General features: G+C 73.1%; 51 protein-coding genes (1 of these 51 running past the window's edge). 25 read left to right on the top strand and 26 right to left on the bottom strand.

Features of this window, described 5'->3' with window-relative positions; translation table 11 throughout:
* Positions 1-339, bottom strand: partial view of a 3-dehydrocarnitine:acetyl-CoA trimethylamine transferase BcoG gene (gene bcoG / locus QSJ97_RS17365; RefSeq protein WP_285673272.1) — the 5' portion only. Its footprint begins 576 nt before the window's first position; the window shows 339 of its 915 coding nt (coding positions 1-339); the start codon lies at positions 337-339; its stop codon lies off the left edge, out of view.
* Positions 340-642: 303 nt separating this feature from the next.
* Here bcoG and modA point away from each other — a divergent pair, with 303 nt between their 5' ends.
* The 3 genes from modA to modC are packed head-to-tail and all read left to right on the top strand — an operon-like array spanning position 643 to position 3217.
* A complete protein-coding gene (gene modA, locus QSJ97_RS17360; RefSeq protein WP_285673266.1) occupies positions 643-1398 on the top strand; it encodes a molybdate ABC transporter substrate-binding protein in 756 nt (251 codons plus the stop codon).
* A complete protein-coding gene (gene modB, locus QSJ97_RS17355) occupies positions 1398-2084 on the top strand; it encodes a molybdate ABC transporter permease subunit (protein ID WP_285673265.1) in 687 nt (228 codons plus the stop codon). Before modA ends, modB begins: the two co-directional genes overlap by 1 nt.
* Positions 2045-3217, top strand: a complete 1173-nt coding sequence (modC, locus tag QSJ97_RS17350; RefSeq protein WP_285673264.1) for a molybdenum ABC transporter ATP-binding protein — start codon at positions 2045-2047, stop codon at positions 3215-3217. Before modB ends, modC begins: the two co-directional genes overlap by 40 nt.
* Positions 3218-3271: 54 nt before the next feature.
* Here the strand turns inward: modC and QSJ97_RS17345 are convergent, their stop codons facing one another.
* The 5 genes from QSJ97_RS17345 to hemF form a co-directional block, all read right to left on the bottom strand.
* Positions 3272-4294: a threonine ammonia-lyase gene (locus tag QSJ97_RS17345; RefSeq protein WP_285673263.1), complete on the bottom strand. Its 1023-nt coding sequence runs from the start codon at positions 4292-4294 to the stop codon at positions 3272-3274.
* A gap of 155 nt (positions 4295-4449) precedes the next feature.
* Positions 4450-5139: a haloacid dehalogenase type II gene (locus tag QSJ97_RS17340; RefSeq protein WP_285673262.1), complete on the bottom strand. Its 690-nt coding sequence runs from the start codon at positions 5137-5139 to the stop codon at positions 4450-4452.
* Positions 5140-5196: 57 nt separating this feature from the next.
* Complete coding sequence (locus QSJ97_RS17335; protein ID WP_285673261.1) at positions 5197-5652, bottom strand: universal stress protein; 456 nt, start codon at positions 5650-5652, stop codon at positions 5197-5199.
* Between the two features lie 215 nt (positions 5653-5867).
* On the bottom strand, positions 5868-6620 hold the full coding sequence (locus tag QSJ97_RS17330) for an SDR family oxidoreductase (protein ID WP_285673260.1): 753 nt from the start codon (positions 6618-6620) through the stop codon (positions 5868-5870).
* 22 nt (positions 6621-6642) lie between these two features.
* Positions 6643-7548: an oxygen-dependent coproporphyrinogen oxidase gene (hemF, locus tag QSJ97_RS17325; RefSeq protein ID WP_285673259.1), complete on the bottom strand. Its 906-nt coding sequence runs from the start codon at positions 7546-7548 to the stop codon at positions 6643-6645.
* 397 nt (positions 7549-7945) lie between these two features.
* Between hemF and QSJ97_RS17320 the strand changes: the two genes are divergently transcribed.
* Both QSJ97_RS17320 and QSJ97_RS17315 read left to right on the top strand, forming a co-directional pair.
* Positions 7946-9820 (top strand): ABC transporter ATP-binding protein, encoded by a 1875-nt coding sequence (locus QSJ97_RS17320; RefSeq protein ID WP_285673258.1) that lies wholly within the window; start codon positions 7946-7948, stop codon positions 9818-9820.
* 91 nt (positions 9821-9911) lie between these two features.
* Positions 9912-11840: an ABC transporter ATP-binding protein gene (locus tag QSJ97_RS17315; protein WP_285673257.1), complete on the top strand. Its 1929-nt coding sequence runs from the start codon at positions 9912-9914 to the stop codon at positions 11838-11840.
* Positions 11841-11903: 63 nt separating this feature from the next.
* Here the strand turns inward: QSJ97_RS17315 and QSJ97_RS17310 are convergent, their stop codons facing one another.
* Complete coding sequence (locus QSJ97_RS17310; RefSeq protein WP_285673256.1) at positions 11904-12605, bottom strand: TetR/AcrR family transcriptional regulator; 702 nt, start codon at positions 12603-12605, stop codon at positions 11904-11906.
* A 162-nt stretch (positions 12606-12767) separates the two neighbouring features.
* Here QSJ97_RS17310 and QSJ97_RS17305 point away from each other — a divergent pair, with 162 nt between their 5' ends.
* Both QSJ97_RS17305 and parE read left to right on the top strand, forming a co-directional pair.
* Positions 12768-13172 carry a hypothetical protein gene (locus QSJ97_RS17305; RefSeq protein ID WP_285673255.1) on the top strand — a complete coding sequence of 135 codons (405 nt, stop codon included), beginning with the start codon at positions 12768-12770 and terminating at the stop codon, positions 13170-13172.
* Between the two features lie 71 nt (positions 13173-13243).
* On the top strand, positions 13244-15229 hold the full coding sequence (gene parE, locus QSJ97_RS17300) for a DNA topoisomerase IV subunit B (protein ID WP_285673254.1): 1986 nt from the start codon (positions 13244-13246) through the stop codon (positions 15227-15229).
* A gap of 36 nt (positions 15230-15265) precedes the next feature.
* On the opposite strand, the gene QSJ97_RS17295 is transcribed toward parE, so the two are convergent.
* Entirely contained in the window at positions 15266-16123 is an 858-nt protein-coding gene (locus QSJ97_RS17295; RefSeq protein ID WP_285673253.1) for a class I SAM-dependent methyltransferase, read from the bottom strand.
* Positions 16124-16277: 154 nt separating this feature from the next.
* On the opposite strand from QSJ97_RS17295, the gene QSJ97_RS17290 reads away from it, so the two are divergent.
* Positions 16278-17198: a DMT family transporter gene (locus tag QSJ97_RS17290; RefSeq protein WP_285673252.1), complete on the top strand. Its 921-nt coding sequence runs from the start codon at positions 16278-16280 to the stop codon at positions 17196-17198.
* A gap of 8 nt (positions 17199-17206) precedes the next feature.
* Here QSJ97_RS17290 and QSJ97_RS17285 read toward each other — a convergent pair whose 3' ends face one another.
* On the bottom strand, positions 17207-18439 hold the full coding sequence (locus QSJ97_RS17285; RefSeq protein WP_285673251.1) for a bifunctional alpha/beta hydrolase/OsmC family protein: 1233 nt from the start codon (positions 18437-18439) through the stop codon (positions 17207-17209).
* 115 nt (positions 18440-18554) lie between these two features.
* On the opposite strand from QSJ97_RS17285, the gene QSJ97_RS17280 reads away from it, so the two are divergent.
* From QSJ97_RS17280 to QSJ97_RS17265, 4 genes are all read left to right on the top strand, one after another.
* On the top strand, positions 18555-21491 hold the full coding sequence (locus QSJ97_RS17280) for a tetratricopeptide repeat protein (protein ID WP_352231109.1): 2937 nt from the start codon (positions 18555-18557) through the stop codon (positions 21489-21491).
* Positions 21481-22818, top strand: coding sequence for an outer membrane protein assembly factor BamB family protein (locus QSJ97_RS17275; protein WP_285673250.1), 1338 nt, complete (start codon positions 21481-21483; stop codon positions 22816-22818). Before QSJ97_RS17280 ends, QSJ97_RS17275 begins: the two co-directional genes overlap by 11 nt.
* A gap of 67 nt (positions 22819-22885) precedes the next feature.
* Positions 22886-24262: a ribosome biogenesis GTPase Der gene (gene der / locus QSJ97_RS17270; RefSeq protein WP_285673249.1), complete on the top strand. Its 1377-nt coding sequence runs from the start codon at positions 22886-22888 to the stop codon at positions 24260-24262.
* Between the two features lie 193 nt (positions 24263-24455).
* The gene (locus QSJ97_RS17265; protein WP_285673248.1) at positions 24456-24632 is read left to right on the top strand and encodes a DUF1328 family protein; all 177 of its coding nucleotides are present in this window, start codon (positions 24456-24458) and stop codon (positions 24630-24632) included.
* Positions 24633-24722: 90 nt separating this feature from the next.
* Here QSJ97_RS17265 and QSJ97_RS17260 read toward each other — a convergent pair whose 3' ends face one another.
* Positions 24723-25220 (bottom strand): Lrp/AsnC family transcriptional regulator, encoded by a 498-nt coding sequence (locus tag QSJ97_RS17260; protein WP_285673247.1) that lies wholly within the window; start codon positions 25218-25220, stop codon positions 24723-24725.
* Between the two features lie 97 nt (positions 25221-25317).
* Between QSJ97_RS17260 and QSJ97_RS17255 the strand changes: the two genes are divergently transcribed.
* The 3 genes from QSJ97_RS17255 to trxB all read left to right on the top strand — a co-directional run bounded on the left by QSJ97_RS17255 (position 25318) and on the right by trxB (position 28509).
* Complete coding sequence (locus QSJ97_RS17255; protein ID WP_285673246.1) at positions 25318-26394, top strand: mitochondrial fission ELM1 family protein; 1077 nt, start codon at positions 25318-25320, stop codon at positions 26392-26394.
* Between the two features lie 68 nt (positions 26395-26462).
* On the top strand, positions 26463-27443 hold the full coding sequence (locus QSJ97_RS17250; RefSeq protein WP_285673245.1) for an OmpA family protein: 981 nt from the start codon (positions 26463-26465) through the stop codon (positions 27441-27443).
* Positions 27444-27537: 94 nt separating this feature from the next.
* Entirely contained in the window at positions 27538-28509 is a 972-nt protein-coding gene (trxB, locus tag QSJ97_RS17245; protein ID WP_285673243.1) for a thioredoxin-disulfide reductase, read from the top strand.
* 512 nt (positions 28510-29021) lie between these two features.
* On the opposite strand, the gene parC is transcribed toward trxB, so the two are convergent.
* Complete coding sequence (gene parC / locus QSJ97_RS17240; protein ID WP_285673242.1) at positions 29022-31355, bottom strand: DNA topoisomerase IV subunit A; 2334 nt, start codon at positions 31353-31355, stop codon at positions 29022-29024.
* A gap of 46 nt (positions 31356-31401) precedes the next feature.
* On the opposite strand from parC, the gene QSJ97_RS17235 reads away from it, so the two are divergent.
* The gene (locus tag QSJ97_RS17235) at positions 31402-32250 is read left to right on the top strand and encodes an ATP-grasp fold amidoligase family protein (RefSeq protein ID WP_285673241.1); all 849 of its coding nucleotides are present in this window, start codon (positions 31402-31404) and stop codon (positions 32248-32250) included.
* Here the strand turns inward: QSJ97_RS17235 and QSJ97_RS17230 are convergent.
* From QSJ97_RS17230 to QSJ97_RS17210, 5 genes are read right to left on the bottom strand one after another with little or no spacing between them, the layout of a single operon-like run.
* The gene (locus tag QSJ97_RS17230; RefSeq protein ID WP_285673240.1) at positions 32247-32657 is read right to left on the bottom strand and encodes an acyl-CoA thioesterase; all 411 of its coding nucleotides are present in this window, start codon (positions 32655-32657) and stop codon (positions 32247-32249) included. The two genes, QSJ97_RS17235 and QSJ97_RS17230, sit on opposite strands and share 4 nt — an antisense overlap.
* 23 nt (positions 32658-32680) lie before the next feature.
* On the bottom strand, positions 32681-33598 hold the full coding sequence (gene cbiB, locus QSJ97_RS17225) for an adenosylcobinamide-phosphate synthase CbiB (RefSeq protein ID WP_285673239.1): 918 nt from the start codon (positions 33596-33598) through the stop codon (positions 32681-32683).
* 37 nt (positions 33599-33635) lie between these two features.
* A complete protein-coding gene (locus QSJ97_RS17220; protein WP_285673238.1) occupies positions 33636-33767 on the bottom strand; it encodes a hypothetical protein in 132 nt (43 codons plus the stop codon).
* Positions 33764-35128 (bottom strand): c-type cytochrome, encoded by a 1365-nt coding sequence (locus QSJ97_RS17215; protein ID WP_285673237.1) that lies wholly within the window; start codon positions 35126-35128, stop codon positions 33764-33766. The genes QSJ97_RS17220 and QSJ97_RS17215 overlap by 4 nt, the downstream gene beginning before the upstream one ends.
* A 13-nt stretch (positions 35129-35141) precedes the next feature.
* Positions 35142-36425 (bottom strand): formate dehydrogenase subunit gamma, encoded by a 1284-nt coding sequence (locus QSJ97_RS17210; protein WP_285673236.1) that lies wholly within the window; start codon positions 36423-36425, stop codon positions 35142-35144.
* A gap of 193 nt (positions 36426-36618) precedes the next feature.
* Here QSJ97_RS17210 and QSJ97_RS17205 point away from each other — a divergent pair, with 193 nt between their 5' ends.
* Positions 36619-36861, top strand: a complete 243-nt coding sequence (locus QSJ97_RS17205; RefSeq protein ID WP_285673234.1) for a DUF2798 domain-containing protein — start codon at positions 36619-36621, stop codon at positions 36859-36861.
* A 129-nt stretch (positions 36862-36990) separates the two neighbouring features.
* Here QSJ97_RS17205 and fdh3B read toward each other — a convergent pair whose 3' ends face one another.
* The 6 genes from fdh3B to QSJ97_RS17175 form a co-directional block, all read right to left on the bottom strand.
* Entirely contained in the window at positions 36991-37584 is a 594-nt protein-coding gene (gene fdh3B, locus QSJ97_RS17200; protein ID WP_285673232.1) for a formate dehydrogenase FDH3 subunit beta, read from the bottom strand.
* Positions 37585-37597: 13 nt separating this feature from the next.
* Entirely contained in the window at positions 37598-40498 is a 2901-nt protein-coding gene (locus QSJ97_RS17195) for a formate dehydrogenase subunit alpha (protein ID WP_285673231.1), read from the bottom strand.
* A 94-nt stretch (positions 40499-40592) separates the two neighbouring features.
* The gene (locus QSJ97_RS17190) at positions 40593-40775 is read right to left on the bottom strand and encodes a twin-arginine translocation pathway signal protein (RefSeq protein ID WP_285673230.1); all 183 of its coding nucleotides are present in this window, start codon (positions 40773-40775) and stop codon (positions 40593-40595) included.
* Positions 40776-40867: 92 nt separating this feature from the next.
* Positions 40868-41476 carry a TorD/DmsD family molecular chaperone gene (locus QSJ97_RS17185; protein ID WP_285673228.1) on the bottom strand — a complete coding sequence of 203 codons (609 nt, stop codon included), beginning with the start codon at positions 41474-41476 and terminating at the stop codon, positions 40868-40870.
* A gap of 325 nt (positions 41477-41801) precedes the next feature.
* On the bottom strand, positions 41802-42428 hold the full coding sequence (locus tag QSJ97_RS17180) for a DUF3306 domain-containing protein (RefSeq protein WP_285673226.1): 627 nt from the start codon (positions 42426-42428) through the stop codon (positions 41802-41804).
* Positions 42425-42997, bottom strand: coding sequence for a DUF3305 domain-containing protein (locus tag QSJ97_RS17175; protein WP_285673225.1), 573 nt, complete (start codon positions 42995-42997; stop codon positions 42425-42427). Before QSJ97_RS17175 ends, QSJ97_RS17180 begins: the two co-directional genes overlap by 4 nt.
* 177 nt (positions 42998-43174) lie before the next feature.
* Here QSJ97_RS17175 and QSJ97_RS17170 point away from each other — a divergent pair, with 177 nt between their 5' ends.
* From QSJ97_RS17170 to QSJ97_RS17145, 6 genes are all read left to right on the top strand, one after another.
* Positions 43175-45178 carry a 4Fe-4S binding protein gene (locus QSJ97_RS17170; RefSeq protein WP_285673224.1) on the top strand — a complete coding sequence of 668 codons (2004 nt, stop codon included), beginning with the start codon at positions 43175-43177 and terminating at the stop codon, positions 45176-45178.
* 47 nt (positions 45179-45225) lie between these two features.
* Positions 45226-45615, top strand: a complete 390-nt coding sequence (locus QSJ97_RS17165; protein ID WP_285673223.1) for a hypothetical protein — start codon at positions 45226-45228, stop codon at positions 45613-45615.
* A 98-nt stretch (positions 45616-45713) separates the two neighbouring features.
* Positions 45714-45920 (top strand): DUF6494 family protein, encoded by a 207-nt coding sequence (locus QSJ97_RS17160; RefSeq protein ID WP_285673221.1) that lies wholly within the window; start codon positions 45714-45716, stop codon positions 45918-45920.
* Positions 45917-47035 carry an Mrp/NBP35 family ATP-binding protein gene (locus QSJ97_RS17155; RefSeq protein ID WP_285673220.1) on the top strand — a complete coding sequence of 373 codons (1119 nt, stop codon included), beginning with the start codon at positions 45917-45919 and terminating at the stop codon, positions 47033-47035. The genes QSJ97_RS17160 and QSJ97_RS17155 overlap by 4 nt, the downstream gene beginning before the upstream one ends.
* Positions 47032-47745 carry a biotin/lipoate--protein ligase family protein gene (locus QSJ97_RS17150; protein ID WP_285673217.1) on the top strand — a complete coding sequence of 238 codons (714 nt, stop codon included), beginning with the start codon at positions 47032-47034 and terminating at the stop codon, positions 47743-47745. The genes QSJ97_RS17155 and QSJ97_RS17150 overlap by 4 nt, the downstream gene beginning before the upstream one ends.
* On the top strand, positions 47742-48221 hold the full coding sequence (locus tag QSJ97_RS17145) for a DUF6505 family protein (RefSeq protein WP_285673216.1): 480 nt from the start codon (positions 47742-47744) through the stop codon (positions 48219-48221). The genes QSJ97_RS17150 and QSJ97_RS17145 overlap by 4 nt, the downstream gene beginning before the upstream one ends.
* Positions 48222-48311: 90 nt before the next feature.
* On the opposite strand, the gene QSJ97_RS17140 is transcribed toward QSJ97_RS17145, so the two are convergent.
* Together QSJ97_RS17140 and QSJ97_RS17135 are read right to left on the bottom strand one after the other, a co-directional pair.
* Complete coding sequence (locus QSJ97_RS17140) at positions 48312-48581, bottom strand: hypothetical protein (RefSeq protein WP_285673214.1); 270 nt, start codon at positions 48579-48581, stop codon at positions 48312-48314.
* Between the two features lie 147 nt (positions 48582-48728).
* Positions 48729-49952 (bottom strand): class I SAM-dependent RNA methyltransferase, encoded by a 1224-nt coding sequence (locus QSJ97_RS17135; RefSeq protein WP_285673213.1) that lies wholly within the window; start codon positions 49950-49952, stop codon positions 48729-48731.
* A gap of 166 nt (positions 49953-50118) precedes the next feature.
* On the opposite strand from QSJ97_RS17135, the gene QSJ97_RS17130 reads away from it, so the two are divergent.
* A complete protein-coding gene (locus QSJ97_RS17130) occupies positions 50119-50550 on the top strand; it encodes a DUF4864 domain-containing protein (protein WP_285673212.1) in 432 nt (143 codons plus the stop codon).
* A 10-nt stretch (positions 50551-50560) separates the two neighbouring features.
* Here QSJ97_RS17130 and QSJ97_RS17125 read toward each other — a convergent pair whose 3' ends face one another.
* Entirely contained in the window at positions 50561-51373 is an 813-nt protein-coding gene (locus QSJ97_RS17125; RefSeq protein WP_285673211.1) for a hypothetical protein, read from the bottom strand.
* A gap of 137 nt (positions 51374-51510) precedes the next feature.
* On the opposite strand from QSJ97_RS17125, the gene QSJ97_RS17120 reads away from it, so the two are divergent.
* Positions 51511-52425: an alpha/beta hydrolase fold domain-containing protein gene (locus QSJ97_RS17120; RefSeq protein WP_285673209.1), complete on the top strand. Its 915-nt coding sequence runs from the start codon at positions 51511-51513 to the stop codon at positions 52423-52425.
* Positions 52426-52518: 93 nt separating this feature from the next.
* On the opposite strand, the gene QSJ97_RS17115 is transcribed toward QSJ97_RS17120, so the two are convergent.
* Positions 52519-54047 (bottom strand): OmpA family protein (locus tag QSJ97_RS17115; RefSeq protein ID WP_285673207.1); only part of this gene is annotated, 1529 nt, incomplete at its 5' end.

The following is a 54047-nucleotide window of genomic DNA, read 5'->3' as shown; positions in this document are numbered from 1 at the left end:
GATCATGTCGGTGCCGGCGGCCAGCGGCAGCGGCGCCTCGGCGCCGGCAAAGACCATGTCGCCGCCCATCCCGGCGGTCAGGTTCAGCACCATGTCGATCTCGGCCTCGCGGACCCGCTCGGTGACCTCGCGGTAGAGCGCCAGGTCCCTCGAGGGCTTGCCGGTCTCGGGGTCGCGCACATGGGCATGCACCACCGCGGCGCCGGCCTTCGCGGCGGCCACCGCGCTGGCGGCGATCTCCTTCGGCGAGCGCGGCACGTGGCGGCTCTTGTCCTGCGTCCCGCCGGAGCCGGTCAGCGCACAGGTGATGAAGACCTCGCGATTCATCTCGAGCGGCATGGTGTCGTTCCCCTTCATCCGGATATCGGCCGGGTGCCCCCGGCGCGCACCTCCGTCGGATAGCAGGCCGGCGGCCTCCCGCGCGAGCCCCAGCGTCGCTCCGTGTGCCGAAAGCGTCGCCGCCGTAGCGGGCGCGGCAACCGGGGCCGCCGGAGCCGGCACGGGCGCGCCGTGCGTTCCGCCGCGCAAGGGGCGCGATCGGGGGCCGGCGCTCCCGCCCCGGCCAGCCGCCCGAGCCCCTTGCGCGGGGCGCCGTCCTGCCCGACAACGGGGGCGACGCCGCCCGCCCGGAGCCTCACGACCATGCGCCGCCGATCCCTGCTCGCCGCCCTGCTGGCGCTGCCGCCGGCCCTCTCGGCCCTGCTCCCCGCCCGCGGCGCCGAGCCGCTCACCGTCTTCGCCGCCGCGAGCCTCACCGATGCGCTCGAGGAGATCGCCGCCGCCCATGCCGCCGAGACCGGCCGGCGCCCGCGCCTCGCCTTCGCCGCCTCCTCGACGCTGGCGCGGCAGATCGAGGCCGGCGCCCCGGCCGATCTCTTCCTGTCCGCCAATGCCCGCTGGATGGACCGGCTCGAGGCGAAGGGCCTGCTCGCCCCCGGCACGCGCCGCGACATCGCCGGCAACCGGCTCGTGCTGGTCGGACCGGCGGGCACCGCCCCGGCCCCGGCGGCCGCGCTGCTGGCCGCCGCCACGGGGCGCATCGCGCTCGGCGACCCGGACCATGTGCCGGCCGGGATCTATGCCCGCGCCGCGCTCGAGCATCTCGGGCTCTGGGACCGGCTCGCCCCGCGCCTCGCCCGCGCCGACAACACCCGCGCCGCGCTCGCCCTCGTCGCCCGCGGCGAGACGCCGCTCGGCATCGTCTATGCCAGCGACGCGCTGGTGGCGCCGGATCTCGCCGTGCTGGCCGAGATGCCGGCGGACAGCCACCCGCCGATCCGCTACCCCGCGGCGATCGTCGCCGGGCGCGACGGCGCCGCCGCGCGCGCCTTCCTCGAGCGGCTCTCCGGCGCCGCGGCGCGCGCCGCGCTGGCCCGCCACGGGCTGGCGCTGCCCTGATGCTGACGCCCGAGGAAACCGAGGCGCTGCTGCTCAGCCTGCGGGTCTCGGGCGTCGCGGTGCTCGGCGCCTTTCCGTTCGCGCTCGGGCTCGGGCTGCTGCTGGCGCGGCCGGGCTTTCCCGGGCGCGGGCTGCTCAACGGGCTGGTGCATCTGCCGCTGGTGCTGCCGCCGGTGGTGATGGGCTATCTGCTGCTGGTGGCGCTCGGCACAAGGGCGCCGCTCGGCGCCTGGCTGCTGGAGAGCTTCGGCATCCGGCTGGTGTTCACCTGGGAGGGCGCGGCGCTGGCGGCGGGGATCGTCACCCTGCCGTTCCAGGTGCGCGCGATCCGGCTGGCGCTGGAGGCGGTGGACCCCGGCCTGATGCAGGCCGCCGAGACGCTGGGGGCCGGGCCGCTCGACCGCTTCGTCAGCGTGACGCTGCCGCTGGCGCTGCCGGGCATCCTCGCCGGCGCGATGACCGCCTTCGCCGCGGCGCTCGGCGAGTTCGGCGCGATCATCACCTTCGTCTCCAACATCCCCGGCGAGACCCGCACCCTGCCGCTGGCGATCTACACCGCGATCCAGTCGCCCGGCGGCGAGGCGGCGGCGGCGCGGCTGGCGGCGCTGTCGATCGCGCTGGCCTTCGCCGGGCTCGGGCTGGCGGAATGGCTGGCGGCGCGGGCGCGGCGGCTGACCGCGCCATGAGCGGCGGGCTCTCGGTCGAGATCGCCCATGCGCTGGCCCGCAGCCCGGGCCGCGGCGGCGCCTTCGCGCTCGACATCCGCTTCGAGGCGCCGGCCGAGGGGGTGACGGCGCTGTTCGGCCCCTCGGGCTCGGGCAAGACCAGCTGCGCCAATGCGGTGGCCGGGCTGCTGCGCCCGGATGCCGGGCGGATCGCGCTCGGCGAGGAGGTGCTGTTCGACGCCGCGCGCCGGCGCCACCTGCCGCCGCGGCGCCGCGGCATCGGCTATGTCTTCCAGGAGGCGCGGCTGTTCCCGCACCTGACCGTGGCGGCCAATCTCGACTATGGCGCGCGCCGCTCCCCCCGCGCGCCGGGCGCGGCGGAGCGCGGCCGCATCGTCGAGATGCTCGGCATCGGCGGGCTGCTGGCGCGCCGCCCGGCCGGGCTCTCGGGCGGCGAGCGCAGCCGCGTGGCGCTCGGCCGGGCGCTGATGTCCGGGCCGCGGCTGATGCTGCTCGACGAGCCGCTGGCCGCCCTCGATGCCGGGCGCAAGGCGGAGATCCTGCCCTATCTCGAGCGGCTGCGCGACGAGACCGGGGTGCCGATCCTGCATATCAGCCACTCGCTCGACGAGGTGACGCGGCTGGCCGACCGCATGGTGGTGCTGAATGCCGGCCGGGTGGCGGCGACCGGCTCGGTGGAGGAGATCATGGCGCGGCTCGATCTGTTCCCGCTCACCGGGCGCTTCGAGGCCGGCGCGGTGATCGCGGGGCGGGTCGAGGCGGCCGATGCCGGCATGCAGCTGTCCGCGGTGGGCTTTGCCGGCGGGCGGCTGCTGGTGCCGCGCATCGCCGCCGCGCCGGGCACGCCGGTGCGCCTGCGGGTCCGGGCGCGCGACGTGCTGCTGGCGGTGCAGCGGCCGCAGGGGCTCAGCGCGCGCAACATCCTCGCGGTGCGGATCGCCGAGATCCGCGCCGAGGACGGCCCCTATGCCGATATCCGGCTCGACTGCGCCGGCACGCCGATCCTCGCGCGGATCACGCAGGCCGCGGTGGCCGAGCTCGGCCTCGCCCCCGGCCGCATGGTCTGGGCGGTGATCAAGACGGTGAGCATCGCGCGCGCCTCCGGCAGCGGGGCGCGCGGCCGGGCGGGCTAGCCCGGCACCGCCCCACACTGGCCCCGACCCGCACTGGCCCCGCGCTGGCAGGGCTCAGGCGGCGCCGGGCTCCGCCGCATCCAGCATGTCGAGCGCCCGGCGGAACATCGCCGTGTCGACATTGCCGCCGGAGATCAGCGCCACCACCGGGCCGTCGGCAAGCTCGGCGCCGTGGAACAGCGCCGCCGCCAGCGCCACCGCGCCGCCGGGCTCGGTCACCAGCTTCAGCCGCTGGAAGGCGAGGCCCATCGTGCGCAGCACCTCGTCGTCGGTCACCGCCAGCCCCGGCCCGGCCAGCCGCGACAGGATCGGGAAGGTCAGCTCCCCCGGCATCGGGGTGAGGATCGCGTCGCAGATCGAGCTGGCCCCGGGCTCGTTGCCGAGCCGCTCGCCGGCGGCGAGCGAGCGCGCCGTGTCGTCGAAGCCCGCGGGCTCCACCGTGCGCACGCGCAGCCCCGGCGCCTCGGCGGCCAGCGCCACCGCCATGCCGGCCGAGAGCCCGCCGCCGCCGCAGCAGACCAGCACCTCCGCCTTGGTCACGCCCATGGCGCGGGCCTGGCCGGCGATCTCGAGCCCGGCGGTGCCCTGCCCGGCGATCACCAGCGGCTCGTCATAGGGCAGCACCGGCGTCAGCCCGCGCGCCTCGGCCAGCCGGTTGCCGATCTCCTCGCGGCTCTGGCCGCCGGCGCGGTCATAGAGCACCACCTCGGCGCCATAGCCGCGGGTGTTGGCGAGCTTCAGCGCCGGCGCGTCGTCGGGCATCACGATGGTCGCGGGGATGCCGAGCTCCTCCGCCGCATGGGCGATGCCCTGGGCGTGGTTGCCGCTCGAATAGGTGATCACGCCGCGCTCGCGTGCGCCCTCGCCGAGCGCGGTCAGCGCCGACCAGGCGCCGCGGAACTTGAAGGCGCCGGTGCGCTGCAGGCATTCCGCCTTGACCAGCACGCGGCGGCCGGCGATCGCGTTGAGATGCGGGTCCTCGAGCAGCGGCGTCACGCGCGCCGAGCCCTCGAGCCGCCTGCGGGCCGAACGGACATCCTTGATGGTGATCGCCTCGCTGCTGTCCATAAGGCGCATGAACACTCCTCCACTGGCGTCGGCACCCCTGGCCGCCCGGTCCGCACTGGGCGGTGCCGGGCCAGGGGTTGCGGCGGGATAGCCGTGCCGGCGCGAAGGCTTCTAGGATAGCCGAAAACCGGCCGCAAGGCAGCCATGGCCGGAAAGGCCCCGCCTCAGAGCTCCGCCGCGATGCCCGGCAGCGCCGCGAGATCGCCGGTCACCCGCTCCGGCGGCATCGTCAGCCGGTCGAGCGGCTCGCCGCGGCGGTTCACCCAGACGGTGCGGAAGCCGTAGGCGGTGGCGCCCCAGGCGTCCCAGCCGTTGGAGGAGACGAACAGCACCTCCCGCGCCGCCACGCCGAAACGGTGGCCGACGAGATCGTAGACCCGGTAGTCCGGCTTGAACACGCCGCAGCTCTCGGCGGAGATCACCGCGTCGAGCCGGTCGCCGATGCCGGCGCTGCCGACCGCCGCCTCGAGCATCGCCGGGCTGCCGTTGGACAGGATCGCGGTGGCCAGCCCCTCGGCCTTCAGCGCCTCGAGCATCGCCGGCACCTCGGGATAGGCCTCGAGCTCCCAGTAGAGCTGCAGCAGCCGGGCGCGCAGGTCGGCGTCGCCGGCCAGCCCCTCGACCTCGAGCGCATAGTCGAGCCCGTCCTGCGTGACGCGCCAGAAATCGGAATGGACCCCGGTGGCGGCGCGCAGCCAGGTGTATTGCAGCTGCTTCTGGCGCCAGAGCTCGGCCAGCGCCTGCCAGCGCGCGGCAAAGGCCTCCCGGCCCGGCTCCTCCGCGGCCCGGCGCGCCGCCGAGCCCACGTCGAACAGCGTGCCATAGGCGTCGAAGACGCAGATCGAGATTGCCATGGTCGTCTCCCTCGGATGGCCGGTGCGGGGCAGGCGCCTCGGCTGCCCCGGAAAGGTTCAGCAGACGTTGTCGATCTGCTGCATGGTGAGCCCGCCGGGCACGATGGTCACCGGGATCGGCAGCTTGCCGGCCATCTTGTTCACCAGCTGGGTGATGATCGGGCCGGGGCCGTCCTCCTGGCCGGCACCGAGCACCAGCACGCCGATATCCGGGTCGGCCTCGATCTGTGCCAGCACCGCCTCCACCGGCTTGCCCTCGCGGATGTCGAATTCCGGCGTCAGCCCGGTCAGCGCGCGCAGCTCCTCGGCGAGATCGGAGAGCCGCGCCTCGGCCATCTCCCGCGCCTCGGCGCGCATCACCTCGGCCACGCCCATCCAGTGCTGGAAATCGTCGGGCGGGATCACGTAGAGCATGGTGACGAGACCCTGTGTCTTCTGCGCCCGGCGCGCGGCGAACCGCATCGCCTGGGCGCATTCCGGGGTCTCGTCGACCACCACCATGAACTTGCGCAAACGGTCCTCCCCGGTCGCCGCCCGATCGGCCTCGGACAAGCCCAGACCATGACGCGCCCCGCGCCCGCGCGCAAGCCCGTCGCACATCGCGCGGCGGCCGGAACGGCGCGCGGCCCCGGTGCGGCCACGGTGCGGCGCCGGTGCGGTGCGGGGAGGCGGGCCGGGGGGCTGGCAGGGCGGCGGCCTCTCGGGGAGCCGCGGGGCGCCGGCGGGCCTCAGATGTCCCGGTTGAAGCGCACCCCGCCATAGGCCTGCCCGCGCGGCTGCAGCTCGATGGTCGAGATGTTGACATGCTCCGGCGCGCTGGTCGCATAGAGGATCGCCGCGGCGATGTCCTCCGGGTCGAGCTCGCGGATGCCGGTGTCCTTCAGCGCGGCGCGGGCGGCCGGGTCGGGCACCGAGGCGTCGTAGAACTCGGTGGTCACGCGCCCCGGGCAGATCTCGGTGACGCGGATGCCGGTATCGGCGAGCTCGAGCCGCAGGTTCTGCGAGATCAGCCGCACCGCCCCCTTGGAGCCGCCATAGACCGCCGACAGGATCGGGTAGAGCCCGGCCACCGAGCCGATGTTCACCACATGGCCGCGGCGCCGCGCCGCCATCCCCGGCAGCAGGATGCGCAGCGTGTCGAGCAGCGCGGTGACATTGGTGTCGATGGTCTGCGCGATCTCGGCGCGCGAGGCGCCCATCAGCCCCGAGATGCCGGCGCCGAGGCCGGCATTGTTGACCAGGATGTCCGGCGCCAGCGGCGCCAGCGCCGCCTCCAGCGCGGTGCCGTCGCGGATGTCGCAGGCCAGCGGCGTGCAGCCGGTCTCCGCGGCCAGCGCCTCGAGCCGATCGGCGCGGCGGGCGAGCGCGGTGACCGCGGCGCCGGCGCCGGCCAGCGCCCGCACGGTGGCGGCGCCGATGCCGGAGGAGGCGCCGGTCACGATCGCGTGACGCCCCGCGAGGGGCAGGGTTGGGGTGCTCATCTTGGATCTCCTCGTGGCGGCGTCAGGGCCAGGTGGCGACGGGAGGCAGGCTCATCAGCACCGCCTCGGGGTTGTGCCCGGTCTCGAGCCCGAAGCGGGTGCCGCGGTCATAGACCAGGTTGAACTCGGCATAGAGCCCGCGGCGGACGAGCTGGTGCGCGCGGTCGGCCTCGCTCCAGGGCGCGTCGCGGCGGCGCTCGGTGATCGGCAGGAAGGCGTCGAGGAAGGCCCGGCCGACATCGCGGGTGAAGGCGAAATCCGCCGCCCAGTCGCCGGTGCAGAGATCGTCGTAGAAGATGCCGCCGACGCCGCGCGCCTCGCCGCGGTGGCGGATGAAGAAATACTCGTCCGCCCAGGCCTTGAAGCGGGGGTAGTAGTCCGGCGCGTGGCGGTCGCAGGCCGCGCGCAGGCGGGCATGGAAGAAGGCGGTGTCCTCGGGCTCCTCGACCATCGGGTTGAGATCGGCGCCGCCGCCGAACCACCAGCACCAGGGGGTCCAGAACATCCGCGTGTTCATGTGCACCGCCGGGCATTTCGGCGAGCGCATATGCGCCACCAGCGAGATCCCGGAGGCCCAGAAGCGCGGGTCGCCGGCCAGCCCGGGGATCTCCCGGCGCGCGGTCAGGCTCTTCTGCGCCTGCGCGCCGAGCGCGCCGTAGACCTCCGAGACGTTGACGCCGACCTTCTCGAAGACCCGGCCGCCGCGCATCACGCTCATCACCCCGCCGCCCTGGTCGCCCGCGCCCTCGCCGGCGCGGCGGGTCTCCTTCCGCTCGAAGCGGCCGGGGGGGAGACCGGCATGCGGCCCGCTCCGCTGCTCGTCCTCGAGGCTCTCGAAGGCGGCGCAGATCAGGTCGCGCAGCTCGCTGAACCAGGCTGCCGCCTGCGCCTTCTCGGCGGCCATCTCCGCCGCTGCGTTCTCGGCCATCTCGCTCGCTCCCTGCCGCCTCGCCTGCCCTCTCTCTAGCGCGCCGGGGCCGCGCCCGCCAAGCGGCCCGCCAGCCGCCGGAGGGGCCGCCCCCGCGCCCGGCTCCGGGGCTGGCTCCGGAGCCAACTCCGCGGCCGGCTCCGGGGCCATCTCCGCGCCCGGCGCCGCGCCCGGCTTCGGGGCTCGACAGAATCGCCGGCATGGTGTACAGCAACTCTCACACGCTGCCTCGCAGAGGCTCGCCCGGGAGGTCCGCATGGAGATCGCTGTCCGCATCCGCTGAGCCCGGCCCCGTGCCGCCCAGCGCGCTCCTCCCCCGCCTGACCGGGCCGGGCCCTTCGGCCTGCCCATTTCCCATGAACGACCCTATATCGCACCCAACACTTGCGAGGTTGGCATGTTCCGCTTTTTCGAGACGCTGATCGATCCCTATCAGCCCTATGACGAAACCGCAGAGATCCCGAACCGGCTGATTCCGTTCTGTCGGCGCTTCCTCTACCCGGCGCGCTGGGTGCTGCTGGCGAGCATGGTGCTCGGCCTGATCTTCGCGATCTCCGAGGCGCTGCTGCTGCGCTTCGCCGGCCAGCTCGTCGACATCCTGACCGAGGCGCAGCCGGACCGGCTGTGGCAGGACCACGGCGACACGCTGCTGGTGATGATCGCGGTGGTGATCCTGGTGCGCCCGCTCTCGGTGATCGTCGAGTCCTTCGTCTCCGGGCAGGGCTACTACGCGCCGATGGGCGCGCTGGTGCGCTGGCGCACCCATCGCAAGATGCTGCGCCAGTCGCTCTCGTTCTTCTCCGACGATTTCGCCGGGCGGGTCGCCAACAAGCAGCTCCAGCTCGCGCCCTCGCTCAACGACGCGACGCACCAGCTGGCGCAGGAGATGTGGTATGCCGGGGTCTACCTGCTCGGCGCCGCGGTGATCCTCGCCGAGACCGACCTGAGGCTGGTGGCGCCGCTGGCGCTCTGGTTCGCCGGAACCGTGGCGGTGGCGGTGTGGTTCGTGCCGCGCATCACCCGTGCCGGCAAGGCGGTGGCCGAGGCGCGCTCGGATCTCGCCGGCCGCATCGTCGACAGCTACACCAACATCCAGACGGTGAAGCTCTTCGCCCATGCCGAGCGCGAGGAGGAATATGCCCGCGAGGCGATGGAGGCGTTCCGCTGGGTGTTCCACGCCCAGACCCGGCTCTACACCTGGCTCAACATCTGGCTCTCGGCGCTCTCGATCCTGCTGATCGGCGGGGTGGTGGGCTATGGTGTCTGGCTCTGGTCGCTGGGGGCGATCTCGGTCGGCCCGATCGCGGCGGCCTCGGCGCTGGTGATGCGGCTCTCGGGCATGGTCGAGTGGATCATGTGGTCGCTCTCGATGCTGTTCCAGAACATCGGCACGGTGCAGGAGGGCATGGAGATGGTCTCCAAGCCGCTCGGGCTGAAGGACCGCCCCGGCGCCCCGGCGCTGAAGCTCGAGCGCGGCGAGATCCGCTTCGACCACGTCACCCACCAGTATGGCCGCGACCGGCGCGAGACCGGCGGTGCCGGCGGCGTCGCGGATGTCTCGCTGACCATCCGCGGCGGCGAGCGGGTCGGCCTGGTCGGCCGCTCCGGCGCCGGCAAGTCGACCCTGGTGAACCTGGCGCTGCGCTTCTTCGACCCGGATGACGGCCGCGTGCTGATCGACGGGCAGGACCTCGCCGATTGCCAGCAGGACAGCGTGCGCCGGCAGATCTCCATGGTCACCCAGGACACCGCGCTGCTGCACCGCTCGATCCGCGACAACATCGCCTATGGCCGGCCCGAGGCCACCGAGGCCGAGCTCTGGGAGGCCGCCGCCAAGGTGCATGCCGACGAGTTCATCCCCGGCCTGGTCGACCGCGAGGGCCGGCGCGGGCTCGACGCCCATGTCGGCGAGCGCGGCGTGCGGCTCTCCGGCGGCCAGCGCCAGCGCATCGCGCTGGCCCGGGCGGTGCTGAAGAACGCGCCGATCCTGATCCTCGACGAGGCCACCTCGGCGCTCGATTCGGAGGTCGAGGCGGCGATCCAGGAGGCCATGGCGGACCTGATGGCGGGCAAGACCGTGGTCGCCATCGCGCACCGGCTCTCGACGATCCAGAGCATGGACCGGATCGTGGTGCTCGACCGCGGGCGGATCATCGAGGAGGGCAGCCACGAGGCGCTGCTCGAGACCGGCGGGCTCTATGCGCGGCTCTGGAAGCGCCAGTCCGGCGGCTTCCTGGCGGCCGACCTGGAGGCCGAGCCCGCCGCCGAATAGGCCCCGCCGCCGGGGCCGGCCGGAGCGCCGGGGTTCGGTTCCGCCCCGGCGCGCCCTATCTCCCCTGGGGCGCCGACGGAAAGGACGAAGCATGACCGAGACCACCGAACCGGCCGGGCGGCCCGGGGCCGCGGCGAAGCCCCGGCGCCACGCGCCGCCGCCCCCGGTCGGGCCGGAGGAGGAGCGCGGCTTCGAGCGCGCCTTCGATCCCTATGCCGAGGCCGACGGCCCGCCGCCGGAGCGGCTCTGGCCCTTCATGTCCTGGCTGCTGCGCGGCGCCGGGCCGGCGGTCTGGGCGCTGCTGGCGGCGACCGTCGTGCTCGGCTTCGCCGAGGCCGCGGTGGCCTGGATGATCGGCTGGGTGGTCGACCGCGCCGCCGCCGCCGAGAGCCCGGCCGCGATGTTCGCCGCCGACTGGCCCTGGCTCGCCGCCATCGCCGGCTTCTTCCTGGTGCTGCGCCCGGCGCTGATGGCGGTGACCGCCGGCTATGCCAGCCGCTCGCTGATGCCGGGGCTGTTCCATCTCGGCGTCTGGCGGCTGCACGGGCACACGCTGGGCCAGGCGATGAGCTTCTTCGAGGACGATTTCGCCGGCCGCATCGCGCAGAAGGAGACGCAGTCGGCGATGGCGATGGCCGATGCGCTGGTCGAGACGATCCACGCGATCTCCTTCGGCATCGCCGCGGTGATCGGCTCGGCGGTGGTGCTGGCCGCCGCCGATCCGCGCCTCGCGCTGGTGCTCGGGCTCTGGTTCGCCGCCTATCTCTGGCTGGTGAGCCACTACCTGCCGCGGGTGCGGGCGGCCGCCAGGGCGCGGGCCGAGGCGCGCGCCGGGCTCTCCGGGCAGCTGGTCGATTCGCTCAGCCACATGACCACGGTGAAGCTCTTCGCCCATGCCGGCCGCGAGAAGGCCGCGGCGCGGCAGGCGCTGGCCCGGATGCGCGGCGCGGCGCTCGCCTTCGGCCGCATCGCCTGGCTGTTCCGGGTGCGGCTGGCGACGCTGGCCTCGGCGCTGCCGGTGCTGCTGGTGGGCGCGGCGCTGTGGATCTGGAGCGGCGGCGGCGCCGGCCCCGGCATCCTCGCCATGGCCGGCCTGCTCTCGACCCGGCTGAGCCAGATGTCCGGCTGGATCTCGTTCACCGCGATGGGGATCTTCAGCAATGTCGGCGTCGTCGAGGACGGCATGCGCACCCTGGCGCCGCCGCACGACATCACCGACGCGCCGGATGCCGAGGACCCGCCGCCGGTGCGCGGCGCGATCCGCTTCGAGGGCGTGCGCTTCCAGTATGGCCGCGAGGGCGGCGGCGGGCTCGACCGGCTCGACCTCGCGATCCGCCCCGGCGAGCGCGTCGGGCTGGTCGGGCCCTCCGGCGCCGGCAAGTCCACCGCGCTCAAGCTGTTGCTCCGGCTGCACGATGTCGAGGCGGGGCGCATCACCCTCGACGGGCGCGACATCCGCGGGCTGACCCAGGACGGGCTGCGCCGGCAGGTCGCCACCGTCACCCAGGAGCCGGCGATGTTCAACCGCTCGGCGCTGGCCAACATCCTCTACGGCCGCCCGGATGCCGGCCGCGCCGCGGCGATCGCGGCGGCGAAGCAGGCCCATGCCCACGAATTCATCCTCGGGCTGCGCGACCGCAAGGGCCGCAGCGGCTATGACGCGCATCTCGGCGAGGACGGGGTCAAGCTCTCCGGCGGCCAGCGCCAGCGCATCGCGCTCGCCCGCGCGATCCTCAAGGGGGCGCCGATCCTGGCGCTCGACGAGGCCACCTCGGCGCTCGATTCCGAGGTCGAGGCGGAGATCCAGGCGGTGCTCGGCGAGCTGATGCAGGGCCGCACGGTGATCGCCATCGCGCACCGGCTCTCGACGATCCAGCGCATGGACCGCATCGTGGTGCTCGACGACGGCCGCATCGCCGAGGAAGGCAGCCATGAGGGCCTGCTGGCGCGGGACGGGCTCTATGCCCGGCTCTGGGCGCACCAGTCCGGCGGCTTCCTGGCCGACGCCCCGGCCGCCTGAGGCGTCGGGCCGGGCGGCGGCTCGGGCGCCGGGGCCGGGGCCGGGGCCGGGTCTGGGGCCGGCTCAGCCCCAGCGCGCGCCCTTCGCGGCATCGAGCAGCCGGGCCGCCGCCCGGTCGAAGGCGGCGGTCTCGCCGAGCGCGCGGGCCGCCAGCAGCGCGCCCTCGAGGCCAGCCACCAGCGCCTCGGCGCCGCTGCGGTCGCCGGTCTCGCCAAGGCTCTCGGCGGTCCATCCGATCAGCCGCTCGAAGAACTCCCGCACCTCGACGGTGACGGTGGCCGGCAGCCCGCCGGCCTCGGCGGCGAAGATGCCGCAGAGGCACATGCCGGCGCGGTCGCTCAGCGCCGCGCGGTAGGCGGCGATCAGGCGGAGCTGCGCGCCCGGCTCGTCCGGCGGGCCGAGGCCCTCGATGAAGCGGTCGGCATAGCGCGCGGTCAGCGTCGCGGCGAGCGCCGCCTTGGTCGGGAAGTGATGGTGCACGCTGGCGCTCCTGATCCCGACCTCGGCCGCGATCTGGCGGAAGCTGAAGCCGCCATAGCCGGCCTGCCGCGCCATCGCCTCGGCGGCATCGAGGATCTGCGCCCGGCGATCCGGCGGCCGGGCCCCGGCCGGCGCCGCGGCCACAGGAACGGGCGCCGGCACGGGCTCCGGCACGGGCTCCGGCACCGGCACGGGCTCCGGCACGGGCTCCGGCACCGGCACGGGCTCCTGCACCGGCGCCGGTTCCGGCCTCTCCCGCTTCCGGGCCTTCTTCTTTCCGGCCATCGCGTTCCCCCTGTCGGACCTATCGGATGATAGGCCCCGCGCCCGCGCCATGCCAGCACCGATCTGCCGGAAGGCTGACGGCCCTTCACGCCCGCGCGACGGCCGGTTGCAGCGCTGGACGGCCGCGACCATCTGCCCGGCAACGCGGGACAGGAGAAACGCATGGGCCTTGCCGACGCCATTGCCACGCTGCCGGACTGGGTGCGCCTCTGGGTGCTCTGGCTCAACATCGCGACGCTCGGCAGCTTCGCCGTGCTGGCGCTGCGCCGCGCGACATGGATCGAGGCAGCGGCGATCCTGCTGGCCAATCTCGCCATGGTGCCGGTGATGCGGTGGCTCTATGCCGAGCTCGGCTTCGTGCGCCTGCTCGGGCTGCCGCATCTGCTGTTCTGGACCCCGCTGGCGATCTTCCTGCTGCTGCGTCTCGGCCGCGGCGTGCCGGGGCCGCAGCGCCAGGTGCTCTGGATCTATCTCGCCAGCATCGGTCTCTCACTGGCCTTCGACGCGGCCGACGTGATCCGCTATATCCTCGGTGAACGGGCAAGCATGATCCCCCCGACCGGCTGAGCGCGCTAGATGTTGCGTCCTGCGCGCGCTCGCCCCATAGATGGGGGAAGAGGCGCGAGGAGCAGACAGCAATGGCCGAGGATCTCTTTCCGGATGATGGCGTCACCGGCGCCGAACGGGCCTATGACGCCGCGTCGATCGAGGTGCTCGAAGGGCTCGAGCCGGTGCGCAAGCGGCCGGGGATGTATGTCGGCGGCACCGACGACCGGGCGATGCACCACCTCGTCTCGGAGGTGCTCGACAACGCGATGGACGAGGCGGTGGCCGGCCATGCCAGCCGCATCGAGATCGAGCTGCTGGCCGACGGCGCGGTGGCGATCACCGACAACGGCCGCGGCATCCCGGTGGACCCCCACCCCAAGTTCCCGGACCGCTCGGCGCTCGAGGTGATCCTCTGCACGCTGCATGCCGGCGGCAAGTTCTCCGGCAAGGCCTACGAGACCTCCGGCGGCCTGCACGGCGTCGGCGTCTCGGTGGTCAACGCGCTCTCCGAGCGGCTGCGGGTCGAGGTCGCCCGCGGCCGGCAGCTCTATGCCCAGGAGTTCTCGCGCGGCATCCCGCAGGGGCCGCTGCAGTCGCTCGGGCAGGTGGCGAACCGGCGCGGCACCCGGGTCGAGTTCCGGCCCGACCCGCAGATCTTCGGGCCCAAGGCGGCGCTCTCGCCGGCGCGGCTGCACCGGGCGGCGCGCTCCAAGGCCTATCTGTTCGGCGGCGTCGAGATCCGCTGGCGCTGCGCCCCGGAGCGGCTGAAGGAGGGCGACCCGACCCCGGCGGAGGATGTCTTCCGCTTCCCCGGCGGCCTCGCCGACTATCTGGCGGCGAGCCTCGCCGACACCGAGGTGATCGGCCGCCCCTTCGCCGGCAAGGTCGCCTTCTCCGAGCGCTTCGGGCCGGAGACCGCCGGCTCGGTGGAATGGGCGCTGGCCTGGACACCGCTGCGCGACGGCGCGGTCTCGGCCTATTGCAACACCATCCCGACGCCCCAGGGCGGCACCCACGAGGCCGGCTTCTGGGCGGCGGTGACCAAGGCGATCCGCGCCCATGGCGAGCGCGCCAATGCCCGCAAGGCCAAGGAGATCCGCCGCGAGGACATCACCGCCCAGGCGGCGGCGATGATCTCGGTGTTCATCCGCGAGCCGGAATTCGTCGGCCAGACCAAGGACCGGCTGGCCACCGCGGAGGCCGAGCGGCTGGTCGAGGCGGCGGTGCGCGACCGCATGGACACCTGGCTCGGCTCCGACCCGAAGCTTGCCGACGAGATCCTCGAGCACGCCATCGACCGGGCCGAGGAGCGCCAGCGCCGCCGCGCCGAGAAGGAGACGCAGCGCAAGTCCGCCACCAAGCGGCTGCGCCTGCCGGGCAAGCTGGTGGACTGCTCCCGCACCGGGCGCGAGGGCACCGAGATCTTCCTCGTCGAGGGCGATTCGGCCTCCGGCTCCGGCAAGATGGCGCGCGACCGCGAGACCCAGGCGATGCTGCCGCTGCGCGGCAAGGTGCTCAACGTGCTCGGCGCGGCCGGGGCCAAGCTGGCCGACAACAAGGAGCTCCAGGATCTCTGCCAGGCGCTCGGCGTCGGCATGGGGGCGAAATACCGCGAGCAGGACCTGCGCTACGACAAGGTGATCGTGATGACCGATGCCGATGTCGACGGCGCGCATATCTCGGCGCTGCTGATGACCTTCTTCTTCACCCAGATGCGGCCGCTGATCGAGAACGGGCACCTGTTCCTCGCGCTGCCGCCGCTCTACCGGCTGAAGCAGGGCGCGCGCACGGTCTATGCGATCGACGAGGCGGAGAAGACCAAGCTCGAGGCCAGGGGCCTCGGCGGCAAGGGCAAGATCGAGGTGAGCCGCTTCAAGGGCCTCGGCGAGATGGACGCCAAGGATCTCAAGGCCACCACCATGGACCCGGCCCGGCGGCGGCTGATCAAGGTCTCGATCGACGACGAGTTCGAGGACACCGGCGGGCTGGTCGAGCGGCTGATGGGCCGGCGCGCCGAGACCCGTTTCCAGTTCATCACCGAGCGGGCGCGCTTCGCCGAGGATCTCGACCTCTGATCCGAGACCGGGGCCGGCGCCGGCGCCCGGGTCGGCTCAGCCCGGCTTGCGCCCCACCGCCACCAGCAGCGTGCAGGGGCCGATGAAGCGCCCGCCGGTCTCGAAGGCGCGCAGCGCATCGGCGACCTCGGCCCAGGTATCCTCGCGGGCGGCGGGGTCGAGCGCCGCGAGCATCTGGTGCAGCGCCCCGAAGCTCTCCTGCTGGAAGCGCAGGCATTCCGCCGCGCTCTCCATGACGAGCGGGGCCGGCAGGCGCGCGGTGCGGACCTGCTCCAGCCCGGCATCGGCAAACACCGCCTCGATCCGCCCCGGCGCGCCCAGCGAGAACGGCCCCGGCTGGCCCGGCTGCGGCGGCGGCAGCGCCGCGCGGTGCCGGATGATGCCGACCGGGTCGGCGAAGAAGCGGCAGTCCTTCGCCTCGGCATAGACCACCGCGCCGATCCGCCCGCCGGGCTTCAGCGCCGCGATCTGCCGCTTCAGCGCGCCGACCTGGTCCGGGAAGAAGATCAGCCCGAGGCGGCTGAGCGCGGCGTCGAAGCTGCCGGGCGGCACCTCCACCGCCTCGCCGTCCATCACCGCCGCCGCGACATTGCCGAGCCCCGCGGCGGCGATGTTGCGCCGGGCGATGGCGATCAGCTCCTCGGAGAAATCCGTGACCAGCACATGGCCCGACGGCCCGACCCGCTCGGCGGTGCGCAGCGCCTCGCGCCCGGAGCCGGCGGCGACATGCAGCACGCGCTGGCCCGGGCCGATCTCCGCCATGTCGAGCATCCGCAGGTTGGCCGGGCCGATCCAGTCCTCGACGACGCCGTGCCAGCCGTCCCATCGCTCGGCGACGGCGTTCCACTGCGCCCGGGTGCCGGCCTTGAAAGCGGCGGCGTCGAACTCGGCCATGACGGATCTCCACGAATCACCACCGCCCCCCGGAAAGCCTAGCACCGGACGCCTTCCCCTGCGTCACGGAGTCTCCCGCCCGCCGCCCCGCGCGGCCGGCGCGATCCCTTCATGCGCGAATGGACGCAGGCAGCAACCCGTGCAAGATGCCGCCATGACCGCCGACACGACCCCCACCGCACCGAAGCCGATTCTCGGCATGGGCCTGATGATCGGAGCGATGCTGATCGCCCCCGGGCTCGACGTCATCGCCAAGCTCCTGATGGAGCGTCTGACCCCGGCCGAGACCGGCGCCGGGCGCTTCCTCGCGCAGTCGATCGTGATGCTGCCGATCATCCTCTTCGCCGGCGGGCTGAAGCGGCCGCGGCCCGGGCACGCCGCCGCCGGCATGTTCTTCGGCCTGACGATCCTCGCGATCAACCTCGCGCTGCGCGAGATGCCGGTGGCCAACACCATCGCGATCTTCTTCGTCGAGCCGCTGATCCTCACGCTGCTGGCGGCGCTGATCCTCGGCGAGCGGCTGGGCTGGCGCCGCCTCGCGGCGGTGGCGGTGGGGCTGATCGGCGCGCTGGTGGTGCTGCGGCCCAATCTCGCCGCCTTCGGCTGGGCGGCGGTCTACCCGCTGGCGGCGGCGCTGTGCTTCGCGAGCTACATGCTGGTGACGCGGGCGATGAGCCGCACCGGCGGGCCGCTGACGCTGCAGTTCTGGACCGGGGTCTTCGCCATGCTGACGCTCGGCGCCGGGATGGCGGTGGGCGCCCTCGCCGCGCCGGAGGCGGCGCCGGTGCTGCTGCCGAACGGGCGCGAGCTCGCGCTGTTCCTGCTGATCGGGGTCTTCGCGGCGCTGGTGCACCAGATGATCACCCGCGCGCTGATGCATATCGAGGCCGGCGTCGCGGCGCCGCTGCAATATATCGAGATCGTCTCGGCGACGCTGCTCGGCCTCGCGGTGTTCGGCGACTTCCCCGACGCGCTGACATGGGCCGGCACCGCGATCATCATCGCCGCCGGGATCTACGTCTTCCACCGCGAGCGCCGCCTCGCCCGGATCGCGGCGGCGGCGCCCCCGCCCTGAGGCGCCGATCAGTCGGCGGCGGCCCCGCTCTCCACCGCCTCGGTCTCCACCACCACCGCGCTCTCCAGCGTGCGGTGCACCGGGCAGCGGTCGGCGATCTCCATCAGCCGCGCGCGCTGGGCCGCGTCGAGCGGGCCGGAGAGGCGGATGCGGCGGCGGAAACGGTCGATCTTTCCGTCGCGGGTTTCGCAGTGCTCGCAGTCCTCGGCATGGATCTTGTCGTGCTCGATCTCGACCTGCACGTCCTCGAGCGGCCAGCCCTTGCGCCGCGCATACATCCGCACCGTCATCGCCGTGCAGGCGCCGAGCCCGGCGGAGACCAGGCCATAGGGCGAGGGGCCGAGATCGCTGCCCCCCACCGCCGGCGGCTCGTCGGCGCGCAGCCGGTGCCGCGGCCCGACGCGGATGTTCTGCAGGAAGCCCCCGGGGTCGGCCTCGGAGACCCGCACGACCTCCTCCGCCGGCGCCGCCTCGCCGGGCTCCGCCGGCAGGTAGCGCAGCGCCCAGGCGGCGATCACCCCTGCGGCATAGTCGGCATCCGCGGCGCGGGTCAGCAGGTGGTCGGCATCGTCGAGGCTGACGAAGCTCTTGGGATGCTTCGCGGCGCGGAAGATCTCGGAGGCGTTCTCGATGCCGACCTGCGCGTCGCGCGGGGCGTGCAGCACCAGCAGCGCGCGCTTCAGCCCGGCGATGCGCCCGGTCAGCCGCGCCGCCTCGACATCCTCGACGAAGCCCTTCGAGATCGAGAACTTGCGCCCGCCGAGCGTCACCTCCGCTTCGCCCTCGGCCCGGATCGCCTCCAGCCCGGCGCCGAAATTGTGCAGCACATGCCCCGGATCCGCCGGCGCGCCGATGGTGACCACCGCCCGCACCGAGGGCAGGTCTCCCGCCGCGGCCAGCACCGCGGCGCCGCCGAGCGAATGGCCGATCAGGATCTCCGGCGCCAGCCCGCGCCCGGCCAGATGCTCCGCCGCCGCCACCAGATCGCCGATATTGGCCGAGAAGCCGGTGCTGCCGAACTCCCCCTCGGAATGGCCGAGCCCGGTGAAGTCGAAGCGCAGCACGGCGATGCCCTCGGCGCTCAGCCGCCCGGCGATGCGCCGCGCCGCGGCGATGTCCTTGCCGCAGGTGAAGCAGTGCGCGAACAGCGCCACGGCGCGCGGCCGCCCCCCCGGCAGGTCGAGCCTCGCGGCGAGGCGGGCGCCGCTATGGCCCGGAAAATCGAGTTTCTCGGTCTTCATCGCTGTCCTCCCCCTTGCGGTTCCCCCCCGAGATAGCCATTCCGTGGCGCCATGCCAGCGGCTGCGAAACACCTTGCGTTGATCGGCGCAGGGGATAGGGTCTCGGCCACGCAAGATGGGGGTCCCGGTGAGCGACACCGACAGTTTCATTCGCGAGGTAAGCGAAGAGGTCCGCCAGGACCGCATGTTCCGGATGTGGAAGCGCTATGCGCCCTTTGCCATCGGCGGCATCGCCGCCATCGTGGCGGGCGCGGCGGTCTGGAACTGGATGCAGGCCGAGGAGCGCGAGGCGGCACGGGCCCGCGGCGCGGCGATCCTCGCGGCGGGGCCGGACGCGGCGGAGAAGGCGGCGGTGCTCGAGGCGGTGGGCGATGGCCCGGCGGCGGCGATCGCCCGGCTCCAGCTCGCCGCGGCCCAGGCGGCGGAGGGCGACCTGCGCGCGGCCATCGAGAACTACCGCGCGGTCGCCGGGGATTCGCGGCTGAAGCGGGCCTATACCGATCTCGCGGCGCTCGAGGCGGCGCGGCTGACGGCGCCGGGGATCCCGCTCGAGGAGGCCGAGGGCCAGCTCGCGCCGCTGGTCGCCGAGGATGCGCCCTACCGCCCGCTGGCGCTCGAGCTGCGCGCCGCGCTGCGCCTCAACGGCGGCGACCGCGAGGGGGCGCAGGCCGATCTCGAGGCGATCCTCGGGTCGCCGGGGCTGACCCGCGGCCTGAACGCCCGCGCGCTGCAGATGCTGGCGATCGTCGAGGCCGAGACGGTGGCCGCCGAGGCCCGCGAGGCCGCGCCGCAGATCGCACCTCCTGGCGAGGACACGCCGGAGGGCGCCGCCGCCGGCGAGGCAGGGGGCGCCGGCGACGGCACCGAGCCGCCCGCCCCGGCTGCCGGCACCGCGGATGCGCCCGCGGCCGTCGAAGGCGATGCGGCCGAGCCTGCCGAGCCTGCGGCCGGGGCGATGTCAACCGAAACCGCCGGCGACGTCGATGCCGGGGAGACCGGGCAGCCGCAGCCGGCTGGCGATGGCGCGCCCGCGCCCGCCGCCCCGCCAGCTGAAACCGATGGCGGCGCGGCAGCGGAACCGGAAGGAACCGACCCGGCGAGCGCAGAGGGCGCCGACGGCACCGGGCCGGCACCCGCGGCTGCCGGGCCTGCCGGCGACGCCGCCGAGCCGGCGCCTGCCCCGGATGCCGCCGACACCCCGGCACCGGGCCCCTCAGACACGCCGGCGCCGGCGGACGGCACTGATGCGGGTTCCGGGGACACCGGGTCCGGTGCCGCCGAAGACATGACCACCCCTGCGCCGGCAGCGGAGGAGGCGGCGACGGCCGACCCCGCGGGCAGCGCCGAGAGCACGGGCGAGCCGGTCCCGGCCCCCGCCGCGGCGGCACCGGCCACCGAAACCGTTCCCGACCCCGTTCCCGCGCCGGAAGGCGAAACGGCCGCGCCGGAAGCCGTCAGCCCGGATGACGCGGCGCAAGCCCTGCCCGAGCCGGCCGAAGCCGCGCCGGCTGGTGATCTCCCGGCTCCCGCGGGCGAAGGCGCCGCGGACGGAGCGGGCGCGCCCGAGGCTCCGGCCCCCGCCGAGGCGGTGCAGGCGGGGACGGAGGGGGCCATCACCGAGCCCGCAGCCCCGGCCGAGACCACGGCAGAGACGATGATCGAGGCTGAAGCCGCAGGCCCCGAGGCCGCAGCCGGTACGGAAGCGCCCGAGACCGCACCGGCTGGCGATCTCGCGGCTCCCGCGGGCGAAGGCGCCGCGGACGGGACGGGCGCGCCCGAGACCCCGGCCCCCGCCGAGGCGGTGCAGGCGGGGACGGAGGGAGCGATCACCGAGCCCGCAGCCCCGGTCGAGACCACGGCGGATACGATGATCGACGCTGTAGGCGCAGGCCCCGAGGCCGCCACCGGTACGGAAGCGCCCGAGACCGCACCGGCTGGCGATCTCCCGGCTCCCGCGGGCGAAGGCACCGCGGACGGAGCGGGCGCGCCCGAGGCTCCGGCACCAGCCGAGGCGGTGCAGGCGGGTACGGAAGGGGCCATCACCGAGCCCGCAGCCCCGGCCGAGACCACGGCGGAAACGATGATCGAGGCCGGGGACGCCACCGGCGAGGAAGAGGCGGCGGAAGAGGCGGGTCCCGAGCCTGCTGCCGCGGCAGAAGCCGTCGATGCCGGGGCCTCCGGCGCGGCGGCGCTCGAAGACGCGACCGGTGCCGCCAAAGCCACCGCTGCGGCCGGTTCGGCCGACGACAGCGCCGGCGAGCCCGAGCCTCTGCCAGTCGCCCCCGGCGAAGCTGCCGAAGCCGCAGAGGGTCCCGCCGAGCCGGCGACGTCGGCAATGGACGCCCCCGCCCCTGCTGCGGCCGAACCCGAGCCCCAGGCAACCGAGCCGGAGCCTGTCGCGGCCGAGCCAGAGCCTGCGGCAACCCCGCCTGAGTCCGAAACGGTCGAGCCAGCGCCTGCGGCAATCGAGCCTGAGTCCGAAGCGGTCGAGCCCGAACCTGCGGCAACCCAGCCTGAGCCCGAAGTGGCCGAGCCCGAGGCGGTCGCAGCCGAGACTGAACCTGCGGCAGCCGAAGCCGAGCCAGCGGCAATCGAACCTGAAACCGAAGCAGCCGAACCCGAGCCTGCCGCAACAGAGCCTGAGCCCGAGGCGGCTGAGGCCGAGCCTGCGGCGATCGAGCCGGAGCCGGAAGCGGCAGAGCCCGAGCCGGCCGCAATCGAGCCGGAGCCGGAAGCGGCGGAGCCAGAGCCGGCCGCAATCGAGCCTGAGCCCAAAGCGGCAGGGCCCGAGCCGGCGGCAATCGAGCCTGAGCCGGAAGCGGCAGAGCCTGAGCCCGAAGCGGCTGAGCCCGAGCCTGCGGCAGCCGAACCTGAGCCCGAAGCGGCAGAGCCCGAGCCTGTGGCGGCCGAGGCGGAGAACCCGGCGGTCCGCGCCGGGGGCGCTGCCGAGCCGCGTGCCGACGGGGGGCCGACCCAGGCGACCGAGCCCGATGGCGGCCCGGCGCCGGCCATCGAGACCCAGGAGACGGCGGGAGACAGCGATGCGGAGTGAGCCGAAGCGGAACCCGGGCGCAACCCTGGCGCGGCTGGCGGTCTGGACCGCCGCGCTGGCGCTGCTCGCCGGCTGCAGCCTGTTCGAGGACGACGAGGTGCTCGAGGGCACGCGCCTGCCGGTGCGCCAGGCGGTCGCGCAGGCCAGCGGCGACGTGGTGATCCGCCGGCCGCTGCCCCCTGCCATCTCGATCGAGAGCTGGACCCAGACCGGCGGCAACGCCGCGCATAACAGCGGGCATCTGAGCGCCCCGCTCGGCTTCCAGAAGGTCTGGAGCGCCGATGCCGGCGAGGGGATCAGCGACGACAGCCTGATCACCTCGGCGCCGGTCGTCGGCAACGGGCTGGTCTACACCCTCGACGCGGCCGCCACGGTCAGCGCCTTCGACGCCGGCACCGGCGCGCTGCGCTGGGAGGCCGACCTCACCCCCAACGAGGACGAGGAGGGCGAGGAGGGCTTCGGCGGCGGGCTGGCGCTGGCCGGCGACCGGCTGGTCGCGACCACCGGCTTCGGCGAGGTCGTGGTGCTGTCCTCCGGCAGCGGCGAGGAGGTCTGGCGGCGGCGCTTCGGCGCGCCGTTCCGGGCCGGCCCCGCCGTCGAGGGCGGGCTGATCGTGGCGGTGACCCGCGGCAGCGAGGCCTTCGGACTGGCCCTGACGGATGGCGCGGTGCTCTGGCGCGTGCAGGGCGTGAGCGCCGATGCCGCCTATCTCGGCGGCGCCAGCCCGGCGCTGGCCGGCGGCGGCGCGGTGGTGCCGTTCGCCTCGGGCGAGCTGGTGGCGCTGGAGGCGCGCTCCGGGCGGCGCTTCTGGGGCGCGGTGATCACCGGCGGCCGGCGCGGCCTGGCGCGCGCCGCGATCACGGACCTCACCGGCGATCCGGTGATCCTCGGCCCGCTCGTGGTCTCGGCCAACCAGAGCGGGCGCACCGCGGCGCTCGAGACCCGCACCGGCCGGCGGATCTGGACCCGGGCGCTCGGCGCCACCCAGCCGATCTGGGCGGCGGGGGACAGCCTCTGGCTGGTCTCCGACACCGCCGAGCTGCTGCGCCTCGATGCCGCCACCGGGCAGACCCTCTGGCAGCGCGCGCTGCCGGCCTTCGAGGACGAGGAGGACCGCGAGGACGCGATCACCTATTCCGGCCCGGTGGTGGTCGGCGGCCAGGTGATCCTGACCGACAGCCTCGGCAATCTCTGGTCGCTCAACGCGGTGACCGGCGAGGGCGGCGTGGCGGCGGAGCTGCCCGAGGGCTCGATCACCGGGCCGGTGGTGGCCGGCGGCACGATCTTCATCCTCGACGACGAGGCGGGGCTGCACGCCTATCGCTGAGCGCCGCGGGGAGCCGGGGCGCGCGAGCCGCTTGCGGCCCGCTCACGGGCGGGATAAGGGGCGTGCCATGTCCTTCACGCTCGCCATCATCGGCCGGCCCAACACCGGCAAGTCCACGCTGTTCAACCGCCTCGTCGGCAAGCGCCTCGCGCTGGTCGACGACCGGCCCGGGGTCACGCGCGACCTGCGCGAGGGCGAGGGCCGGCTCGGCGAGCTGCGCTTCCGCGTGATCGACACCGCCGGCCTCGAGGAGGCCACCGACGACAGCCTGCCGGGCCGGATGCGCCGGCTCACCGAGCGCGCGATGGCCGAGGCCGATCTCTGCCTCTTCCTGATCGACGCCCGCGCCGGGGTGCTCGCGCTCGACCGGACGCTGGCGGAGATGCTGCGCAAGTCCGGCGCGCGGGTGATCCTCGCCGCCAACAAGTGCGAGGGCCGGGCGTCGGAGGCGGGGCTCTACGAGGCCTTCGAGCTCGGCCTCGGCGACCCGGTGGCGGTCTCCGCCGAGCATGGCGAGGGCATGGGCGACCTCTATTCCGCGATCCTCCCCTATGCCGAGGCGCTGGCACCGCCCGAGGACGCCGCCGATAGCGCGCCGATCCCCGGCGCCGACGACGACCCGCTGGCCGAGCGGCGGCCGCTGCAGATCGCCATCACCGGGCGGCCCAATGCCGGCAAGTCGACGCTGATCAACACCATCATCGGCGACGAGCGCCTGCTCACCGGGCCGGAGGCCGGACTCACCCGCGACGCCATCGCGCTCGACGCCGACTGGGGCGGCCGGGCGGTGCGCATCTTCGATACCGCGGGGCTGCGCAAGAAGGCCAAGGTGCAGGAGACGCTCGACCGGCTGTCCTCCGCCGATGCGCTGCGCGCGATCCGCTTCGCCGAGGTGGTGGTGGTGCTGATGGACGCCGCCCAGGCCTTCGAGACGCAGGACCTGCGCATCGCCGACCTCGCCGAGCGCGAGGGCCGCGCGGTGATCCTCGCCGTCAACAAGTGGGACGCGGTGGCGGACAAGCAGGCCGAGCGCCGGCGCCTCACCGAGATGGGCGAGCGGCTGCTGCCGCAGCTGCGCGGGGTGCCGCTGGTGACGCTCTCGGGGCTCACCGGGCGCGGGCTCGACCGGCTGCGCGACGCGGTCGAGGCACAGCACCGGATCTGGAACAAGCGCGTCACCACCGCCAAGCTCAACGACTGGCTGGCCGCCAAGCTGGCCGAGCATCCGCCGCCGGCGCCCGGCGGGCGCCGCATCCGGCTGCGCTTCATGACCCAGGTGCGCACCCGGCCGCCGGGCTTCGTGGTGTTCTGCTCGCGGCCGGAGGCGCTGCCGGAGAGCTATACCCGCTACCTCGTCAACGGGCTGCGGGCCGATTTCGGGCTCGGCGGCGTGCCGCTCCGGCTGCATCTGCGCAAGGGCGAGAACCCCTACGCCAAGGACTGAGCGCAGGGCCCGCCCGCCAGCCGATCAAAAAATGACCCGGCGTCATGTTGACGTCGCTCCGAGAGCACCTAGGTAGCTCGGTGTAGCGCAAATGTCCTGACCTCTTCCGGGGCTCGCTGCGGGAAGTCATTCGCCGTCGAGACGGCGAAACAGAGCCGGCTTCCCAAACAAACCGAGAGAAAAGGAGTCAACCATGCTCGGCTGGGCGCTCACGTTCTTCATCATCGCCATCATCGCGGCGGTGTTCGGTTTCGGCGGGATTGCGGCCGCATCGGCTGGAATCGCGCAGATCATCTTCATCATCTTCGCGGCGCTGTTCGTGGTCGCACTGCTCGCCAATGCGCTGCGCGGCCGCCGCCCGCCGGTCTGACCGGCGGCTGCCGCCCGGGCCCTTGCCACACGGGGGCCCGGGCGCGCGCCCTCGCGGCGCACACCCAGACACCTCCCCCCACGCATCCGGTCAGGCGTTGTCCGCCACCGTGTCCATCGCCTCGAAGGGGATCCCCGGCTCGTCCTTCGCCGCCCGGATCACCAGCGATGTCTTGACCGAGGCGACATTCGGCGCCGCCGTCAGATGGTCGGTGAGGAAGCTCTGGAAGGCCGCCAGGTTCGGCGCCATGCATTTCAGCAGGAAATCGATCTCCCCGTTCAGCATGAAGCACTCGCGCACCAGCGGCCAGCCGCGCGCGCGCGCCTCGAAGGCCGCGAGATCGGCCCCCGCCTGGCTCTTCAGGCTGACCATCGCGAACACCATCACCTCGTAGCCGAGTTCGCGGGCATTGACGCGCGCGTGGTATCCTTGGATATATCCGCTCTCCTCGAGCGAACGGACGCGCCGCAGGCAGGGCGGCGCCGAGATGCCCACCCGGCGGGAAAGCTCGACATTGGTCATCCGGCCGTCGTCTTGCAGCTCCATCAGGATCTTGCGGTCGATCGGATCGAGCTTGTGTCCGGACATGCGGTCGGTCCTCCGGTTGCGCCGAGAGATAGGGTCTTTCGCGCCTTCTACGCCAGACGGCGCGCCATGGCCATAAGATTGCACGGGGGCGCAACAAATGAAAATCGGCTCCGCAGAACCCGGTGGCGAGGCCGCTGCATCCGGTGCCGGTGCGGCCGCCCCGAGGGCCGCCGGCGCGCGGATCTGGGCGGTCTCCGACGGGCGCGCGGGCAATGCGGCGCAGGCCCTCGGGCTCGCCGAGGCGGTGGCGCGGCAGACCGGCGCCGCGGTCGCCCCGCTGGAGCTGCCGCCCGGGCGGTTCGGCGCGGCGCTGCCGGCATCGCTCTGGCACGGCGCGGCGCGGCTGATGCCGAAGGCGCTCGGCCTCGCCCATGGCAATCCGGCGCTGGCGGCGGCGAAGGCGGTCGCCCCCGGCGATCTGGCGATTGGCGCCGGGCGGCGGGTGGCGCCGCTGGTGGCCTGGCTCGGCCGCAGCCGGAACGCCCGCACGGTGCAGCTGCTCGACCCGCAGATGCCGCTCGGCGCCTTCGACCTGGTGGTCGCGCCGGAGCATGACGCGATCTCCGGCCCGAACACGCTGGCCAGCCTCGGGGCGCTCGGCCGGGTGACGCGCAGCCGCGTCGCCGAGGCCGCCGCGCCGCTGCGCAAGGCCCTGCGCGCCCTGCCGGAGCCGCGCCTCGCGGTGCTGCTCGGCGGGCCGGGACGCATGGCCGGCTGGAGCGAGGCCGATGCCGCGCGCTTCCTCGCCGCCATGGAGGCGCTCGCCGGCGCCGGCTGGAGCCTGCTGCTGACCGCCTCGCGCAGGAGCGATCCGGCGCTGGTGGCGCAGCTCGCGGCGCGGCTCGACCCGGCCCGCCACCTGGTCCATTCGGGCAGCGGCGACAACCCCTATCCCGGCATGCTCGGCCTCGCCGACGCGGTGGTGGTGACGGCGGATTCGGTCAACATGGTCTCCGAGGCCGCCTGCACCGGCCTGCCGATCCATGTCTTCGAGCTGGCCCGGCCGAGCGCCAAGGCGCGCCGCTTCCACGACGCCCTGCAGCGCCGCGGCATCACCCGCCCGTTCGCCGGGGCAATCGAGGACTGGTGCTATCCGCCGCTCGCCGAGGCCGACCGGATCGCCACAATCCTCGTCGAACGGCTCGGCCCCGGCAGATCGCGATTCGGCGCCTGACCCGGCTATTGCTATGCTCCGGCCATGGTGCCGCCAGGCGCGGCGCCAGCGAAGGAGGTAGCGCGCCCATGTCCATCATTCGCCGTCCCCGGATCGCCGTGCTCGCGGGGCTCACGCTGTGCCTCGCCCTGCTCGCGGGCCTCGGCCCCAGGCCGGCCGCCGCGCAGGGCTTCGAGCGGACCTACACGCTGGTGTTCTCGGAATGCACCCAGACCAGCCTCGGCACGTTTCTCGACACCACCCCGCGCTTTCGCGGCTTTCTCGACCAGCGGCCGATCAATTGCGGGCGCACCAGCTGCAGCTACCAGTACACCTCCCGGATCTCGCCCAACGACCTCCTGCAATCGCTCTATGGCATGATCGAGGGCCAAGGCTACCGCGCGCGGATCGGCGTCGAGGGCCTGCGCTACGCGATCATCTGCCTGCCCGGCCGACGCAGCCACCCGCTGGCCCCGCCGCCGCAGCCCGAAGCCGGCGGCTTCCCGGCGCCGAAGGTGCCCGGCTATGCCGAGTTCGAGACCGAATGCGGCTCGGTGATCGACGCCGCCGGCGACGTGCTCTTCAACTATGACAGCGCGGGTATCCGCGAGGACGCCGCCGCCGTGCTCTCGCAGATCGCCGACCGCATCCGCGCGCTCGACCCGGTGGCGATCGAGATCACCGGCCATACCGACAGCCGCGGCTCCGCCGCCTACAACCAGCAGCTCTCGCTGCGCCGGGCGGGCTCGGTGGCGGCCTTCTTCCGCGGGCCGCTGCGGGTCGTCGGCCCGCAGTTCCTCGTCCGCGGCAGGGGCGAGCGCGAGCCGCGCCGGCCCAACCGCTTCGCCGACGGGTCGGACAACCCGCAGGGCCGCCAGGCGAACCGCCGCGTCGAGATCTTCCTGCGCCGGGTCAGCGGCGGGCCGAACTGCGCCCCCCCGCCGCGCGGCGGGCCCGAGGGCTACCGCCTCTATGGCGAGCCGCTGCGCGGCCCCGGCGAGCCGGTCTACCAGTATCGCCGGCCGAAGCCGCGCCAGTCCTATCCCCCGGTCGAACCCGAGCAGTGGTGAGCCGGCGGCGCCCGCGGCCATGCGACCCTTGGCCTCGGGCGCCTCGCCGCCTATCTAGGGGCGCATTCCCGTCCGCCAGTGGAGCCTGCGCCCGATGTCCGACACCGCCCCCCGCCACGCCCGCGTCCTGATCATCGGCTCCGGCCCGGCCGGCTACACCGCCGCCGTCTATGCCGCCCGCGCGCTGCTCGAACCGGTGCTGATCCAGGGCCTGCAGCCGGGCGGGCAGCTCACCATCACCACCGAGGTGGAGAACTGGCCGGGCGATACCGAGACCACCGGGCCGAAGCTGATGGAGCGCATGGAGGCCCATGCCCGCGCCGTCGGCACCGAGATCGTCGCCGACCAGGTGACCGCGCTCGACCTCTCGCGCCGGCCCTTCACCGCCACCTGCGACAGCGGCCGGATCTGGCAGGCCGAGGCGGTGATCCTCGCCACCGGCGCACAGGCGAAATGGCTCGGGCTGCCCTCGGAAGAGAAGTTCAAGGGGCTCGGCGTTTCCGCCTGCGCCACCTGCGACGGCTTCTTCTATCGCGGCAAGGAGGTCATTGTGATCGGCGGCGGCAACACCGCGGTTGAGGAGGCGCTCTACCTCGCCGGCCTCGCCTCGAAGGTGACGCTGGTGCACCGCCGCGACAGCCTGCGCGCCGAGGCGATCCTGCAGAAGCGGCTGTTCAAGCATCCGCGCATCGAGGTGATCTGGGACCACACGGTCGACGAGATCCTCGGCAGCCCGGCCGAGGGCGTCACCGGCGCGCGGCTCGCCCATGCGAAGACCGGCGAGACCCGCGAAGTGCCGGCCGCCGGCGTCTTCATCGCCATCGGCCATGCCCCGGCGAGCGCGCTGGTGCAGGACCAGCTCGAGACCCATCACGGCGGCTATGTCGTGACGAAGGGCGACTCGACCGCGACCTCGATCCCCGGCGTCTTCGCCGCGGGCGACGTCACCGACCATGTCTATCGCCAGGCGGTCACCTCGGCCGGCATGGGCTGCATGGCGGCGCTGGAGGCCGAGCGCTTCCTCGCCGAGCAGGAGGACGCGGCGGCCTCGCAGGCGGCGGAGTGACCGGCCGGCGCGGGCTGCGCGCCTGAGCGCTTCGGCCACAGGCCGCGGGCCGCAGACGGCAGCCGCCTCCCGGTCGGGAGGCGGCGTCGTCAAAAAATTTAGGAAGTTGGTTTTCGCAGTGTGGGGCGCTCTAACATACGCCTACGCACGCCCGGCGGAACTCAGACAACTCATGGCGATCGGCGGACCGACCGGACCCCCCGGAAGGCCGACGCCGCGGGCAGGTACCCGGCCGCTTCGACACGCGGCCTCCCTGTTTCTCCCACACGCCATGGACAGCGTCCTGTCGGGACTGGTTATGCTGCGGCGGCGCGGCAGAAATTTGACCCAATTATGAGAAAAGGCCGGCAAATTGCGACAACGCCGTCTTAAATCGGGAATACAACCATAGGTAGAGTGGCCACCTTCAAGTAACGGGGCGTGCATCGCAGATAAATCCTGATTCTGGATAGTTTCAGAATGCCCGGGGCGACTGTCCGCCCCGGCGCGCCATGCGGCAATGCGCTCCGCGGTTACTCGGGGAAGCGGTTGTCCCTCGGGAAGCCGCGCGGCGCCATCCGGCCGGGCGCGGCGCGCTTGCCGAGCCAGGGGCCGAGATCGGGCTCGCTGCGGGTGCGCCCGGCGCTGTCCGGCCAGGAGAGCCCGTCCGCCAGCCGCAGCGTGATCGCATCGGCAAGCCCGCCATCGCGGTACTTCTGCAGGCGCACGCCCTTGCCGCGGGCCATCTCGGGCAGCTCGTCGAGCGGGAAGACCAGCATCTTGCGGTTCTCGCCGGTGACGCCGACATGGTCGTGCCCCTCGCCCACGGCGCGGCAGATCCGGGCGGTCGCGCCGTCCTTCAGCGTCATCAGCTGGCGGCCGGTGCGGGTCTGGGTGATCAGCCCGTCCTCCGGCGTCAGGAAGCCCTCGCCGGCGGTGGAGGCGACGAGCCGCCGCCCGCCCGGCCGGTGCACGAACAGCGCCAGCAGCCGGTCGTCGTTGGAGAGATCCACCATCAGCCGGATCGGCTCGCCGAGGCCGCGCCCGCCGGGCAGCCGGTCGGCGCCGATGGTGTAGACCCGCCCGCCCTCGGCCATGGCGATCAGCTTGTCGGTGGTCTGGGCATGGAAGACGAAGAGCGGCGCGTCGCCGTCGCGATACTTCACCTCCGCATCGAGCGGCTGGTGGCCCTTCAGCGCACGGATCCAGCCCTCGCGCGAGCACACCACGGTGATCGGCTCGCGCTCGATCAGCGCCTCGGGCGGCACCTCGTCGATCGCCGGCGCGGCCTCGAGGGCGGTGCGCCGCGCGCCCATCGGATAGGGCTGCTCGGCGACGCGGGCGGCGGTGATGTCCTCGGCCGAGCGCAGCCCGCGGAGCTTCGGCGGCGGCCCGAAGCGCTTGCGGATGTCGCGGATCTCCTCGCTGATCCGCGTCCATTGCAGCTCCTCGGAGGCCAGCAGCGCCTCGAGCTCGCCCTGCTCGGCGGTCAGCGCGTCGCGTTCCTTGCGCAGCTCCATCTCCTCGAGCCGGCGCAGGCTGCGCAGCCGCATGTTGAGGATCGCCTCGGCCTGCGGCTCGGTGAGATGCACCGGGCCGGTCCCGGCCGTGCCCCAGTCCTCGGCGATCAGCGCCGGCTTCGGCTCGTCCTCGCCGCGGATGATCTCGATCACCCGGTCGAGGTTGAGGAAGGCGATGATGTAGCCCTCGAGCACCTCGAGCCGGGCCGCGATCTTGGCCAGCCGGTGGCGCGAGCGGCGCTGCAGCACATCGCGGCGGTGATCGAGGAAGGCGCGCAGCACCTCCGGCAGCGAGCAGACCTTGGGCGTGCGCCCGTCGATCAGCACGTTGAGATTGAGCGGGAACCGGGTCTCCAGCTCCGACAGCTTGAACAGCGTCTCCATCATCATCGCCGGCTCGATCCCGCGCGAGCGCGGCTCCAGCACGATGCGCACGACATCGGTGGATTCGTCGCGCACATCCGCCAGCGCCGGCGCCTTCTTGGCGGTGACGAGATCGGCCAGCCGCTCGATCAGCTTGGATTTCGAGACCTGGTAGGGGATCTCGGTGACCACCACCTGCCACTGCCCGCGGCCGGTATCCTCGCGGTGCCAGGCGGCGCGCAGGCGGAAGCCGCCGCGCCCGGTGCGATAGGCCTCGCGGATGCTCTCCGGCGTCTCGACCAGCACGCCGCCGGTGGGAAAGTCCGGCCCCGGCATGTGCTCGAGCAGCTTCTCGAGGGTCGCCTCGGGGCGCCTGATCATGTGCAGCAGCGCGTCGCAGACCTCGCCGGCATTGTGCGGCGGGATCGAGGTCGCCATGCCCACCGCGATGCCTGTCGAGCCATTGGCCAGCAGGTTGGGGAAGGCCGCCGGCAGGACCTCCGGCTCCTCCTTGCGGCCATCGTAGTTCGGCTTGAAATCGACCGCGTTCTCGTCGAGCCCGTCGAGCAGCGCCATCGAGACATCGGTCAGCCGCGCCTCGGTGTAGCGCTCGGCGGCGGCGCCGTCGCCGTCGATGTTGCCGAAATTGCCCTGGCCCTGCACCAGCGTGTAGCGCTGCGCGAAATCCTGCGCGAGGCGCACCAGCGCGTCATAGATCGCCTGGTTCCCGTGGGGGTGGAAGTCGCCCATGGTATCGCCGGAGATCTTGGCGCATTTCAGGAAGGCGCTGGTCGGCGAGAGGTTGAGGTTGCGCATCGCGTAGAGGATGCGCCGGTGCACCGGCTTCAGCCCGTCGCGGGCATCCGGCAGCGCGCGGTGCATGATGGTGGAGAGCGCATAGGTCAGATAGCGGTCGCCCAGCGCGCGGGCGAGGCTTTCCGGGATCTCGCGCTCAATCTCGGCGTCATCGGGTGTGTCGGACATGGGTCTCGTGTAGCGCGTGTTCGGCGGCGCGAAAAGGGGGGCAGGCATGGCGTGGTACAAGGTCCCGGTGCGCTGGGTGCTCCGGCGCCTGCCGCCCTGGCGCGGCATCGACCGCGCGGTGGCCTGGGCGATGTATGTCCATGACTACGGCGCCGTGCCGCGGTTTCCCGCCCGGCGCTATCGCGACCTGATCCATGCCGTGAAGACCCGCGAGCTGGAGGACCCGCTGCGCATCCGCGTGAGCGACAAGCTGCTGGCCAAGGCGCATGTCCGCCAGGTGCTCGGCCGCGATGCCTGCCCGGAGACGCTGGCGGTCTTCCGCAGGCCGCACGAGGTGGTGGCGGCGGCGATCCCCTGGCCCTCGGTGGTCAAGCCCACGCATTGCTCCGGGCGGTGGATCCATCTCGAGGCACCGGCCGGCCCGGAGCAGATCGCCGAGATCCGCGGCTGGCTCGCCCAGAACCACTACTGGCTCTCGCGCGAGCGGAACTATCTCGGGCTCACCCCCGGCGTGCTCGCCGAGGCGCCGGTGGCGCCGCCCGCCGCGGTGGTGGACTACAAGGTGCTCTGCCTCGGCGGCCGGGCGCGGCTGGTGCGGGTGATCTCGGCGCGCGGGGCCGACAAGCAGGTGGCGATCTTCACGCCGGACTGGCGGCTGCTCGCGCATCACGGGCGGGCGCCGCGGCCGGAGATCGCCGCGCCGCCACCCGAGCTGGCGGAGATGATCGCGGCGGCCGAGCGCCTCGCGGCGCCCTTCGGCTTCATCCGGGTCGATCTCTACCGCGCCGGGGGCCGGGTCCTGGTCGGCGAGCTCACCAACACTCCCGATGGCGGGCGGCCGACGCTGCCGGCGGGCTACGAGGCGGTGGCGAGCCGCGCGCTGTTCGGCGACTAGGGCTGCGCCGGCGGGGCCAGCGGGCGCGCGCGGCCCTGCTCGTCGATCGCGACGAAGGTGAAGACCGCCTCCGTCACCTGGATCCGCCGGTTGCCCGGCTGGCGCATCACCCAGACCTCGAGGCCGATCCGCATCGAGCTGCGCCCCTCGCGCAGCATCTCCGCCTCGATCGAGACCACGTCGCCCACCCGGACCGGCTGCAGGAAGGTCATCGCCTCCACTGCCACCGTGGCGACCCGGCCCTCGGCCCGCCGGCGGGCCAGCACCGAGGCGCCGAGATCCATCTGCGCCATCAGCCAGCCGCCGAAGATATCGCCATTGGCATTGGTGTCGCAGGGCATGGCGATGGTCTGGAGGGTGATCTCCCTGGGGGCGTCGGTGCGGGTTTCGGAGGTGGTTTCGGGCATGCGGGGGCTCCGTGGCGTCAGGGTCAGAGACCGTCGCCCAGCAGCGCCAGCCCCGCAAGCCCCAACAGCACCGCCCAGGCGCGCCAGAGCAGCCGGCAGGCCGCCCGGATCTCCGCCGGCCCGGGATCGCGCAGGCCGCCCGCGTTCACCCAGGGCTCGTCGCTCATCCGCCCCTGATAGGCGCGCGGGCCCGAGAGCGCGACGCCGAGCCCCGCCGCCATCGCCGCCTCGGGCCAGCCGGCATTGGGCGAGCGGTGCCGGTGCGCCTCCGCCCGGATGCAGGCCAGCGCCGCCCCCGGGCGCCCGCTGACCAGCGCCAGCAGCAGGCCCGAAAGCCGCGCCGGCACGAGATTGGCCAGGTCGTCGAGCCGCGCCGCCGCCCAGCCGAACGCCTCGTGGCGCGAGGTGCGGTGGCCGATCATCGAATCCGCCGTGTTCACCGCCTTGTAGAGCGCGATCCCCGGCAGCCCCGCGACGGCGAACCAGAACACCGGCGCCGCCACCCCGTCGGAGAAGTTCTCGGCCGCCGATTCGATGGCCGCCCGCGCCACGCCGGGGCGGTCCAGCGCCTCCGGGTCGCGCCCGACGATCATCGAAACCGCCCGGCGGCCTTCGTCCAGCCCCCGCGCGAGCCCGCCCGCCACCGCCGCGACATGTTCGACGAGGCTGCGCTGCGCGATCAGGATCGCCGCCCCGAGCACCTCGAGCGCCGGGCCGAGCGGCGCGGGCAGCGCCGCCAGCCCCCAGGCCGGCAGGCCCGCCGCGGCGAGCAGCAGCGCGAGCGCCGCGACGCCCTTCGCCCGCCGTGCCGGCCCGCGGTTGAGCGCGGCCTCGAGCCGGCTCAGCAGCCGGCCGAGCAGCACCACGGGATGCGGCAGCCGGCGCCAGAGCCAGGCCGGCTCGCCAAGCGCGGCGTCGAGCAGGAGGGCGAGCGCCAGCACCGGCGCCTCGGTCGCGTCGGGCCCCTGGCGCGCGCGATCAGTTGCCGAGCCGCACGCTGTCCCCGCTCGCCACGTCGGCGGCGGAGAAGCCGGCATAGTGGTCGAGCGCGTAATCCGCCCCCGCGGCGATCGCGGCCATGGCGAGGACGGCGATAAGGAAGGCTTTCATTCGGACGTACTCCCCATCGGTTCGGCGCGCGGGCCGGTGCTGGCCCTGAGATAGCCGATCAGGTCGCGCCTGTCTGCGGGCCGGGCGATGCGCTGCATCGGCATCTTGGAGCCCGGCGTGACATGGTCCGGCCCCTCGGCGAAGAGCCGGTCGACGGTCTCCGCGGTCCAGACGATCTCCGAGCGCAGCAGCGCCTCGGAATAGCTGTAGCCGGGCAGGCTGCCGGCCTCGCGGCCGAACAGGCCCCAGAGGCTCGGCCCGGCGCGGCGCCCGCCATCCGGCGCCAGCGTGTGGCAGACCGCGCATTTGCGCACGAACTGCCGCTCGCCATTGCTCATCTCCTCCGGCGGGCGGTGGAAATGCCGGGCGCCGGCGGCGAAGAGCGCGGCCTCGTCGGCGCCCTCCCCGGCCTCGGTCCCCACCGGCCAGAGCACCGCCTCGTCGGCGATCCCGCCCGCCAGCAGCCGGCCCGAGCGGTCCCAGGCCAGCGCCCAGATCGGCCCGCGCAGCGCGGCGCGGAAATCGCGCACGATCGTCCAGCGCGCGGTGTCGATCACCACGATATGCCCCTCGCCGTCGCCCACCGCGAGGCTCTGCCGGTCCGGCGACAGGGCGAGGGCGAGGATCGGCCGGCGGTCGGCGGTGAGATCGGCGATCTCCGCCCCGGTGGCGAGATCGAGCGCCCGCACCGCCCCGTCCACCGCGCCATAGGCGAGCCAGCCGGCCCGCTCCTCCAGCACCAGGTGATTGATGCCGAAACCGTGCGAGACCAGCACCGCCCGCTCCGCCCGCGCGGCAACGTCCCAGAGCCGCAGCGTGCCGTCATAGGAGGCGCTGTAGAGCCGCGCCCCATCCGCCGAGAAGGCGACGTCGTTGACATTCGAGCGGTGCCCCTCGAGCCAGCCGAGCCGCGTCCGCGCCTGGAGATCCCAGAGCCCGATGCGCCCGTCCCAGCCCGCGGTGGCGGCGATGCGCCCGTCCGGCGAGACCGCGAGCGCGAGGATCTTGCCGCGATGCCCCTCGAACCGATGCAGCGGGCGGCCGGTCTCCCGCTCCCAGAGGATCAGCGCGAAATCGTCGCCCGCGGAGAGGAAATGCCTGCCATCCGGGTGGAATGCCACCGCATTGACCGCGGCGCGGTGGCCCTCGGCCCAGCGGGTGAGCGCGCCCGTCTCCAGCGACCAGAGCCCGACGGCATAGTCGAAGCTCGCGGTCAGCGCCGCCTTGCCGTCCGGCGCGACGGCGACGCCCTTGACCGGCCCGCCATGCCCCTCGAGCCGCAGGAGCCCGTTGGCCGCGGCGGGCGCTGCGAGCCCCGCACCGAGCAGCAGGGCCAGGATTGCAAGGAAGGCGGGCCGCATCGCCGGGCGCGCCTCACTCGGCGGGGGTCGCGGCGCTGTCGCCGGCGCGCGCCTCGCCCCTGCGGGCGGCCTTCGCATCCTCCTCCTCGACCCAGAGGCTGTGATGCTCGAGCGCCCAGTTGCGGTCGACCATGCCGGAGCCCATCGCATCGAAGGCGCCCTGCATCCCGACCGAGCCGATATAGATATGCGCGAGGATGATCACCATCATCGCGAAGGCCACGATGGTGTGCCAGAGCTGCGCATACTGCATCTCCTGGATCAGCGTCAGCTCGGCCTCGAGCTGCCGCCCCAGCAGCGCCTCGGAGACCCCCCAGGCGTTGAGCTTGGCGAAGGTCGGGCCGAACATCGCCATCTCGTAGGGGAACAGCAGCGACAGCCCCGAGGCCGCAACCGAGGCGCCGAGCACGATGGTGCTCCAGAAGATCAGCTTCTGCCCGGCGTTGAACTTCTTCGCCGGCGGATGCACGCCCTTGACGAAGAGCCCGCCGCCCTTGGCCATCCAGATCAGGTCGTGCCGCGAGGGCAGGTTGTGCAGCACCCAGGCGACGAACACCCAGGCGAGCCCCAGCATGAAGGCCCAGGCCACGTTGTTGTGCACCCATTTGCCGGCCTGCGTGACCGTGGCGAAGGCTTCCTTGCCGATCAGCGGCATCAGATAGTCCTTGCCGAAGAGCAGGTTGAGCCCGGTCAGCGCGAGCAGCACGAAGGAGCTGGCGAGCAGCCAGTGGCCGAAGCGCTCCCAGCCCTTGAAGCGCTCGATCAGACGGCCCGAGAGCCCGTGCTCGACGCGGATCCGCCCGCGCAGCAGGTAGAACAGCGCGAGCAGCCCGACAATGCCGCCGAGCGCGATGGCGCCCCAGTATTGCAGCGGGCCGCCCTTGGCGCGCAGCTGGAGCCAGCTCATCCCGGCATCCTGCACGAGGAAGTTCGCCGCGCGCCCGGATGCCTGGGTGCTGACCTGCTCGCCATGGCGGATCTCGGCCCAGAGCGTGGTGTCGGAGTTCGGCCCTCGGGTGCCGAGTGCCTCGATCCCGGCCGCGCCGGCCTCGGCGTCGCGCTGGCGGGAGATGCCGGGCTGCGCCGGTGCATTGGTCACCGCATCGGCGGGCGGGCGCACCGAGCCGCCGGCGGTGCTGCGCACCTGGCTCATCACGTCGTCGAGGGTGATGGCGGCGGCGGGAGGCTGGGCGGTCCCCGAGCCCTCCTGGGCCAGCGCCGTGCCCACGAGGGCCGCGAACAGAACCGTGGCCATGGCCACGAGCATGAGTGGCGCAACGCGGGATCGCGTGTGCATGCCGTATCCTCCCTGTCGGCTGTGCCGTCCGTTTTGCGGAAGCTTGAGGCGGGCCCCGCGGGGTGTCAAGCGGACCCGCAGGGCAGCCCCGGCGCGCCCGCGGGCATTGCCGGGGCGCAAAGCCGCTTCCCGGTAGGGACGGGTGAAAGCGCGCGCCACGGCGTTATATTGGGTTGCGAAAAGGAGACCATTCATGCAGGGCGCGACCCGTTTTGTCTTCCCGATCGTGATGGCCGTGATCATGTCCTTCGTCATGTCGGCGGTGATCACCGCGATCAATACCGGCATCGATGGCGGCTTCGCGCTGCGCTGGCTCACGGCCTGGTCGATCGCGCTTCCGATCGCCGTTCCCGCGGTCCTGCTGGCGCATCCGCTGGCCCTGCGCGTGACCCATGCGCTGGTGGGCAAGCCGCCCGAGCGCACCGAAGAGGCCTGAGCCAAGCCGCCGCCGGTTCGGCCCGAACGCGATGCCCCGGCGTGCCATCGCCGGGGCGTCCTTCATGCCGGGCCAAGGTCCGGCAGGGCGCGGCGCCGGAGAACCGGCGCCGGCCACCGGAACGATGGCTCAGTTGGCCTTGCTGTCGTAGGCGGTGCCCCAGCCCCAGGCGCCCGAGCCGAAGCCGCGGGCGACGACGCGCTGGCGGTAGATGTCGGAGACGTCGTCACCGTCCCCGGCCAGCAGCGCCTTGGTGGCACACATCTCGGCGCAGATCGGCAGCTTGCCTTCCGCGATCCGGTTGCGGCCGTATTTCTGGAACTCGGCGTTGGAGGTGTCCGCCTCCGGGCCGCCGTTGCAGAAGGTGCACTTGTCCATCTTGCCGCGGCTGCCGAAATTGCCCGCCTGCGGATACTGCGGCGCGCCGAAGGGGCAGGCATAGAAGCAGTAGCCGCAGCCGATGCAGAGGTCCTTGGAGTGCAGGACCACGCCGTCATCGGTCTGGTAGAAGCAGTCGACCGGGCAGACGGCCATGCAGGGCGCATCCGAGCAGTGCATGCAGGCGACCGAGATCGACCGCTCGCCGGGCTTGCCGTCGTTGATCGTGACGACCCGGCGCCGGTTGATGCCCCAGGGCACCTCGTGCTCGTTCTTGCAGGCAGTGACGCAGGCGTTGCACTCGATGCAGCGCTCGGCGTCGCAAAGGAATTTTGCGCGTGCCATGAGTTACGCCTCCTTACGCTTTCATGATCTTGCAGAGCGTGGCCTTGGTCTCCTGCATCTGCGTGACGGAGTCGTAGCCATAGGTCTGCGCGGTGTTGGAGCTCTCGCCGAGCACATAGGGGTCGGCCCCCTTCGGATAGTGCGACCGGCGATCCTCGCCCTGGAAATGCCCGCCGAAGTGGAAGGGCATGAAGGCGACCCCGCGGCCGACGCGCTCGGTGACCATGGCGGCAACCTTCACGCGGCCCTTCTCGGGACCCTCGACCCAGACCTGCTCACCGTCCTTGATGCCGAGATTGTTGGCATCGAAGGGGTTCACCTCGACGAACATCTCCTGCTGGAGCTCCGCGAGCCAGGGGTTGGAGCGGGTCTCGTCGCCGCCGCCCTCATACTCCACGAGCCGGCCGGAGGTGAGCACCATCGGGTACTCGCCGGCATGGTCGACGGCCTGGATCGAGGCGTATTTCGTCGGCAGGCGATAGGCCTTGCGGTCGTCATAGGTCGGGTAGTCGGCCACCAGGTCGCGCCGCGGGGTGTAGAGCGGCTCGCGGTGCAGCGGCACCGGATCCGGGAAGGTCCACACCACGGCCCGGGCCTTGGCATTGCCGAAGGGCGCACACTCGTGCTTGATCGCGACCCGCTGGATGCCGCCGGAGAGGTCGGTCTTCCAGTTGGTCTTCGGCCCCGCGACCCCGTCGATGGCGGCCCGCTCCTCGTCGGTCAGGTCGCCGTCCCAGCCGAGATCCATCAGCATCTGCATGGTGAACTCGGGATAGCCGTCCTGGATCTCCGAGCCGGCCGAGTAGACCCCCTCGGCGAGCAGGTTGTCGCCGTCGCGCTCGGTGCCGAAGCGGGCGCGGAAGGTGAGCCCGCCCTCGGAAACCGGCTTCGACATGTCGTAGAGGTTCGGCGTGCCGGGATGGCCCATCTCGGCGGTCCCCCAGCAGGGCCAGGGCATGCCGTAATAGTCGCCGTCCGCCGGGCCGCCGACGGCCTGCAGCGTGGTCCGGTCGAAGGTGTGCTGGTACTCCATGTGGAGCTTGATGCGCTCCGGCGACTGGCCGGTATAGCCCACCGTCCACATCCCCGCGTTGAACTCGCGGGTGATGTCCTCGACATTCGGCTCGGTCTCGCTGTCCATCGCGATGTTCTGGAAGAACCTTTCGGCGAACCCGAACTTCTCGGCGAACAGATAGATGATCTCGTGGTCCGACTTGCTCTCGAAGAGCGGGTCGACCACCTGCTCCCGCCACTGCAGCGAGCGGTTCGACGCGGTCACCGAGCCGCGGGTCTCGAACTGCGTGCAGGCCGGCAGCAGATAGACCCCGTCCTTGCGGTCGTGCAGGATCGCCGAGACCGTCGGATACGGGTCGATCACCACCAGCATGTCGAGCTTGTTCATCGCCTGGTTCATCTCGACCAGGCGGGTCTGCGAGTTGGGCGCGTGGCCCCACAGCACCATGGCGCGGAGATTGTTCGGCTGGTCGATGTTGGCCGCATCCTCGAGCACGCCGTCGATCCAGCGCGACACCGGGATGCCCTTGCTCTCCATCAGCTCCTTGGAGCCGAACTGGCCGAGGATGAAGTTGTACTCGTCCTCCGCCTTCTCGCTGGCGGTCTTCTCGCCGGCCCAGACGCGCGCCCAGTGTTTCCACGAGCCGGTCTTCAGCCCGTAATAGCCCGGCAGCGTGTGGCTCAGCACGCCGAGATCGGTCGCGCCCTGCACGTTGTCATGGCCGCGGAAGATGTTGGTGCCGCCGCCCGAGATGCCCATGTTGCCGAGCGCGAGCTGCAGCACGCAATAGGCGCGGGTGTTGTTGTTGCCGTTGGTGTGCTGGGTGCCGCCCATGCACCAGATCACGGTGCCGGGCCGGTTGTTCACCAGCGTCCGCGCCACGCGCTTGAGCTGGCTGCCCGGGGTGCCGGTAACCCGCTCGGTCTCCTCCGGCGTCCATTTCGCGACCTCGGCCCGGATCTGGTCCATCCCCCAGACGCGGGTGCGGATGAACTCCTTGTCCTCCCAGCCGTTGTCGAAGATGTGCCAGAGGATGCCCCAGATCAGCGCCACGTCGGTGCCGGGCCGGAAGCGGACATACTCGTCGGCATGCGCCGCGGTGCGGGTGAAGCGCGGATCGCAGACGATCAGCGGCGCGTTGCGCTCCTCCTTGGCCTTCAGCAGGTGCAGCAGCGAGACCGGATGCGCCTCGGCCGGGTTGCCGCCGATCACGAAGATCGCCTGGGAATTGTGGATATCGTTGTAGCTGTTGGTCATCGCGCCGTAGCCCCAGGTGTTGGCAACACCCGCGACCGTGGTCGAGTGACAGATCCGCGCCTGGTGGTCGACGTTGTTGGTCCCCCAGTAGGCGGCGAACTTGCGGAAGAGATAGGCCTGCTCGTTGTTGTGCTTGGCCGAGCCGAGCCAGTAGACCGAATCCGGGCCGCTCTCCTCGCGGATCTTCAGCATGCCATCGCCGATCTCGTTGATGGCATCTTCCCACGACATGCGAACCCATTCGCCGTTCTGCATCTTCATGGGGTATTTCAGGCGGCGCTCGCCATGGGCGTGCTCGCGCACCGAGGCGCCCTTGGCGCAGTGCGCGCCCAGGTTGAACGGGCTGTCCCAGCCGGGCTCCTGCCCGACCCAGACGCCGTCCGACACCTCCGCGAGCACGGTGCAGCCGACCGAGCAGTGCGTGCAGACGGATTTCCGGATCTCGACCTTGCCGCCGGCCGCGCTGGCGGCTTCGGCGCGCGTCACGGTTCCGCCGGTGGCGCCGAGCGCCGCGAGCCCGCCGATCGCGAGCCCGGAGCCGCGCAGGAAGGCGCGCCGGTCGACGGCGGTATTCGCAGCCTGTGCGAGGGGCGACATCTGCCGGGGGCGTCCCGCAACCCCGTTGGTCTTCTTCCTCAGCATGGTTCTCTCCCTGGAGTACCGGGCCAGGCCCGGCGTCTTGGTACGCATCGGGATCGGGGCGTCACGCAACCGTCACCCGGGGCCGGAGGGCGCCTCAGAAGCGGGCGCTCTCCAGATATTTCTCGACATGCTCGGTCTTGCGCAGACCCGATGTCGCGGTCTCCGGCGCGGCCGCCTCGGCCGTGCCGCCGGCCACCGCCGCCACGGCCGCAGCCGGGGCCGCGGTTGCCGCGAGCTTCAGAAAGTCGCGGCGGCTGGCCGCTTTCTCGTCCGACATTGTCTCACTCCTTTCTGTCTCGTCGTCTCGTCTCGTCTCTGTCTCGTCGTCTTGTCGCGTCTCGTCGTGCCGTCGTTTCCCGCGCGCCGCGTTCAGGCGCCCATGCGGAAGGCCTCGCGCTCGATCGCCATGAAGGCGCGGCCCACCGAGCCGACCGGCGCATAGAAGACCGAGCCTTCCGCGCCCTCGAGATCGGTGAAGAAATGCTCCGCCCAGGGGCCGAGATGCGCCGAGAAGAAATCGCGCTGCGTGGCGAGCTCCGCCGGCTGGCCGAAGCGGCCGCGGATCAGCCCGGCCATCATCTCGCAGAGCGAGGCGATGTTGTCCTCCGGCTCGTAGACATTGGGCGCCCGGGTGATCTGCAGCCGGCGCATGTCGGAGCGCAGCAGGGCCAGCGGCTTCTCGTTGAGGAAGCCGGTGAGGTAATAGCTCGCATAGGGCAGCAGCTCGCCGCGTGCGAGGCCGATGAAGAGCGCGTTGAACTCCCGCTCCGCCGCCTTCTCCGTGGTCGCCCGCGCCAGGCGCGACAGCGCGCCCACCGCCTTGCCGAGCGTGGTCTCGTCGCCCGAAAGCCGTGCGACCCGATCGAGCAGGGCCCGGTTCGGGGGATGCGCGAGGAGCGCCGCCATCATATCGTAAAGGTCCGCCCGGAGGATGTCTTCCTCCGCAACGGCCAGGGCTGTCTGACCGGCTTGTGCCATTGTTCTCCCATTCGCGCGTTCTTTTGGCGCGCTCTGCTAGCCAGACAACGCTAGCAAAAGCCGGGCCGCCGTCAATCGAATAATATATATGATTCAATTAGTCAGATTTACCGCATCTGCGAATTTACCCAGGGTAATGAAAGTCGCGACACGCAGAAGGCGAGCAAACCGGTCGCCGTTATCGGCATCGCGACGCAGCGCCGACTTCGGCCCGGGCCGCTGCCGACTTGCAGATCGCGCATGATCATTCCGGAAATACGATGAAAAAGCCGTGGAAACCGGTTCGGCCGGGTGGTTGCAAGGCCATGCGGCAGTGCGGGACGGCTCAGCCGGTCTCGCTCTCGCCGATCGCGAAACGCATCCGGCGCGGCGCCCTCGCCAGGCCGCCGGAGGCCGGTGCGGAGGGCGGCGCGGGCGGTTCGAGGGCCGGCGATTCGGCATCGGGCTCGGCATTCGCCGCCTCCGGTGCCGGCTCCGCGCCGCCCGCCTCGGGCGTGTCGGCAGGCTGGTCCCCGTCCTCTGCCTCGGGCTCTCGTTCGGGCACGGGTTCGGGCTTGGGATAGCCGCGGCCGACCTCCCAGGCGCTGGCAAGGTTCTCTACCACCGTCGCGGCATCGGTGAAGTCCTCGCCATAGTCCACCAGCCCGTCGAGATTGGCGAGCACCGGGTTGGACACCCAGAGCTTGCGCAGCGCACGGTTGCGCAGCCGCGTCGGGATCGCCTTGTTCATGAAGCCGCGGATGTCGTCGCCCGGCTTCAGATCGTCCGGATCGGGCAGGCCGTGCTCGGCGAGGATTTCCTCGTCGGTCTTCTCCGGCTCCGGTTCGGCTGCGGGCTCCGGCCCGGCGGGCACGGCCGCCGCGGGCTCCGCTTCCGGCTCCGCCGCCGCCGCGCGCTTGCGCCGCGACCAGCGCGAGAGCATGCCCTCGCCGTCGCTGTCCCCGCCGCTCATTGCAGACGCCGCCGGCCGGCCGGGCTGCGGAAGACGTCGGCCTCCTGCCGGATCCGCGGATCGCCGCGCCCGTCCTCGGTATCGTCGATGCGCACCCGGTCGCGCCGGCGCTTCTTGAAGGGCTGGTCGACATGGTGGCGGTCGACGAAGGACCCGACCCAGGCGATCAGCGCCGGCGGCATCGGCACCGGCTCGACCAGCTCCTCGCCGCTGTCGAGATAGTCCTGCGCATCGAAGGGCGAGGCGGTGACGCAATGCACCCGCATCTCCTCCGGCGCGTCGGTATCGTCCTCCTCGGCCGGGCGCAGCACGACATAGACCACCGGCGGCTGGTTGGAGAGCGCGACGCGGTAGGCCTCGGTCTCGGCCCGGTGCAGCTCGAGCGGCAGGGTCGCGGCGTGATACTCCACCGCCTCGCCGTCGCGGCGCATCACGTGCCAGCTTGCCGGGCCGGCGCCGGGCAGCACCGCCGCGGCGCGCCACACCCAGCGCGCCCAGCGCGTCACCCCCGGCTGCTTGCGCAGCACCACACCGAGCGGGATCACCGCGGTCTTCTCGAGCTCCGACATCTCTGTTCCTCCCGGCCCTGCCGCAGCAGGGCTCCGCTGCATATATGGAGGGGATCGCCGGGGTTTTCCAAGCGCAGACTGCACAATTGCGCCGGCGGCCGCCGGGGCCGCATGCAGATGGGCTTGCGCAGGGCCGGGCTTGGGCTAGGCTCCGGGCAAATCATGGGAGGACGAGACATGGCCGAGATCGTGGCCCTCGACAAGGCGCGGCTCCTGCTCTGCGACTGCCGGGGCAGCATGGCGCCGGACGCCGCGGCCATCGCCAGGGGCACCGGGCTGGCCTGCTCGCGGCTGCACGCCGAGCTCTGCCGGGCCGAGGCGGGGGTGGTGGCCGAGGCGCTGTCCAGGCCGGGGCCGGTGCTCGTCGCCTGCGAGCAGGAGGCTGCGCGCTTCGCCGAGATTGCCGAGGATGCGGCGGCCATGGAGCGGCTCGGCTGGGTCGACATCCGCGACCGCGCCGGCTGGGCCGGGCCGGGCGAGGCGGTCGGCCCGAAGATGGCGGCGCTGGTCGCCGATGCCCGCCTGCCGGCGCCGGATCTGCCGCTCTTCGATGTCGAGAGCGCCGGGCTCTGCCTCGTCTATGGCGCGGAGGCGGTTGCCCTGCCCGCCGCCGCCCGGCTGGCCGAGGTGCTGACGGTCACCGTGATGCTGACCGACCGGCCCGAGATCGCCGCGCCGCCGGCCGGGGCGGATGTGGTGACGGGGCGGATCCGCAATCTCGCGGGCTCGCTTGGGCGCTTCGAGCTCACCGTGGATGCCTTCGCCGAGCTCGCCCCGGCGGGGCGGGGCGCGCGCGCCTTCGGCAAGCCGGCCGATGGCGCCCGCTCGGCCTGCGACATCGTGGTGGACCTCTCCGGCGGCACGCCGCTGGTGCCCGCCCCGGAGAAGCGCGACGGCTATCTGCGCGCCGACCCGTGCGACCCGCTGGCGGTGGAGCGCGTGCTGTTCGAGGCGGCGCAGCTCACCGGCACCTTCGAGAAGCCGCTCCACATCCGCCTGACCGAGAGCCTCTGCGCCCATTCCCGCGCCGAGCAGACCGGCTGCACGCGCTGCCTCGATGTCTGCCCCACCGGCGCGATCAGCCCGGCCGGCGAGCATGTCACCATCGATACCGGGGTCTGCGCCGGCTGCGGCGCCTGCTCGGCGGTCTGCCCCTCCGGCGCGGCGGCCACCGAGGAGCCCCCGGTCGCGCATCTCTTCCGGCGGATGCGGGCGATGGCCGAGGCGTTCCGCGCCGCCGGCGGCGAGGGCCCGCGGCTGCTGGTGCACGAGGGCCACGGCGCCGAGATGATCCGCCTCGGCGCGCGGCACGGGCGCGGGCTGCCCGGCGCGGTGGTGCCGATGGAGATCGCGGCGCTCGCGAGCTTCGGCCATGCCGAGATGCTGGCGGCGCTGGCGCTCGGCTTCTCGGCGGTGGACATCCTCGCCGCGCCGATGACCGAGCGCGCGGTGATCGGGGGCCAGATCGCGCTGGCCGAGGCAATCCTCGCCGCCGCACCGCAGGGTGCCGGCCGGCTCCGCCTGATCGACGAGGCCGATCCCGACGCGCTGATGGAGATCCTGCACGGCCCCGCGCCCGCGCCGCATGGCTGCGAGCCGATCCTCGCTGTCGGCGGCCGGCGCGAGACCGTGCGCCTTGCCGCGCGGGCCCTGGCGGGCGGCGTGCCGGAGGCGCCGGTGCCGCTGCCCGCCGGCGCCCCCTATGGCGCGGTGCTGGTCGATACCGATGCCTGCACGCTCTGCCTCTCCTGCGCCGGGCTCTGCCCCACCGGCGCGCTCTCCGACAACCCGGACCGGCCTGAGCTCAGCTTCCGCGAGGAGGCCTGCATCCAGTGCGGGCTCTGCGAAGGGCTCTGCCCGGAGACGGCGATCCGCCTCGTGCCGCAGCTCGAACTCTCGGACGCCGCCTTCGCGCCGCGCGTGCTCAAGGAGGAGGAGCCCTTCGCCTGCATCGAGTGCGGCGCCCTCTTCGGCGTGAAGTCCACCATCGAGCGGATCACCGAGAAGCTCTCGTCCCATGCGATGTTCCGGAACTCCGACAATGCCCGGCTGATCCAGATGTGCGACGACTGCCGGGTCCGCGCGCAGTATCACGGCGACAGCGCCCCGTTCCGCTTCGGCGAGCGGCCGAAGGTGCGCACCACCGAAGATTATCTGAAGGAGCGCGATGGCGAGGGCTGAGCCCCCTGCCCTCGCCACCACCCAGCCCGGCCTCGAGGGAGACCCGCATGATCCGATCCGCCGCCCTGCTGCTGCTCGCGCTCGCCGCCTGCGCCGCGCCCGACCCCGCTCCGAAGCCGACGATCGCCCCCGCCTCCGCGCCCGCCGCCGAGCCGAAGGTGGTGCGCGAGGCGCTGCCCTCGACGGTGCCGGCGGATGACTGGCAGAGCACCCCCGCGCCGCAGCCGGTGGCCGGGCTGACCCTGCGCGCCGACGGGCCGGTGCCGGGCGAGGACCCGGCGCTCGCCATCGATGCCGACGAGCCGGTCGGCCTCGCCGCCGAGCCGCCGCAGCGCAGCACCCCGGGCCTGGCGCCGCTGCCGCCGGAATGCGGCGATCGCGGCATCGTCGGAACCAACGAGCTCTGCCTCGGCCCGCGCCCGATCGGCACGGAATAGCCGATACCGGGCTCCCGGCGGGGGCGCGGGGCGGGAAACTTGACATTTCCGCTCGGCATCCCCACCCCAAACGCAGGACCACAGGAAAGGTGACCGCGATGTCGGACGACGCGCTCAACATGTCGATGCGGAAGTTTCTCAAGCAGGTCGGCGTGACCTCGCAGCAGCAGATCGAGGCGGCGGTGCGTGCGGCCGGACCCAAGGGCAAGGTGACCGTGCGCGCGGTGATCAGCTGCCCGGAGATCGGGCTCGACCATGTCATCGAGGGCGATATCGACACCGGCACCGGCGGGGAGGGCGCATGACCGACACCCGCACCGTCACCCGCGAGGAGGTTGTCGCGGCGCTGGCGCGGATCGTCGATCCGGGCACGGGGAAGGACCTGATCGCCGCCGACATGGCCAAGGCGATCTCGGTGAGCGGCGACAGCGTCAGCTTCGTGATCGAGGTCGATCCCGCCCGCGGCGCCGAGATGGAGCCGGTCCGCGCCGCCGCCGCCGCCGCGGTGGAGGCGCTGCCGGGCGTCGCGCGGGTCTCGGCGATCCTCACCGCGCATTCCGCCGAGCCGCAGCCCTCGCGCACCAGCACCCCAAAGGGCCCGCCTCCCGATCTCGGCACCGGCGGGCGCCGCAAGCCGGCGCAGCCGGCCGACAAGCGCATCCCCGGCGTCGACCGGATCGTGCCCATCGCCAGCGGCAAGGGCGGCGTCGGCAAGTCCACCGTATCGGCGAACCTCGCGGTGGCGCTGGCGGCGCAGGGCAAGCGTGTCGGGCTGCTCGACGCCGATGTCTACGGGCCGAGCCAGCCGCGCATGCTGGGAATCTCGGGGCGCCCCTCCTCGCCCGACGGCACCACCATCCTGCCGCTCCGCAACCACGGCGTCACCGCGATCTCCATCGGCATGATGGTGCCCGAGGGCGAGGCGGTGATCTGGCGCGGGCCGATGCTGATGGGCGCGCTCGAGCAGATGCTGCGCCAGGTGCAGTGGGGCGGGCTCGACGTGCTGCTGGTCGACCTCCCGCCCGGCACCGGCGACGTGCAGCTCACCCTCTCGCAGAAGGCCGAGGTGACCGGCGCCGTGGTGGTCTCCACGCCGCAGGACATCGCGCTGCTCGACGCACGCAAGGCGCTCGACATGTTCCGCAAGACCGAGACCCCGGTGATGGGGCTCATCGAGAACATGTCGACCTATGTCTGCCCCAGCTGCGGGCACGAGGCGCATATCTTCGGCCATGGCGGTGCGGCGCGCGAGGCGGAGAAGCTCGGCATCCCGTTCCTCGGCGCGGTGCCGCTCGATCTCGACATCCGGCTGGCCGGCGATGGCGGCGCGCCGATCGTGGCGGCGAAGCCCGCGAGCCCGCAGGCCCGCGCCTTCCTCGACATCGCCGAGCGCCTCGCCGGGCTGGACGCGATGCGATGACCCTGGCCCCGGGCGTCCCCAGCTTCCCGCCATTGCTGACCGGCGAGGAGACCCGCCCCGGGCAGGACCCCTTCGCCAAGGCGGTGGCGCGCGCGGCGGTGGGGGCCGATCCGGGGCTCGTGGTCTGGGCCGACGATCCGGCCACCGCGCGGGCGGCGATGGTGCTGGCCCCCGAGGTGTCGCTGGCAGAGGCGGCGGGCGGCGCGGTGGCGCTGATGCTCGGCCTCGGCGATGCGCTCGGCGCGCTGGCGCCGCCGGAGGTGGGCGTGCAGATCGAATGGCCGGCAACGATCCGGGTCAACGGCGCGCGCTGCGGCCGGATCAGGGCCGCCGCATCCACCGCCGACCCCGCCGCCGAGCCGGACTGGATGGTCGTCGGCTTCGAGCTCGACCTGATCCCGCCGCCGGATGCCGTGCCCGGCGCCGACCCGGACCGTACCTGGGCGCACGAGGAAGGCTGTGGCGAGATCGCAGCGCGCGCGCTGGTCGAGAGCTGGAGCCGGCACAGCCTGGTCTGGATCAACACCTGGACCGATCGCGGCTTCAGGCCGCTGCACGAGAGCTGGCGCGGGCGGCTCTGGCGGCTCGGCGAGGCGCTGCCGGAGGGCGGCACCTTCCTCGGGCTCGACGAGGCCGGCGGGCAGCTCGTGAAATCCGGCGGCGGGACCGTGCTCCGCCCGCTGCATTCGCATCTGATGGAGGCGTCATGAGGCTCGCGCGCACGATCCGCTTCGACGAGAGCGACGAGCGGGTCTTCGCCCGCGCCGCCGAGCCCGGCGAATGGGCGATATCCGGCGGCTTCGCCTTCTCCGACTGGAGCGAGGAGCAGCTCGCCGGCCAGGCCCGGCAGGAATTCGCCAATGGCTGGCTCGGGCTCGGCAGCTTCGGCCGCGCCACCTTCGTCGCGGTCACCGAGATCACCGAGGCGGAATATGCCGCGCTGACCGAGACGCTGGCGGCGCATTTCGTCGAGGCGTTCGGCGCCCCGGACATCGAGACCGCGCGCCCCGTCGCGGCGGAGGAGCTCGGCTTCATGCGCGCCATGTGCGAGGATCACGACCCCAACACGCTGCTCGTGGTGGAGCGCGAACTCGTCGATGCCGGCGTGTCCGAGAGCTTCCGGGCGATCCGGGCGCGCGAGGCGAAGCTCGACGCCTTCGCCGTCCACGGCACGCTCGACGACTGAAAACCTACGTTTCGGCACACGGCTGCCGGCCATGGGCGACACCTCCGACCGCAGGTTCGCATCGCGCGGCGCGTGAGCCGGCGGGCCTTCCTACCGCGGCAAATACGCGAAGGGGCGCGCCAGGAGATCACCCGTTACCGGCGCGCTTCCTCCGATCCCGAGCATCGCCATCGCGGCAACTCTACATTTGGCGCTGGCCGATCCGGCCCGGAAGATGACGGTTGCGCCGCCACCTGTTGCAACACCAAGCCCTGCCGCGGCTTCGGCCAAATGGCGCGTCATGCCTTCGGCCCGTCGCCGCTGGCAGTCCCGCAACACGCATCGCCCGCATGACGGCGCATCACGGAAAAGATCCTGCATCTCTCCCGAACAGATGCGGTGCGGGCACGGGCGGCCGCGAACCCTGCCGACTACGGCACGGCGCCCGCACGCCGATGGGCGGAAGCGATCGAGAACTGCGGCCGGGCTAAGGCCCCTGGAGGCTGCAACGGCGCTGCGTGCCCGCGCTCACCGGCTGAAGGCGCCGACAAGCTCGAGATGCGGGCTCCAGCGGAACTGGTCGACCGGCTGCACCCAGTCGAGCCGATAGCCCGCATCGAGCAGGATCCGTGCGTCGCGGGCGAAGGTCGCGGGGTTGCAGCTGACGCTCGCGACGCGCGCCGGCGGGGTCTCGGCAAGCTGCTCGAACTGCGCCCGCGCGCCGGCCCTCGGCGGGTCGATCACCACTGCATCCAGCCCCTTGAGCTCGTCGCGGCGGAGCGGGCGCTTGAAGAGATCCCGGGTGAGGCACTGCACGCGCTTCAGCCCATCGGCGCCGCGCCAGCCGGCATCGAGCGCCGCCATCGCCGCCGCCTCGCCCTCCACCGCCAGCACCTCGGCGCGCTCCGCCAGCGGCAGCGCGAAGGTGCCCGATCCGGCGAAGAGATCGGCGACACGGCCGGCATCGCCGACCGCCTCGGCCACCGCCGCCACCAGCGCCGCCTCGCCCTCCGCCGTCGGCTGCAGGAACGCCCCCGGCGGCACCGCCACCCGGGCCCGGCCGAAGCGCTGCAGCACCGGCACCCGGCTGACCGCGACCTCGCCGTTCCAGGTCAGCCGCGCGAGGCCTGCCCGCGCCGCCATGCCGGCCAGCAGCGCCAGCCCCGGCCCGTCGAGCGGCTTGGCCTCGGTCACCGCGCAGTCCACCCCGCCATCGCCGAGGGTCAGGGTGATCCGCGGCTGTCCCTTGCGCGAGGCAGCGATCTCGGCGATCTCGGCAAGCCCCGGCAGCGCGTCGATCAGCGGCGGCGCGGCGACGAGGCAGGCGTCGATCCCCACCACCATGTCGGAGCCGCGGCCGTGGAAGCCGATCTGCACCCCCGACCGCGTGCGTTTCGCCGCGACCGTGATGCGCCGCCGCGCGCCGGGGGGCGAGGTCAGCACCGGGCGGATCTCGATGCCGGTGATGCCGCGCGCCGCCAGCGCCGCCGCCGCCAGCTCGCGCTTCCAGCCGGCGACAAATTCGTCCGAGGCATGCTGCAGCATGCAGCCGCCGCAGCTGCCGTAATGCGGGCATTCGGGCTCGACCCGCTCCGGCGACGGCTCCAGCACGCGCTCCAGCGTCGCGCGGTCGCCGAGGCGGCGCGCGCGCACCGTCTCGCCCGGCAGGGTCAGCGGCACGAAGACCGCGCTCTCCGCCACCACGCCATCGCCCTGCGCACCGAGGCGCTCGATCACGAAGTCTTCGCTCATCCGTCTGCTGTCCTGCCTCGCGACCCACCTGGCCAATGCCGGCGGAGGGCGCAGTCTAGGCCATCCGCGAGGGTACGGCCATGGGGCGCGGTGCGGCCCGCGCCCTTGACCCGCGCCCGCGCCGCCGCATCCTCACGGTGACGCAGTGACACCGGAGGACCGCGTCATGACCCGCCTGATCCGCGCGCTCGGCCTTGCGCTGGCGCTCGCCCTGCCGCTCGCTCCCGGCGCCTCGCGCGCACAGGATGCCGACCCCAACGCCGCCATCGAGCGCGTGATCGCCGACCAGCTCGCCGCCTTCGCGCGGGACGATTTCGCCGCCGCCTTCGCCCATGCCGCGCCGGGCATCCAGGCCAGGTTCGGCAGCCCCGCCGGCTTCGGGCGGATGGTGCGGCAGGGCTATCCGATGATCTACCGCCCGGCCCGGGTGGAGTGGCGCGCGCTCGAGACCACCGCCGGCGGCGCGCAGGTCAAGACCGTGCTCTTCGAGGACGCCAAGGGCCGGCTCTTCGAGGTCGATTACCTGATGGGCCGGACCGACGGCGCCTGGCGCATCCGCGGCGTGCAGCTGCGCCGCCTGCCCGGCCTCGCGAGCTGAGCCGGCGCGGTCAGAACGGCTGCCAGACGCTGAACTGGAAACCGAGCCCCTCGTCGAAGTTGAGCAGGTCCTGGCTGATGCCGATCTGGATGGTGATCGGCTTCGGCGGCGGCTCGCCCTCCTCCGCCTCGTCGATGGTGAAGCTGTAGGCGAAGGAGGGCGCCAGCTTCAGCGACGGGTCACCGTCGTCGCCCTCGCCGCTCACCGGGTAGGTCGCGTAGAGGCTGAGCAGCCCCATGCAGCAGGACCAGGGCTGCGCCCCCACGGTGATGTCGGCGCGGACCTCGTCGTCGTCGCCATCGGTCTGGAAATGGTAGCCGGCCTCCAGCGAGACGAAGGCGCTGCCCCAGTCGAAGCCGAAGCCCCGGCCATAGAGCGCGCGCAGCGAGACCTCGCTGGTCGGGTCGCTGTCCGGCCGGGTGAAGCTGTCGCCGAAGACCACGCCGATATCCTGCTTGACACCGAGCTGCACCGCGGCGACGTCGCCGCCCTCGCCCTGCCATATCCGCGCCCGGGCAAACACGCCGAAATCCGCGTTGTTGCCGGAATCGGTGGCGGAGGAGACCTCGATGAACACGGTGCCGCCGACGGTCAGCCCCTCCATCACGCCATATTCGAAGAACAGCGAGGTGTAGGTCGAGTCGTCCTCCACCGGCCCGCCGGCAAAGCCGGTGATCGGATTGGCGCGGCGGCTGACGGCGGTGATGATCTGCCCGGCGCCGGGTTGCTGGGTCCAGGCCCCGGCGCGGGCTGCCGGCAGGGCGCCCCAGGGCGCGGCGGCGAACAGTTCCCAGATCACGCAGGCAGAGAGCAACAGACGCATGGTAAATCCCCGTTCTGTGCCTCGCAGGGTGCGGGGAGATGGTTAATGCTTCCTTTACTCGCTCGATTTTTCATCGAATTGTGCGCTTCCCGGCGCCGCGGCGGCGGTTCGATGCCTGCGCCCGGAAGGATATCCCGATGCCCCAGTCCCCCGCCATCACCGACCCGGAGATCGCCGCCTTCGTCGCCGAGGCCGACGGCTTCCCGCCCGAGCCGCCGGGCGACATCGCCGCCCAGCGCCGCGCCTATGACGCGATGGCCGCGCATTTCCGGGTGCCGCGCCCGGCAGGCGTGTCGGTGACGGATGCCAGCCTGCCCGGGCCGGCCGGGCCGATCCCGGTCCGCAGCTATGCCCCCGGGGCACCGGGCCGCGTGCGGATCGTCTATTGCCATGGCGGCGCCTACTCGCTCGGCGGGCTCGAGAGCCATGACGATGTCTGCGCCGAGATCGCCGCAGCGACAGGCTGCGTGCTCACCGCGGTGGATTATCGCCTCGCCCCGGAGCACCGACACCCGGCGGCCTTCGAGGATGCGCTGGCCGCAACCGAGGCGGCGCTGGCCGAGGGTCCGGCGGTGGTGGCGGGCGACAGCGCGGGCGGCGGGCTCGCCGCGGCGGTGGCGCTGGCGCTGCGCGGGCGGGCGGAACTCAGGGGCCAGGCGCTGATCTACCCGACGCTGGGCGGCGAGGCGCTGGGGCTCGCCTCCTATGCCGACTGCGCGACGGCGCCGCTGCTCACCACGGCGGATATCCTTGCCCTGCAGGCGGCGCGGGCGGGCGGCCCGCCGCCTCTCGACGACCCCAGCTTTGCGCCGCTGCTGGCGGTGGACATGGACGGCGCGGCGCCCTGCTACGCAACCGCCGCGGAGGTCGATCCGCTGCGCGACGACGCCCCGGCCCTTGCGGAGAGGCTGCGCGTGGCGGGGGTTCCGGTCACGCTGCGCATCGAGGCGGGGCTGCCGCATATGTGGCTGCGCGCCCGGCACCGGAGCGCCGCGGCCAAGGCGGCCTTCGCCGCGCTCTGCGCCGGCATCGCAGCGCTTGCGCGGGACTGACCGGCCGGCGTCGCCCACCCCCGCTTGCCGGACCCGGAGCGCCGCCCGCCGCCGCCTGCGGGCGGGCAGAGGAGCGCGCCCCGGCCATGCGCCTCAGCGCTCGGTGAACTTGAACTCGATCCGCCGGTTGCGGGCATAGGCTTCCGGCGTGTCGCCCTCGGCGATCGGGCGGTGCTCGCCGAAGCCGGTGGCGGCGAGCCGGTTCGGCGGCACCCCCTCCGCCTCGATCAGGTAGCGCACCACCGAGAGCGCGCGGGCCTGGCTGAGCGCCCAGTTGTCGCCGAAGCGGCCGCCGCTCATCGGCTGACGGTCGGTATGGCCGTCGACGCGGAGCACCCAGTCGAACTCCTCGGGCACCTGCTCGGCGAGCTGGCGCAGCACCGCGCCGAGCTTGGCGAGCTCCGCCCGCCCAGCGGCGCCCAGCGTCGCCGAGCCGGTCTCGAACAGCACTTCGGACTGGAAGACGAAGCGGTCGCCGTCGCGCTCGATGTCCTCGCGGCCGCCGAGCAGCCCTTCCATCTGCTTGAAGAATTCCGACTGGAAGCGCTCGAGATCGGAGACCCGCTCGGCCAGCGCGTCGTTCAGCTCGGCGCCGAGACGCGCGATGCGGGCGCGGCTTTCCTCCTCGCTGAGCTCGGCCTGGTCGAGCAGTTCCTGAAGCCCGGTGACTTGCACGCTCAGCGCCTCGATCTGGCGGTTGAGGCGGCGGGTCTCGGCGGTCTGCACCTCCGAGGCGCGGCGGGCGGCCTCTTCCGCCGCCTCGGTCTCCTCGAGCTGGCGGGCGAGCGCCTCGAGATCGGCCTCGGCGAGCGCCAGCGCCGCCGCCCGGTCCGCCGCCGCGCGTTCGGCCTCGCCGAGCGCCCCGGCCCGCTCGGCCAGCTCGCGCCGGAGCCGGGCGGCGCGGGCCGCCTCGACCCGGCGTGCCGTCTCCGCCGCGTCGAGCGCCGCGCTGCGCTCGGCCAGCGCGGACTCCGCGGCGGATTTCAGCGCGGCGATCTCGCGGCGGGCGCGGGTCTCGGCGTCGAGATCGCCCTCCAGCGCCTCGATCCGCGCCAGTGCCAGCCGGCGCTCCGCCTCCAGCGCCCGCCGGGCGCGCTCCTCCTCGGTGAGCTCGGCCTCGAGCGCCTCGGCCCGGGCCAGCGCCGCCTGCTTGAGCGCCTCGACCTCCGCCCGGGCAGCCCGGAGCGCCGCGATCTCGCCCGACTGCTCGGCAGCGGTGCTCTCCAGCGCGGCAATCCGCTCGGCATCCGCGGCGCCGCGGGTGGCCTCCTCGGAGCGCAGCCGCTCAATCAGCGCGAGCGCCGCGGCGCGCTCGGCCTCCAGCCGCGTCTTCTCGGCGGCGAGGCTGTCTCCGCTCTCGGCCAGCGCATCGAGCTGCGCCGCGCGCTCTGCCGCCTGTGCCTCGAGCCGGGCGACCGCCGCCGACAGGGCCTCCCGCTCGGCCGCCATTTCGGCGAGGCTCGCCCTCGCCGCGTCGCGCTCTTCCCGTGCTTCGGCCATCGCCGCCAGCTCGGCGCCGAGCCGGTCGCGCTCGGCCTCGAGCGCGGCCAGCGCCGCGCCCTTCTCCGCCGCCTCGGCCTCGGCCGCCGCCAGCGCCTCGGCCCTGGCATCGCGCTCCGCCG

This window comes from Paralimibaculum aggregatum, assembly GCF_030270585.1.
In the GTDB taxonomy this organism is placed as follows: domain Bacteria; phylum Pseudomonadota; class Alphaproteobacteria; order Rhodobacterales; family Rhodobacteraceae; genus Thermohalobaculum; species Thermohalobaculum aggregatum.
This window is presented reverse-complemented; position numbering and strand designations above follow the sequence as displayed.

Excerpts from the sequence above, each read along its gene's own strand:
- QSJ97_RS17310 (WP_285673256.1), bottom strand. The coding sequence starts at position 12,605 with ATGGCCGGAAAGAAGAAGGCCCGGAAGCGGGAGAGGCCGGAACCGGCG.
- QSJ97_RS17290 (WP_285673252.1), top strand. The coding sequence starts at position 16,278 with ATGACCGCCGACACGACCCCCACCGCACCGAAGCCGATTCTCGGCATG.
- trxB (WP_285673243.1), top strand. The coding sequence starts at position 27,538 with ATGTCCGACACCGCCCCCCGCCACGCCCGCGTCCTGATCATCGGCTCC.
- QSJ97_RS17205 (WP_285673234.1), top strand. The coding sequence starts at position 36,619 with ATGCAGGGCGCGACCCGTTTTGTCTTCCCGATCGTGATGGCCGTGATC.
- QSJ97_RS17180 (WP_285673226.1), bottom strand. The coding sequence starts at position 42,428 with ATGAGCGGCGGGGACAGCGACGGCGAGGGCATGCTCTCGCGCTGGTCG.
- QSJ97_RS17210 (WP_285673236.1), bottom strand. The coding sequence starts at position 36,425 with ATGCACACGCGATCCCGCGTTGCGCCACTCATGCTCGTGGCCATGGCC.
- QSJ97_RS17260 (WP_285673247.1), bottom strand. The coding sequence starts at position 25,220 with ATGTCCGGACACAAGCTCGATCCGATCGACCGCAAGATCCTGATGGAG.
- fdh3B (WP_285673232.1), bottom strand. The coding sequence starts at position 37,584 with ATGGCACGCGCAAAATTCCTTTGCGACGCCGAGCGCTGCATCGAGTGC.
- QSJ97_RS17215 (WP_285673237.1), bottom strand. The coding sequence starts at position 35,128 with ATGCGGCCCGCCTTCCTTGCAATCCTGGCCCTGCTGCTCGGTGCGGGG.
- QSJ97_RS17340 (WP_285673262.1), bottom strand. The coding sequence starts at position 5,139 with ATGGCAATCTCGATCTGCGTCTTCGACGCCTATGGCACGCTGTTCGAC.
- QSJ97_RS17230 (WP_285673240.1), bottom strand. The coding sequence starts at position 32,657 with ATGCCCGAAACCACCTCCGAAACCCGCACCGACGCCCCCAGGGAGATC.
- QSJ97_RS17165 (WP_285673223.1), top strand. The coding sequence starts at position 45,226 with ATGATCCGATCCGCCGCCCTGCTGCTGCTCGCGCTCGCCGCCTGCGCC.
- QSJ97_RS17250 (WP_285673245.1), top strand. The coding sequence starts at position 26,463 with ATGTCCATCATTCGCCGTCCCCGGATCGCCGTGCTCGCGGGGCTCACG.
- der (WP_285673249.1), top strand. The coding sequence starts at position 22,886 with ATGTCCTTCACGCTCGCCATCATCGGCCGGCCCAACACCGGCAAGTCC.
- QSJ97_RS17285 (WP_285673251.1), bottom strand. The coding sequence starts at position 18,439 with ATGAAGACCGAGAAACTCGATTTTCCGGGCCATAGCGGCGCCCGCCTC.
- QSJ97_RS17145 (WP_285673216.1), top strand. The coding sequence starts at position 47,742 with ATGAGGCTCGCGCGCACGATCCGCTTCGACGAGAGCGACGAGCGGGTC.
- QSJ97_RS17295 (WP_285673253.1), bottom strand. The coding sequence starts at position 16,123 with ATGGCCGAGTTCGACGCCGCCGCTTTCAAGGCCGGCACCCGGGCGCAG.
- QSJ97_RS17220 (WP_285673238.1), bottom strand. The coding sequence starts at position 33,767 with ATGAAAGCCTTCCTTATCGCCGTCCTCGCCATGGCCGCGATCGCCGCG.
- modB (WP_285673265.1), top strand. The coding sequence starts at position 1,398 with ATGCTGACGCCCGAGGAAACCGAGGCGCTGCTGCTCAGCCTGCGGGTC.
- parE (WP_285673254.1), top strand. The coding sequence starts at position 13,244 with ATGGCCGAGGATCTCTTTCCGGATGATGGCGTCACCGGCGCCGAACGG.
- modC (WP_285673264.1), top strand. The coding sequence starts at position 2,045 with ATGGCTGGCGGCGCGGGCGCGGCGGCTGACCGCGCCATGAGCGGCGGG.
- QSJ97_RS17315 (WP_285673257.1), top strand. The coding sequence starts at position 9,912 with ATGACCGAGACCACCGAACCGGCCGGGCGGCCCGGGGCCGCGGCGAAG.
- QSJ97_RS17185 (WP_285673228.1), bottom strand. The coding sequence starts at position 41,476 with ATGGCACAAGCCGGTCAGACAGCCCTGGCCGTTGCGGAGGAAGACATC.
- QSJ97_RS17275 (WP_285673250.1), top strand. The coding sequence starts at position 21,481 with ATGCGGAGTGAGCCGAAGCGGAACCCGGGCGCAACCCTGGCGCGGCTG.
- QSJ97_RS17255 (WP_285673246.1), top strand. The coding sequence starts at position 25,318 with ATGAAAATCGGCTCCGCAGAACCCGGTGGCGAGGCCGCTGCATCCGGT.
- QSJ97_RS17190 (WP_285673230.1), bottom strand. The coding sequence starts at position 40,775 with ATGTCGGACGAGAAAGCGGCCAGCCGCCGCGACTTTCTGAAGCTCGCG.
- QSJ97_RS17130 (WP_285673212.1), top strand. The coding sequence starts at position 50,119 with ATGACCCGCCTGATCCGCGCGCTCGGCCTTGCGCTGGCGCTCGCCCTG.
- QSJ97_RS17135 (WP_285673213.1), bottom strand. The coding sequence starts at position 49,952 with ATGAGCGAAGACTTCGTGATCGAGCGCCTCGGTGCGCAGGGCGATGGC.
- QSJ97_RS17160 (WP_285673221.1), top strand. The coding sequence starts at position 45,714 with ATGTCGGACGACGCGCTCAACATGTCGATGCGGAAGTTTCTCAAGCAG.
- QSJ97_RS17120 (WP_285673209.1), top strand. The coding sequence starts at position 51,511 with ATGCCCCAGTCCCCCGCCATCACCGACCCGGAGATCGCCGCCTTCGTC.
- QSJ97_RS17330 (WP_285673260.1), bottom strand. The coding sequence starts at position 6,620 with ATGAGCACCCCAACCCTGCCCCTCGCGGGGCGTCACGCGATCGTGACC.
- parC (WP_285673242.1), bottom strand. The coding sequence starts at position 31,355 with ATGTCCGACACACCCGATGACGCCGAGATTGAGCGCGAGATCCCGGAA.
- QSJ97_RS17140 (WP_285673214.1), bottom strand. The coding sequence starts at position 48,581 with ATGCAGGATCTTTTCCGTGATGCGCCGTCATGCGGGCGATGCGTGTTG.
- QSJ97_RS17150 (WP_285673217.1), top strand. The coding sequence starts at position 47,032 with ATGACCCTGGCCCCGGGCGTCCCCAGCTTCCCGCCATTGCTGACCGGC.
- modA (WP_285673266.1), top strand. The coding sequence starts at position 643 with ATGCGCCGCCGATCCCTGCTCGCCGCCCTGCTGGCGCTGCCGCCGGCC.
- QSJ97_RS17155 (WP_285673220.1), top strand. The coding sequence starts at position 45,917 with ATGACCGACACCCGCACCGTCACCCGCGAGGAGGTTGTCGCGGCGCTG.
- QSJ97_RS17125 (WP_285673211.1), bottom strand. The coding sequence starts at position 51,373 with ATGCGTCTGTTGCTCTCTGCCTGCGTGATCTGGGAACTGTTCGCCGCC.
- QSJ97_RS17170 (WP_285673224.1), top strand. The coding sequence starts at position 43,175 with ATGGCCGAGATCGTGGCCCTCGACAAGGCGCGGCTCCTGCTCTGCGAC.
- QSJ97_RS17265 (WP_285673248.1), top strand. The coding sequence starts at position 24,456 with ATGCTCGGCTGGGCGCTCACGTTCTTCATCATCGCCATCATCGCGGCG.
- QSJ97_RS17175 (WP_285673225.1), bottom strand. The coding sequence starts at position 42,997 with ATGTCGGAGCTCGAGAAGACCGCGGTGATCCCGCTCGGTGTGGTGCTG.
- QSJ97_RS17305 (WP_285673255.1), top strand. The coding sequence starts at position 12,768 with ATGGGCCTTGCCGACGCCATTGCCACGCTGCCGGACTGGGTGCGCCTC.
- QSJ97_RS17345 (WP_285673263.1), bottom strand. The coding sequence starts at position 4,294 with ATGCGCCTTATGGACAGCAGCGAGGCGATCACCATCAAGGATGTCCGT.
- hemF (WP_285673259.1), bottom strand. The coding sequence starts at position 7,548 with ATGGCCGAGAACGCAGCGGCGGAGATGGCCGCCGAGAAGGCGCAGGCG.
- QSJ97_RS17280 (WP_352231109.1), top strand. The coding sequence starts at position 18,555 with ATGGGGGTCCCGGTGAGCGACACCGACAGTTTCATTCGCGAGGTAAGC.
- QSJ97_RS17320 (WP_285673258.1), top strand. The coding sequence starts at position 7,946 with ATGTTCCGCTTTTTCGAGACGCTGATCGATCCCTATCAGCCCTATGAC.
- QSJ97_RS17195 (WP_285673231.1), bottom strand. The coding sequence starts at position 40,498 with ATGCTGAGGAAGAAGACCAACGGGGTTGCGGGACGCCCCCGGCAGATG.
- QSJ97_RS17235 (WP_285673241.1), top strand. The coding sequence starts at position 31,402 with ATGGCGTGGTACAAGGTCCCGGTGCGCTGGGTGCTCCGGCGCCTGCCG.